The sequence below is a fragment of the Rickettsia typhi str. Wilmington genome, from assembly GCF_000008045.1.
In the GTDB taxonomy this organism is placed as follows: domain Bacteria; phylum Pseudomonadota; class Alphaproteobacteria; order Rickettsiales; family Rickettsiaceae; genus Rickettsia; species Rickettsia typhi.
In genome coordinates this window covers 980,415-1,038,085 of the sequence record NC_006142.1, presented here as the reverse complement: position 1 = coordinate 1,038,085, position 57,671 = coordinate 980,415, and the positions used below count along the sequence as shown (strand labels likewise).

Here is a 57,671-nt window from a genome sequence, read left to right as displayed (position 1 = left end):
GCATTTTTTATTCGTTTTTTTTAAAATATGTTAATTACTTTTATAGCAGTAATAATTATTTCTTTATTGACAAGACTATTGAGTCTTATAGATTTAGATACTAAATTTATCATTTAGATTAATATTGAAAGCAATGATACTATATTACATAAATAAAATCCTTTCAAACAATAAGGTGCAAGCTTTTATCTTATGGATAATCGGGCTTGCTATTGTGATTGTTCTTATATCATATAATATAGACGATCCGTCTTTTAATTCAGTTACAACAGAATATCCTAGTAATTTAATCGGAATCGCCGGTGCTTATTTATCAGATTTTTTATATCAATTTTTTGGATTGACTGCTTTTATTATACCTCTTGCTTGCTTTGTTTGGGGCAGAAATTGTTGGCATGAAAGATATCGTAGCGTATTTATACGTATATTTGTAGTGTTGCTTGCTCTTATTAGCAGTAGTACATTATTATCTAAGATTAAGCTAGAATTTATACCAGCGAGTGCAGGTGGGGCTGTCGGAATAATAGTTTCTAATTTTTGTGAGCGATTCATAAATCAATTATATTTATTATTCCAAACTTTTGTTATATTAGTGGTTTTACTTGAAATTAAATTGATTTCTATCAGTAATGTTTTGATCAAATTAAGTAAATTTTTAACAAATTTGATACTATCATTTTTTAATTATATATTTCCACGATTATCTTTAATCACTATTCAAAACAATGATAAGTTAAATATAACTTCTTTTTACCAAAAGCCTGCAAGTAAAAAAGTAACATTTACTGAAGAAGCAAGTCTAATACCTACAAATCCTATAAAATGCTTTATCAAGCCTGTCTGTACTAAGATATCTCAGAATAAAATAGCAGCATTGCCACCTATTTCATTATTATGTGATCCTAAAAATAATCATGTAAAAGGAGCTTCTTCCTCAGAGCTTAAGCAAAAAGCTGAAGAGTTATTAACTGTATTGAATGATTTTGGAGTTAAAGGGCATATCATTAATATCAATCAAGGACCAGTTGTTACTCAATATGAATTTGAGCCAGCAGCAGGAACTAAAACATCACGGGTAGTAGGATTATCTGACGATATAGCACGATCACTATCTGCTTTATCAACAAGGATAGCGGTAATACCAGGTAAAAACGTGCTTGGTATTGAGCTTCCTAATAAGCAGCGCGAATTTTTTTGTTTAAAAGAGCTTATAGAGACACCTGAATATCAGGATAAATCAATTTTATTGCCGTTAGTTTTGGGTAAAGATTTAGCTGGTAAGCCTCTAATTGCTGATCTTGCTAGAATGCCTCATTTATTAGTAGCAGGAACCACTGGTTCAGGTAAATCTGTTGGTATTAATGCGATGATTGTGTCGCTCTTATACCGTTATACTCCTGAAGAATGCCGTTTTATCATGATTGACCCAAAAATGCTTGAATTATCAGCTTATGACGGAATACCACATTTGCTGACTCCTGTGGTCACAGAACCTTCTAAGGCAGTAATTGCTCTTAAATGGGCAGTGAAGGAAATGGAAAATCGATATAGAATGATGAGCAATATAGGTGTTAAGAATATTGCAGGTTATAATGAAAAAATCTTAGAAGCGGTTAAAGAGAATAGAGTAATTGAGCGTCCGATTCAAACAGGTTTTGACCCTGAAACTGGGAAACCTATTTATGAAACCGTTACGATGAATATGGCAAAACTACCTTACATTGTGGTTATTGTTGATGAGATGGCGGATTTAATGCTAGTTTCTGGTAAAGATATTGAAATGTTGATTCAAAGGCTTGCTCAAATGGCAAGAGCAGCAGGTATTCATATTATCATGGCTACGCAAAGACCTTCTGTAGATGTTATTACCGGTGTCATTAAAGCAAATTTCCCAAGTCGGATTAGCTTTAAAGTTACCTCTAAAATTGATAGTCGAACAATTTTAGGTGAGCAAGGTTCAGAGCAGTTATTAGGTATGGGTGATATGTTATTTATGGGTAATACTTCTAAGATCAGTAGGGTACACGGACCATTTGTTAATGAAGCGGAAATTACGAAAATTACGGAGTATTTGAAAGAGACTAGTATGCCTGTATATATCTCTGAAGTTACAGAGCAACCTGAAGAAAACTATAGTAGCATTGATATCGTGGACGGCTCAATTGATGAGGTACTTTACAAAAAAGCAGTACAGATAGTACGTAATGAACGTAAAGCCTCAATTAGCTATATCCAAAGGTCACTTAGAATTGGCTATAACAAGGCTGCAAATTTAGTTGAAAAGATGGAAAAAGATGGGATAGTCTCGCCTCCTAACCATACAGGTAAACGAGAGATATTACTACCTGAGATGTAATTTGCTATTCCAGTATTCTTAATTTAATTAACTATATGCTAGTGTTTTTTAGTCGTACCTAATCTTGATTATTCATAATATTAGTCTTAATATAGTTAGATCATATTGCTATTATAGCAAAAATAAAGTTAGTAAAAGTTTTTTCTAATAAAAAAAATATTAATGCTACAGATCTACAGATGCAAAAGCGAGTTTGGTGAAAAATTTCTGATCTAGCTATTAATGGAGTATCTAGTAAATCATATGTTAATTTATAAAGATACGAATTAGTCAATACTTCGAAACTAGTAAGATAGTAAGAATTTTGATAAACGATTATGTGATACCTGGTTTGATATAAGGACCGTAGCTTTTGAAAAATGATAGTGATTTAAATTTTATATACTCAAGGTATTGATGTCTAGTATATTAGGATTTAGTGGTCTGTATCGTCCTATAAAAGAGAATTCCAACTCAGAATTAATAATACAATTTTTTAATTGAATATGCTATGAATATTAATTATTTGATTAATTCGATAGATCCTCTAAGTTAAGCAAAGAGCAATATATTTTTGCACTAGAAATTATTATGCGAAGCTTGTGCTTATGAAGATTATTAATAATATTATTAATGTTTGCAATAGAATATGGATATTTATTTACAAGTATATCCAAGCTTTTACTCATCATTACCTACTTCCTTTCATAACACTGTTTTTTATTTACTGGAGCTCGAAAATACTGAAGTGAACTACATTAAAGATGCCAGGATTTACGCCGTTGTTTTAAATAATCTTGAATAGGTTTTTCTTATTTATGCAGTAAAACTATAATTATGGTAGCAATCTACATGTGGATATCAGATTTAATAACCTAATTGACCAAAAGTTGAATTAATTTGTATAAGCTCTGTTATGAACTCCATCTATCATAGCGATAAGAGTACTTTGTGTTTCTCAGTGTATTACAGTATTAAGAGATATTGTGGTTGATGGTAATTTGTATCGTATAACGTATGTAGCAATCAATTAGTTGATTTGCTGTTAACGGTCCTCAAGATAATCAAGGTTTTTATAGGAGTAATGATACTATTGCTGTATATTTAGTATGTTGTACTATTTAGGCTATCAATGTTATTGATACTACTTATGTAAGTCTTTAGTTTCACTGAAAATATTTTAATGAGTTTAATATGAAATAATTTATTTTTGTTAATATTACCAACAGAAAAATTTAAATTTCACTAGTACTGATACTGATATAGTTGTTGCAAAGCATAATTTTTATTATACTACTGTTTATTATAAAGGTTTAGGTAATATAATACTGTAGCACAGGGAGTATTTTGAGTGTAATACTCCTGACCATCATAGAAAAAACTATAATAATGTTACACTTAATATTTGGTAGTTTAATTATTGAAAGAGTTACTATTAATATAAGACTCAATAAATGCTAAGAATAGAATAATGACACTTAATTATAAGTAGCTCTATGTAAAAAGTTTGTGCACATGCAGTAATATTACTAATCATTGTAAATAAAACTTGCATTTATGTTCTGAATCTGAGCTTTTGTAGTATGAATTGGATTAAATCATGTTTGGTCATCTAAAGGTATAATGCATTTTGGCATTAACAGTAATTCAATAAATAATGCTACATTTTGTAGCAATATAAGCTTTGCTTATATATGTATTATGTTATCTTATCTAAAGGTTTTATCTTATAACTTCGCTTAAAGTATAACGGTAATGAACTTTGATTATGACTGGCATTATATTTTAACTTTTAATAGTTATATTAGTATGTAGCGGGACTACATATTATTTTAATTACAAATTAAGTAACAATAGTATCATACAGTATTGTTATCAAAAAATACTCTTTTTGATGTGGTATCTAAGTTAGACTGTGAAATATATAAGCTATAAGCCTGAAATTTGTAGAAACAGCAGGTAGTTTAAAGCCTGCTTCCAGCCAAATAATGTTTAAAGTAATCGTTAATAATTACTAAAGATTTGTGATTTATTTTTGTACACGATATAATTTTAGAATTGATAAAGCAAGAGTTTACATAGTGTCACTCAAATATTGCTTAAAAGAATGGAAGTAGCATTGCATTGCACATATGAATGTTATATTTTCATAACGCTTGTTTTATGATAAATGTACAATGAGTAGTACAAATACACGTCATTTGATATATTGTAAAACATAGCAATACTATTGCTGCTCTATATGCTAGATGCTAGTGGGTTTAGAGTAAGTACAAGAAGCGAATAAAAGTTATATTTCTTCTAGTAATGACGACGATATGGATTCTAAGTTTGCTCGATGAATAAGGTGATTTGTTGGTGATAAAACTCATAAGATACTAAACTCCTTGCACTTATAGGTTTTTACGGTTGAGTTAATAATGATTTATTATCTTTATAGCATATATAAGCTGATACTGAAGCGCACTGCAAACGGCATGTGTTCTTGAGATTGGTTTATATAATATATCTTACGAGTGTCTCCTTCGTTGAAGTTATAGAAACTTACTCAGATTATAATATCAGAATCAAATCAAGATGTGTTATTATAACTGCATTATAAGACTTTTGGATATCAAAATGCTGAGTAGTTAGTATAAATCTAAAATTTATATAGGTCAGTTAATTGTTAATTACAATATATGATGCCTTAGAGTATTGCTATCAAAGATAAATGTTATCATAAGCCAAGTGATACTTACGACAAAACCTTATTGTTAAAGGCAAGCACTAAATTTCAATGGCTCTGTAGATTTTTCTAATTTCATTACGAGACTTGAACATGGTATCTAGTATACAATCTATGAGATCAAATGATTTGAATATGCTACAGGCTGATAAAGCATATTCTAGATTTGTGCTTTCGTAGCAATGATATCGTATATTTACAAAAAATAATAAAAGAGCCTATATAGTTTGACTATAGAGATTTTTTTGTTTTATAATGTACTAATTGTGTATATTAGTACTAATACCCGTGGCTTGACCACCGGTATCCAGTCTTTTTGTATGGACAACCTGATCAATCTACGTGGTGACACAAAATTATGTTAGATAATATTAGAAAAACTTCCGATAGTTTTATAATGCGAGTTTTATTCGCAATGATAGCTTTTGCTTTTGTCGGGTTTGGTATCAAGGATATCTTAAACGTAAGAAGAAACAACGATATTGTTATTTTTTCTCATGCGCGAAATATATCCCAAGAGGATTTTTTGCGAGCAAAATCTTTAGAGATTAATGCTATCAGTAAGCAAATTGGGAAAAGTCTAACAGATGAAGAAATCATACAGTTAAATATTGATAATCGAATCCTAAAAAGCCTTATTTATAATAATATACTAGATTATTTAGTTAGCTATTATGACTTAGATCTAGGCGATGATACAATCAAAATTTTAGTTAAAGAATCTCCAATTTTTAAAAATGCACAAGGTGTATTTGATATTAAAATTTTTAAGACTTATTTTAGAAATGCTTATATAGGTGAAGATAAATATTTATTAAATTTTAAAGAACAAGTTCTCAAAAATATTATTGTAAGTACTTTTGTAAAAAGTTTCTATGTTCCTAAATCTATGACTGACAATATAGTAGATTATATGGCTGAAAGAAGAGAAGTAGAATTACTACAACTAGATTTACAAAATAAACCAAAAGATTTACAAATACATACTCCTACTGATCAGCAATTAAAGGATTTTTACCAAGATAATAAAGCCGCATTTGAAGTGCCTGAGAAACGCAGTTTTTCTTATATTAAAGCTAATATTAAGGATTTAAAAATTTCAATTACTCAAGATGAGTTGTTGGCATTTTATAATGAAAATAAAGATGAGTTTGGTGATCAAAGTTTTGAAGCAGTACAAACACAATTACATGATTTATTCAGAGCTAAAAAATTTGATATATTAAATATGGAATTTGCTAACAAGCTCGAAGATGAGATTGCATCAGGGGCAAGTTTAGTCGAAATTTCTGAAAAGTATAAGTTACCAATACAGAATGTTAACTACCTCAGTTATGCAGAGTTGATTGAAGATAATATAATAGCTGACAATATTGCAGAAAATGCTGATAGTATTTTTGAGCTTGCAGAAGGAGAATTATCTTATCCTATAGAAGCAGGGGATAAAAGTTATCTTCTATTGGTAGAATTAAAATCTATTCAGCCTGCAAAAATACCTAAATTTGATGCTATTAAAGATCAGGTAAATGAAGTTTGGATCAAGAGAAATATTGAAGATGAAAACTTAAAAATGATCAAGGATTTAGCAAAAGAATATAATGCAGGTCAAAAAAAAGAGTTTAATGTTGCTGGAATAAAAATAAGCAGAAAAAGTTATATTAGAGCGGAAATGGAAAATGATCTAACATTGACCCCTGAAATATTATTATCAATTTTCAATACAAAAATAGGAAGCAATACACCTGTATTCCGAGTAGGGGATGTAGTATATTTTGCACATATTAAATCTAGCAGTATTGATGAATTAACAGCTCAAAATATTCACGTCAATTTGGAAAATAATATAATATATAATATTAAAAATTCTGTAATTGAGGAGCTAATTAACTATACAATTATGCAGAATGATATGAAGATAAAGTATAATTTTACTAAGTAAGGCAAGTGCTAATTACATCTTTTGTAATTGCATGGTTTGACTTTAATATCTTATATCCTAAGATACAGGTATTCAGTCTAGGTATGATATCAGATGAAAATTGGAATGAATAAATATGCGTTTTAAAGATTTACCAGAGTTTTTAAAAGTTTTAGAAGAAAACGGTCACTTAAAGCGTATTTCTACTACAGTTAAAACTGATCTAGAAATTACTGAGATTAGCAGAAGAGTTTTAGCACAAGGTGGGCCTGCGTTACTTTTTGAAAATGTTATAAAAGCTGATGGAAGTAAATCCACTATACCAGTAGTCACTAATCTTTATGCTAGTATCCAACGCATTTGTATAGGGCTTAATCTTAAGTCACAAACAGAATTAAGAGAACTTGGTGCTTTACTTGCATTTCTTAAGCAGCCACAAATTCCAGAATCTTTTAAGGAAACATTGTCCATTTTATCATTGGCTAAGCGTATTTTTTCTATGTCACCTAGAACAATATCAAAAGGCGTTTGTCATGAAGTAGTCATTGTTAAACCGAATATTAATATATTGCCAATTCAAAAATGTTGGCCTGAGGATATTTCACCTTTAATTACTTGGGGGATAGTAGTTACTAAAGGTCCAACAAAAGATAGTGTGGATCATTATAATCTTGGAATATATAGAATGCAGGTGCTGTCAGAAAACAAACTATTGATGCGTTGGTTGGAATTACGTGGTGGAGCCGAGCATCATAAACGTTGGAAGGCAAAAAAGAAAGAGCGATTCCCTGCTGCTGTAGTGATTGGAGCAAATCCTGTGATAACTTTAGCAGCTGTTACGCCTATACCTGAGAATATTTCAGAGTATAATTTTGCTGGTTTACTTGGTAATAAAAAAATAGAGCTTGTGCAATGCAAGACTATTGATTTAAAAGTACCTGCACATAGTGAAATAGTATTAGAAGGCTATGTAAGTTTAGAGGAATATTTACAAGAAGGCCCTTTTGGCGATCATACAGGATATTATAATGATGTTGAGGAATTCCCTATATTTACGGTGACTGCAATAACAATGAAGAAAAAACCTATATATCTAAGTACTTATACTGGAAAACCGCCTGATGAGCCTTCAATCTTAGGTGAAGCATTAAATGAAATTTTTATTCCTATATTGCAGCAACAGTTTCCAGAAATAGTTGATTTTTGGTGTCCACCTGAAGGTTGTTCATATAGAGTTGTAGTAGTGTCGATTACAAAATCTTATCCTGGTCATGCTAAAAGAATAATGCTCGGAATTTGGTCTTACTTACGGCAATTTATGTATAATAAGTTTATTATAGTTGTCGATGATGATATTGATGTTCGTAATTGGCAAGAAGTAATTTGGGCAATAGCGACAAGAAGTGATCCAAAACGTGATACAAGTTTTATAGATAATTCTCCTATAGATTATTTGGATTTTGCGGCGCCAATGTCAGGGCTTGGTAGTAAGATGGGAATAGATGCAACAGATAAAATATACCCTGAGACAAATAGAAAATGGGGTAAAAAAATAGAAATGTCTCAGGAAGTTATCGACAAGGTCGATAGTATGTGGGATGGTTTAAATATATAATGTATATTCATTGCATTTTTCATTTTTAGAAATATCTCGGAGCTAAACATGTATAACATCACGCATGAGACTATAATCAACAATTTCAAAGAAATAGCTAATAAATATCAAGAGCTTATTTTACATTTCATGCAAGGTAAAGGTAGTATGATACCTAAGAGTTTAATTGATAGTGATAAAAACATAATTATAGCCTATTTAATTATAGAACAGTTTTGTAAAAATCCTCAAAAATTTTGTCAGCTTAATATTGAATATATTGATAAATTAAGAGAACTTACAACGAATAGCTTTGCAAAATTTGTTGGTAGTACGTCAAAAGATATATTTTATACGGATAATCGAGATAAAAGATTTAAAGATTCTTTATGGGAGGATAATGTGTATTTTCACTTTGTAAAGCAATATTACCTTCTTTCTGCAGCGTGGATTAAAAAGAATATAGAACAGTATGAGCTATCGCATGATCTCAAACAACATTTAGAGTTTACAACTAAACATTTTATTGATGCTTTTTCACCTTCAAATTTTGCTTTTTGTAATCCAAAAGTTTTGCGTGAGACATTAGAAAGCGGTGGACACAACTTAGTACAAGGATTAGAAAATTTTTTAAGAGATATAAAGAGTTCAGGTGATATATTAAATATTAACACTACAGATAAATCTGCTTTTAAACTCGGTCAAAATATTGCAGCAACAAAAGGAAAAATCATATTTCAAAATGATTTAATGCAATTAATATGCTATGAACCAAAGAAAAAAGTTCATAAAATTCCGATATTTATTATTCCACCATGCATAAATAAATATTATATACTCGATTTATCTTCGCATAATTCTTTAGTATCTTTTTTGGTAGAAAATCATTTTCAAGTTTTTTTAATTTCATGGGTTAATCCTGATACTTCCCTATCGGAGAAAGGCTTTGAGGATTACTTAAAAGAAGGTATTTTAGCACCTTTTGAGTATGTAAAAAATCTTGGTTTTGCAAAAATTGATTTTGTGGGTTACTGCATGGGTGGTATGTTTCTTGCTATAATTATTGCTTACTTCAAAGTCAAAAGCATAGATTCTGTTCACAGTAGCACTTTTTTTACCACTTTACTTGATTATACTAATCCAGGTGAGCTTGGAATATTTTTGAATGAAAATACTATTAACTACATTAAGGAAGAGATAAAACTAAAAGGATATTTTGATGGGAAATATTTATCTAATAGTTTTAGTTTGCTAAGGGCAAATGATTTAATTTGGACGTTTTTTGTCAATAATTATTTACTCGGTAAAAAGCCCATGCCTTTTGATTTACTATATTGGAATGCGGATTCGACTAACTTGCCTGCAAAAATGTATGAGGAATATTTACACAATACATATTGCAATAATTTGTTAAAAGAAGCAAATGCTTTGGAAGTACTTGGTACCAAAATAGATCTTGGAAACATTGATTGTAACTCTTTTTTTTTAGCAGCGAAAGAAGACCATATAGCTCCATGGCGTTCAATATATGATGGAGTAAAATTATTAAACGGAGATAAGATTTTTTGTCTTACTGATTCAGGACATGTAGCAGGTGTAGTTAACCATCCTGCTAGTGCTAAATATAATTATCGTATTAATTATGACTTAAGTTTAAGTAGTAATGAGTGGTTTATGCAAGCGACGGAATATAAAGGTTCATGGTGGAATTATTGGATTGATTGGCTTATAAAAAATAATGATACTAAGATTTTAGTAGATTCTTTAGATTATCAGAATCTAGATGTTATTGAAATAGCTCCTGGTAGTTATGTAAGAAGATAGAAATCCGACTTTTTTGTCGTCCTGTGCGACTGAATCGATGGTTCTAGACTTCTTCTTTATTATTTATGGATATGGTCTCTGGATCAGAGGGTATTACAGAGTAGGTTGCAGGCAACACTAATAAATAAATTATGAAAAGCAAAAATAATAAATTTATAGCAATGTCTATTCCATTTATCTTGGGAACTGCTTTAGGTATTTATGTAGAGAGTACGTATTATTTTACTAGTATAATCAATCAAAAATCATTTGCTTTACCTGATACACAAATAAAGCATTATAGTATTCCGGAGCTTTCAAGAAGGAATGTGAGTACATGTTTTACTCCACCTGCAGGTTGTACTAAATTTATAGTGCAGCAGCTAGAGAAAGCTGAAGAATCTATTTATATGCAGGCATATGGTATGAGCGATTCATTAATTACTACTGCGCTTATTAATGCACAGATGCGAGGAGTAAAAGTGAAAATATTACTCGATCGTAGTAATTTAAAGCAGAAATTTTCTAAATTATATGAATTACAACAAGCAAAAATTGATGTCGGCATAGATACAGTACCTGGCATTGCCCATAATAAAGTTATAATTATTGATAAAAAGAAAGTAATAACTGGTTCGTTTAATTTCACTGTTGCTGCCGATAAACGTAATGCAGAAAATGTAATCCTTATAGAAGATCAGCAACTAGCAGAGTCTTATTTACAAAATTGGTTCAGTCGAAAAGCGAGTAATTCAGTGCATTTCTAGCATATTATACCACAACTCGATTGTGGTATAATATGTATTAGTGCCTTTTAAGCAGATTTGTTATTAAAGTTTTTTTGTACTTGTTCTGTAGTATTGCTATTATTAGAAGCATTATGAATATTATCTGTCATATGTTTATTTGCGGCTTCAAATATCTTGTTTGAGGTTTCATAAGCAATATTTGCTAATTCCTTAGCATTGTCCATAGATGTTTCATAAATAGATTTTACACATTTTTGATGACATTCAGTAGCTTGTTTAAAATCTTTAGAATTCGTTACTTCTTTAGTACTATTTAAAATAGTATTAATATTATTTTGTATAATCTCAGAATTTTTCTTAAGCAAAGATTGTAAGCTTTCTGTAGCAATTTTGTTAGTGGTAAAAAAAATATTCATGGCTTTTTGAACTGTATTGGTGATAGATGAAAGATCTAGATTAGTAGTGTTTTTCATAGAATTCATATAAAATTCTGGATTCATATAGGATTTCATCAAATTTAAAAATTGTGTATTATTTAACATTAATTAATTCTCCTAAATTAAATTTTACCTTAAAAAATTTTTTGTATTGTATTAGGTCGCATATAAAATATAAACTCTCAATTCATGCTAACATTTATCAAATTATGAGTCAATAATTGTTAGCATGAAGATTAATATTAAAAATAGTTAAGTTTTTATAAATGTTAGATATATCAATTCAAGAATTAATAAAACAGTGGCAAAAATATCTCATTTTGCAAAGAAATTACTCCAATAATACAGTAATTGCTTATAATAATGACCTTAAGCATTTCCTTGAGTTTATGAATTATTATAACTCAGAGCTTGTAACGATCAATCATATTAAAACTGTTGATATAAGACTCATCCGCAGTTGGCTTGCAAAACGTAAATATGAAAATTTTACTGCTTCTTCAATTGCACGTGGTTTATCTACAGTAAAAAATTTTTATAAGTTTTTAGAGAAAACAATATTATTAAATAGTCATATAATTTTTTCTATAAAATCTCCTAAAAAGGCTAAATTGTTACCAAAAGCTTTATCAGTAGATGATGTATTAATATCACTTGAACATATTGAAGGATACGGCAATGTTAAGTGGGTAGAACTTAGAAATAAAGCGCTACTTGTTCTTATATATGCTGCAGGTCTACGTATTTCAGAAGCATTATCAATTACAAAGCTTCATCTGCAAAATCTAGAATTTATAAAAATAATAGGTAAAGGTAGTAAAGAAAGAATAATTCCGTGGTTACCTTTTGCTAGGAATTTAATTACCAAATATTTAGGAATATTGCCGTATAAGTTAGATGAGAATGAACCGATCTTTAGAGGAAAACATGGTAAGAAATTACAGCCGTCAGTATTTAATCGTGAATTAATTAAGTTAAAGCGTGTTTATGGGTTACCTGAATATTTAACTGCTCATTCATTTAGACATAGTTTTGCTTCGCATTTGCTTGAGTATGGTGCAGATTTACGCTCTATTCAAGAGCTATTAGGTCATAAAAGTCTATCTACTACACAAAAATATACTCAAACAAGTATAAAACATTTAGAGGCTGTATATAATACAGCATATCCAATTAAAAAATAAAATTAATATTAATAATTCTTGCGTTAATTTTAAATTATATATTATTATTTTACAAACCTTATTAATCTATAAAAGATAATATGAGATATTAATATGCTAGAAACACCTAAATTACCTATTGGATATAAACCTTCTAAAGATGAAGAATATATGTGTCCTAATCATCTGGAATATTTTAGACAAAAACTTTTAAGATGGAAAGAGGATTTATTAAAAGAATCACAAGCGACTTTAAATCATTTAAAAGAAGAAAATTTAAAAGAATCAGATCTTAACGATTGTGCTACTCATGAAACAGAAAGAGCTTTTGAGTTACGTAGTAGAAATAGATATTGTAAATTAATGAGTAAAATAGAAGAAGCATTATCACGTATTAAAAATGGAGAATATGGTTATTGTGAAGAAACAGGTGCTCCAATAGGTATCAAAAGATTAGAAGCAAGGCCTATTGCTGCATTATGTATTGAAGCACAAGAACGTCATGAAAATTATGAGAGAAGTCATTTAGATGAACCTGGAAATTAATTAGTGTTATTTACATGTATCAGAAAGATTACCTTTTTTGCTATGATATACTTGGCTTACCAAAATGATTTTGTACCATAGATTTTGTACTTAGATCCTTACACACGTTTGCGGTATTGTCTGAATATCTAAAACCTAAAGAAGTTAGAGCGTTTACAGTTTCAAATAAAGGTAGTCCCATAATGTTTGAATATGAGCCAGAAATAAATGAGATGAATGCTTCTGCATAACCAGAAATTTTGCACCCGCCTGCTTTATCTATTCCTTCATCTAAAGAAGAATAAAAATTAATCTCTTCATCACTTAATTTTTTGAACTTAATAATAGTCTGAACTATTTTTTGTCTAAATGTAAGTTGGTTGTTCTCTTTTTTGATAATACATAAACCTGTATAGACACGATGACGGCGCCCAGATACCATCTTAATACAATGCTTGACCTCTTCATAAGTGGTAGCTTTTGGTAATATTCTTCTACCTACTGCAGCTACTGTATCAGCAGCTATAATTATAGATGATTTCTCTATTTGAGATGCAACTTTAATGGCTTTCCCGTAAGCAAGTCTTATTGCTAAGGGAGCAGGTAATTCGCGCAAATTAGGTGTTTCGTCTATATCTGCAGGAATAATTTGTGCAGGAATAATTTTTATTCTATCTAATAACTCAACTCTTGTAAGAGAGCTTGATGCTAATATGATTGGTAGGTTTTTTATATGTTGCTTCATACTTATAAAGACTAGTGACGATGAATCACGCGCCCTTTAGTTAAATCATAAGGTGTCATTTCTACTGTAACTTTATCTCCTAGTAATATTCTGATACGATTTTTACGCATCCTACCGGAAGTATGAGCAATAATTACATGATCATTCTCAAGCTTTACTCTGAAAGTAGCATTCGGTAAAAGTTCAAGTACTGTCCCTGTAAACTGAATTAGATCGTCTTTTGACATTATAGTTTTTGTTTGTATGGTCGGGGCGGAGAGATTCGAACTCCCGACCCTCTGGTCCCAAACCAGATGCGCTACCAGGCTGCGCTACGCCCCGATAATTAATTATGTCTATACTATATACTCTATTATTCGTAGCAAATCAATTTGTTTATCTAAAAATTTATAGATTTTTCACAATAATATATACGTGAGTAGGTATTGTTCACGTATATAATGCAGATCTTTATTGTAGGGTGCCATTGCAATCTAAATAAATTTTTATTTAGAGCATTTTTACTATATTAGTTCTGTCAAAACTTTAAGTTTCTACTGTAATGACGTTTTTGTCTTACTAATTAACTAAAGTTTTGTTATTTTTATAAGTAGCTAAATAGATCAGTTTTACTCTTGTATTATTTGATGTTATATAGGTTTTACTAATAATATAACCTAATAATTATAGGTTGTTATATTATATAATTTTAGCATTAATATTGTTACCTAAAATTAATATTTTATTTCTTCAAAAGAATCTAATAAGTATAACTATCTTGAAATAAAGTCCTTATTTATTATTAACTTTTTTAAAAGTGGCATGATAAGTTCTATAAAAAGATTGCATTTTGTTTCTGTTTTGCTGTATATTAATTCTTCCGAAATATGAATAACTATCCCGCCCATATTGATGTACAAAAGATTTTTAACAATTTTCCAAAGATACAAAAGTATTTGTATACGAATACTAGTCTCGATTTTCTAATTTAGAAAATTACCGCTTTAGACGACAAGTCAACGAAAAATACTCTAAAAAGTTTAATACAACAAATATAGTTGTATGCACTCCTGCAATTATGTTTGTGAGCGCTAGTTGCTTTTCTGAGATCTTAGAGTGCATAGAAATGTTATCGCAGATAGTTGAGTTTGATCTAGTGGTATTAATCTAGATAAAATGCATTGCAGAAAATGTGTTTTCAATGATGTTTCTGTGCTTATAGTATTGTGTATTACTGAGAATGTTCCTATAATTGATGTAAATTATATCACGCTTGATATATTGTAAATGTTAAATCAAATCTTTAACTAAAAGATATTAGTTTGCTTACATGGCTTCTAAAATAATGTTTTATATAATATTATAAATAATGATGTTGATTCAAACCCTATAGTGCATTTAGTATTTTTAGATCATACTTCTAGAGCTGACTTTAATAACAACAATTTAAATAGTGTCGTTTTTTTAAATCTTGACCAAAAATAAAGCAATAGACTTAAGAATTCAGTATTCTAACATCACATAGTAAGAATCCAAAATAATTTTGCTGATGCAATAAAAGCGTTTGTAGAGCTTGATTTCAATTCTATTGAAGTATATAAAGTAGGAATAAAACAGTTATATGTATTTAAAAGAGACAATTAAGGATATTGTTAAATTTTTATAAAAGCAAAATGAATCTAATACTACTTATGAAAGATTTAATATAATAGTATTATGCATTAAAAATATTAACATAAGGTTTTTTATATGAGTACAAACATAAACGAAGTAAGAAAAGTTAAAGAGTAAATCTAGATAAATTAATAATGGAATAAACATTTAAATTCACTAATGAAGTGTCACTCAAAATTCTCATAGACTTAGAACAAAATCAAAAGAATTTTATATGAGACACAAAATATAAAGACTAAAGAGTTGCTAGCTTTCAATATTTGTAACTATTTTTAGGAATGGCAATAGTTTTTATGCTGATTGAATGTAGTTTTTTATTTAATATTTCAGATATGGCATTTTTTACTAATTTATGTTGATTAATTAAAGAAAGTCCATTAAATTGATCATCTGATATTTCTAAAGCATAATGGTCTTGATCTCCTACTAAATCAGTAATTTTTATTACACTACTTGGAAAGGATTTTTTAAGTATTTTTTCTAACTCTTCTGCAGATATTGCCATTATTTTATCAAAATTAATTAAAGTTTGTCTGTTAAAGTAAAGTTGCTTATGAATTTTTATTGTAGAATTTTAAACATTCATTGATAAACTCTACTCTTATGAATATAATAAATTATATATATCATATTCATTATTATGAAAAAAGACACTGAAGAATTAAAATTATTTATTTTAGAATGTTTGATTGAGAAAAAAGCAGAAAATATTGAAGTAATTGATTTAAGAGATAAAAATAAATTAGCCGATTATATTATATTTGCTAGCGGTCGTTCTACTAAAAATGTTGGAGCAATTGCTGAATATGTAGCTTTAGCATTAAAAAATCATGCCTGTATAAATAGTAATATTGAGGGGCTTAGTAAATCAGAGTGGGTACTAATAGATGCAGGCGCTGTTTTAATTAATATTTTTTATCCTGAAGTACGGGAGCATTTTAAGCTAGAAGAAATTTGGAAAAGATGAACGATCATATTCTTATTAACGTTATAATTTTACTCGGTACTGCAGTTTTTATAGTAGCTATACTTAAGCGTTTTAGATTAAGTCCAGTACTTGGTTACTTAATTGCTGGAGCTGCAATAGGAGATCACGGTTTAAAAATTGTAACATATGACCAAACTAAGTTATTAGGTGAACTTGGTGTAGTATTTTTATTATTTGCAATAGGACTTGAGTTATCTTTTGAGCGATTAAAAGCTATGAGACGATATGTATTTGGTCTTGGTAGTTTGCAAGTTTTAACAACCGCTATAGTAATTGCTGGTGCAATGGTACTTATAGACGGTAATAGTAGTGCAGCTATTATTACCGGTGGTGGTCTTGCGCTTTCATCTACGGCACTTGTTATGCAGGTTATTGATGAAAATCGTAGCCAATCAACACAAATAGGTAGAGTTTCTTTAGCTATTTTATTATTGCAAGATTTAGCTGTAGTGCCATTGCTTGTTATAGTACCGTTACTTGCAAGTAACAATAAAGCCTCGCTTGCAGTTGCTCTTGGTATTGCATTCTTAAAAGCCGTGACTGCCTTACTTACAATATTTATTGTAGGTCGTGTTCTACTTCGTCCTGTATTTTCATTCATTTCATCAGAAAGTAATAATACAAGTGAGCTACCTATTTCTATGACTTTGTTAATAGTACTTTCTGCTGCTTGGGCTACTGAAACATTTGGTTTATCTTTAGCTCTAGGCGCATTTGTTGCTGGAGTATTAGTTGCAGAAACCGAATTTAGATTGCAAGCAGAAGAAAGTATTTATCCTTTCAAAAGTTTATTTTTAGGATTATTTTTCATGACAGTTGGTATGAATATTGATGCACTAGAAATGTATGAAAAAATATCTCATATTCTTACTTTATCTATTGCTTTAATATGTATAAAAACCTTAATCATAACAGCTTTTTGTGTTTTATTTGGTTTTAATAAAGGCGTTGCTTTTTATTCAGGATTATTATTATCGCAAGGAGGAGAGTTTGGTTTTATATTATTCAGTTTAGGAAAAGATAGTGGAGTATTGGAGGAAAGTACTGCTGATATATTATTACTTGTGGTTACTTTTACTATGGCACTTACTCCATTACTTGCAGCTTTAGGTAAAAAGATTGCTGAGAAAGTTGATAAAGGACTTGGTAAAACTCCGACTCAAATGATAGAGCTTGGAGCAAGAGATTTAACAAACCATATTATTATTGCGGGACTCGGTAATACCGGTAAAATGGTAGCAAGAGTTTTAGAAGCAGAAGGTATAAGTTATGTAATACTTGATTTAGATGATGATAGGGTCAAAGAAGAGTTATCAAACGGTTTGCCTGTTTTTAAGGGTGATGTATCGCAAGCTGATACTCTTAAGGCATTAGGTACTGAAAGAGCGTTTGCTATAATACTTACTATGAATAATCAAGTTACAATCAAAAAATCTCTTAAAACAATTAGTGGTAATTATCAGGATATACATGTAGTCGTTAAGTTAAAAAATTTAAAAAATGCTAGAGAATTTTATGATTTAGGTGCAACAACTATTATTCCCGAAAGTTATGAAACTGGATTACAAATAGGTGGCACAGTCCTAAAAAATATAGGTATTAGTGAGCAGGAAATTAATAGGATCAAAGTACAATTTAGGCTTGGTAATTATATAATAGCAAAAAAAGAGGATGCTTTATCTGAAGTTGAAGATAATGATTAAAATTTTGATTATTTTAATTATAATAATGTTATCAACAACAATTAATGCAAATAATAATAAAAAATTGCCTATTCCGCGATTTGTTTCAATAAAATCTAATGAAGTAAATGTAAGGCGCGGTCCAACTACTAAGTCTGCTGTAGAATGGGTTTTTATTAAAAAAGGTGAACCTGTAGAAATCACTGCAGAGTACGCACAATGGCGACAAATATGTGACATTAATGGTGAATGTGGTTGGATACATTCAAGTGTTTTATCATCTAAAAGATCAGTGATTATTGTCTCTGATAAAGAAATAGAGCTTACTAAATCAGCTGATCCTAAAAGCAGAGTGATAGCAAAATTAATGCCAAAGGTGCGCTGCAGTCTAAAAAAATGCAAAGAACAATTCTGCCAAATTACATGTAAAGATTATAAGGGATGGATCTCAAAGAACGCAATTTGGGGAGTATACAATCATAATGATAGATATTAATAAAATAGATTTCATTGCATCATTTTTTGCTATCATTTAATCTATTAACTTCGGATCCTCAAATTTTATATACGCTGTTTTTATGAGTTTGCTAGTGTTTTTAAAGTATTTCTTTTGATAAGATTAAATTATGCATCAGTCATAGATGTTAAATATTTTTGTTTGATAAAAGCATAGGTTTTTTATTATGAGACAATACTTATATACAAAGCAATCAAAATGATATAGATATTTTTTTGTAACACAAAGCTATAGCAGGTTTATGTAGTACTAGTTTTCTCAAATTGTAAATCTAAATGGAATCATGGGTAAATATGTTGTAGTATTACAGTGAAAAAACTCAAATTTATGAGAATAGAAAAATTAAAAGGTTATGTAAATCAGAATTAAATTATTGTAATTCATGTATGGATATCAAAATAGTCCTTGCGAGGAGCAGCATTATGCTAAAGTTTAGGAAAATTAGGAAAAAATCTGAAATAATAATTTTTACTAGATTGCTTATTCAACTACCTTGTATCATTCTTATAATGACGTTAATTTATTAACTAACCCGCCTTAAGTTACTTCACTTTTATTATATTTTAAATTTGATAAAATTATCTAAATATAGTATAGAACTTTTTATAATATACTTGATACACTATACAACACTGTGATGAGTATTGCTTTGAGAGCTTTTATATCTCTTTTTGTAATTGATTTTCGTATATTATTGAATTTTATATTATAGAACAAAAATTATGAGTAAAAAGCTTTATATTAAGACCTATGGATGTCAGATGAATGTTTATGATTCCGTTAAGATACAAGATTTGCTTTATCCCTTCGGTTATGAATCTACGGAAGATATTAAAGAAGCTGATATTATTATTCTAAATACATGTCATATCAGAGAGAAAGCAGCTGAGAAAACTTATTCTGAACTTGGTCGTATTAAAAAACTACAAAATACGAGGAAGCAAGAAGGTTTAAATCCTGCAATAATAGTTGTAGCAGGTTGTGTTGCTCAGGCAGAGGGGGAAGTAATTTTTACAAGAACTCCTTATGTTGATATTGTTGTTGGTCCACAATCTTATTATAATTTACCAGAATTAATCTCCAAAGTTGTTAGACATGAAAAACACTTAATTGATCTAGATTTTGTTGAAGAAGCAAAATTTGATAATTTACCTGAACAATTATATACGCAAGGAGCTAGTAGCTTTATATCTGTACAAGAGGGGTGTGATAAATTTTGTACTTTCTGTGTAGTACCTTATACAAGAGGTGCTGAATTTTCAAGAAGTGTAGAACAGGTTTACAGAGAATCATTAAAAGTAGTTAGCAACGATACTAAAGAAATTATACTACTTGGACAAAATGTTAATGCTTATCACGGTAAAGGTCCAAAAGATAAAATATTTACTCTTGCCGATTTACTAAAACATCTGGCACAAATTCCAAATTTAGAGAGATTGCGTTATATGACCTCGCACCCTATAGATATGACAGATGATCTAATAAAACTGCACGGTACTGAGCCTAAATTAATGCCGTTTTTACATCTACCTGTGCAATCAGGGTCAAATAAAATATTGAAAGCAATGAATCGAAAGCATGATCGAGATTATTATTTTAATATAATTAATCGCTTAAGAGAAGCAAGATCTGATATAGTTTTATCTTCTGATTTTATTGTTGGTTTTCCTGGTGAAACAGAGAAAGATTTTGAGGATACTTTAGATTTAGTTCAAAGAGTAAAATATGGTCAATGCTATTCATTTAAATATAGTCCGCGTCCAGGCACACCTGGTGCAATCAGAACTGACCAAATACCTGAACATATAAAATCCAAAAGATTAACTATATTGCAAAAAGAACTCGCAACTCAGCAACTAGCTTTTAATGAAAGTTGTGTTGGTAGTACTATGAAAGTGTTATTCGATCGTGATGGTAAATTTGAGGATCAAATAATAGGTAAAACGCCTTACATGCAGTCCGTATATATACACAATCCTAATAAATCTTTACTTGGTAAAATAGTTGATGTAATCATTACTAAGGCTGCGCTTAATAGTTTAACCGGCGAAATATTATAAGTCATGTACAAATCCTTATTTTTCTTTTTAAAGATTTTTGCAATTCTTATTTTACTAGGTTGTTCTGTTACTGCTTATATAATATATCACTATTCACATGATTTACCTGACTACTCGCAGCTTGTACGTTATTATCCTCCATCTGTAACTCGTATTTATTCTCGTGATGGTAAATTAATGGAGGAATATGCTTTTGAACGCCGAGTATTTGTACCGATTAATAATGTACCGAGTTCATTAATAGAAAGTTTTATCGCAGCTGAGGATAAGAATTTCTATAACCATCCAGGCATCGATTTGCTTGGCATAGTTAGAGCAGCATTTTTAAATATATCTAATTATTTACATAATAGGCGTATGGAAGGAGCATCGACTATTACTCAGCAAGTGGTTAAAAATTTTTTGCTAACTAATGAGGTTTCGCTTGAACGTAAGATTAAAGAAGTTATCATATCTTATATGATTTCACGAGTATTTACTAAGCATCAAATTTTAGAATTATATCTTAATCAAACATTCTTTGGTCGTGGTGCATACGGTGTTGCGGCAGCTGCACAAAATTATTTTAATAAATCTATAGAGGAACTTACTATTGCAGAATCAGCGTTTATTGCAGCACTGCCTAAAGCTCCTTCCGAACTTAATCCAGATAAAAACTACTCTCGAGTAAAAGCTCGTCGTGATTATGTAATAGAACGTATGTTTGAAGATGGTTATATCACAAGAGATACTATGAAAGAAGCTATAGGTAGCCCAATAGTTCTACGTAAACGAGCTAAAGAAGAAACTGTTACGGCAGATTATTATGCTGCACAGGTACGAGAAGAAGTGATTAAGATGTTAAATAGTAAGGAAGAATTTTATAGAGGAGGTCTCACTATTATTACTTCTTTAGATGCACAGATGCAGAAATTAGCTGAAAATGCTCTAAGAAAAGGCCTGAGAGAGTTTGATAGAAGACATGGTTTTAGAAAGCCTATAGCTAATATTCCTCTTGATCATTGGCAAGAGGCGCTAAAAAACATACCTACTCCTTCTTCACTTTTGGAATATAAATTAGCTGTAGTTCTAGATGTTTCAGATAATCATGCAAAGATTGGACTTATAGATGGTAGTAAAGCGAGGATACCTATTATTGAAATGCAATGGGCAAGAAGTAATCTTAAATCAGTTAAGACTTTGCTTAAAAAAGGTGATGTGATAGTGGTTGAGCCTATAAAAGATTGCTATGCTTTGCGACAGATTCCTGAGATCAACGGAGCTATTATGGTTATGAATCCGCATACCGGGCAGGTACTTGCAAGCGTTGGAGGTTATGATTTCTCTACAAGTAAATTTGATAGGGTAACTCAAGCACTTCGTCAACCAGGTTCTTTGACTAAAACCTTTGTATATCTCGCAGCTCTTGAAAATGGTGTTAAGCCTAATCAGATTTTTAACGATGGACCTATTGAGATTATGCAAGGTCCAGGGATGCCTAGTTGGCGTCCTAAAAATTATGAAGGTCAGTTTTTAGGTGAAATGACTATGCGTACTGGTTTTGAAAAATCCCGTAATCTTATAACTGTAAGAGTCGCAACTGCTGTAGGGCTTACAAAAATAGTTGATATAATTAAGCGATTTGGTATTAATAATGAACCAAAAAAAGTTTATTCTATGGTACTTGGTTCAATTGAAACCACACTTAGCAGAATAACTAATGCTTATGCAATTATTGCTAATGGTGGTAAAAAAGTTGAGCCTCATTTTATAGAATTAATTAAAGACCGTAATGGTAAAATTATTTATAGACGAGATAATAGAGAATGTTTTTCTTGTAATATTTTGGATAGTGATTTAGATACTGCAATATTAGAAATACCGAAAGAAGATATATATAGAGTTACCGATGAAGCTAGTGATTATCAAATTACTTCATTTTTAACAGGAGCAATAGATAGTGGTACTGGTTATGCTGCGAGGAAACTTGGAAAAATTATTGCTGGGAAAACTGGTACTAGTAACGATAGTAAAGATACATGGTTTATAGGCTTTACACCTAAGATAGTAGTAGGTAGTTATGTTGGGTATGATACACCGAAAGAACTTGGAAAAAAAGCAACAGGTTCAAACGTAGTATTGCCGATTTTTATTGATTTTATGAATCATGCTTATAAGGATGAACCGTCGCTACCTTTTAAAGTTCCAGACTCAATTAAGCTAATCGCTGTAGATAGAATAACCGGTAAAATGATACCAGACGGTACTGTTATAGAAGCATTTAAAGTAAATAATATCCAGATGCTTGAGAATGATTATATGATTGATAATCATGATATTTTTATACCTGGTATATCAGATCAATCGCAGGAAATTTACTAGCGAGGTATTATTGAAGTCAATAAATCTACTAGTATCTAGTATATAGTTATTTTATTCTGTGAATTAGTAGATGGTACTGCACATATTTTTGATCAACGCAACAAAGTTACTATACTTATTATCTTACTGTCCTAATATCACTTACGATACCTTTTATAGATAAAGATGTTATTTTTTAATTCAAGACAATAATAAATTCATTCAAAATGAAAATAACTATGAGATCCATTATAATCTATGATCAACATTTAACATTACTATCTATAATTTATAACTTTAATTGGTTTTTATATTGATTAAACTTATCCAAATCACTTTGTAGTAGATAGTAAGGCTTATATCCTAAGGTTTGGCAACAGTAGCATATCATTCGAAACTGAATCAAGCATAATTTGTTTCAGTATTCTTATGTTAATCAAAGCATTATATATTGCAAGCTTCCATGATTAATCATGTAATGAAATTTTATGATTGTAACCCTTATATTTCAGAATATAAACGATACAGGCAATCAACTTTTTTTTATAACAATATAAATTATTTCTAAGTCTTAAAGAAATGTTAAATATCTTAGATAGTGGAGCAGCTTTGCAGTAAAATAGTTAGTAGTAATAAGTTTAGCTAAGATAGAACTAAAATTGAATAGTTTATGATAGCACAGATCTATTAAAGATAATAAAACTTATGCTTCTTATAAAGTAATTGAAATACAAGCTAAAAAACTGAAATCAAAAATTGAAATAAATTTCATTTGTTATTTTTGAGAAACTACCAATAATGCAGGATATATTTTTGGAATTGAGGTTATCTATAGTAGGAGTACTTTTACTTTGTTCATATTTTAATATGATTATTATGTGTTGTTAAGTAGTAGTATGTTATACTCTTCAATAGTGTTATTTCAGATATAACTGAGTTTTTTTATATTTTTACTGATAATGCAATATAGAGTTACTCCTGAAACTAATCGCTATTGATGTTATATATGGCTTCGGCGTCACTAATAGTGCCTCGGTATCACTGATCATCAAACATATTGTCTTGAGTGTTATGAATTGCATTGAAAGCAGTATTAGTAAGGTTTACTATGCTAGTATCAAATTTATTTTCATTGCAACTCAATTTTCAGCGTTATAAGAGAAAAGATTGATAGAAATAGTTCTTGTGTTATTAACAATATTAACAGCTATTGCAGCTAAGTCTTTTATTCTTACTAAGTTTTCCTAGTATTTTTAATAGTACTCTCATATTAAGTCCTTTATTTCTTTAAAAATTTCATTAGTATAATTTTGTGGATATATAGTGTATTGCTTTCTTTACTTTTAAAACACACTATATATTATAACTATTTAATAATTCAATTCTTTTGCAACACTTAATTTCAGCTATATTATTTTATGTATGGTAATGCAAGCAAAAATGTTTTGTATTAGTACTAATTTTCTTAATATTGTCCTATTTGGAACATATTAATTTAACTGCAATTATTGTACTTTCAATAGAAATGTATATAATGTTTTGCTACTTCTTTGGATTTTAAATTATATAAATTTTAATATTGCTTGAAGTATCTCAAGAAATATTATAAACTCAAGAGGTTCATAAAAAATTTGAAGATATTATGCAATTAGTAAAAGCTTTAGAACGAATTTTAGCAGATAGTTATGTTTTATATTTCAAAACACAGAATTATCATTGGAATGTAGAAGGAGTAGAGTTTAGAAGTCTACATTTGCTATTTGAGGAGCAGTATAAAGATTTAGCTGAAAGCTTAGATGAAATTGCTGAAAGAATCAGAAGTTTAGGTACGAAAATTCCAGTATTCTCAAATTTAATAAAACTTGCATCTATAGATTGGACCAATCAAAATGAAACAGCAAATGAAATGTTAAAAAGTTTAACAAAAGATCAAGATATTATTAGAGAGACATTATATAATGGGCTCAAAGTAGCGCAAGCAGAGCGTGATGAGTGTACAGCTGATATGATTATTGGACGCATTAGAGTGCATGAAAAGAATAGATGGATGTTGAAGAGTAGCTTACTCATTATTTAATTTGAAAAATTTTCATCGTTGTTTTATATTTTTTGGTTCTTAAGTACTAGTATGTACGTTGTAAATGTAAAACATTTAGCTCTTTTTTAAATTAAATGTCATCTACTATATTCTATATGTTATTTCAGTAAATGTTAGAATCAAATTCCTATATAGTTCTTGAAATGCTGAGGTTAGCTCACTTTACCATGGATTCCACCTTTTCTGAAATAATTAGATCTTAAAATAGAACCAAGAAAATGAAAATAAAATGGAACAATACGATGTAGCCGTCATAGGCGGTGGTCCAGGTGGATATGTTGCAGCAATTAGAGCGGCACAATTAAAGAAAAAAGTTGTATTAATAGAAAAGTCACATTTAGGAGGAGTATGTCTTAATTGGGGGTGCATACCAACTAAATCTCTTCTTAAATCTGCTGAGGTTTTTGAATATATAAAACATGCTAAAGATTATGGGATTGATGTTGGTATTGCTGAAATCAATATTCAGAAAATAGTTGAGCGTTCAAGAGAGATTGCAAGCACACTCGCATGTGGTGTTCAATTATTATTGAAAAAAAACAAAGTTACAATAATAAATGGAGTAGCGAGTTTTGGAGAAAATAAGGTAATAAATGTAAATGATAAACCTACAGTAAAAGCCAATAATATTATTATAGCTACTGGAGCAAGACCTAAGATTTTACAAGGTTTTGAGCCTGATATCACACAAATATGGACGTCAAAAGAAGCTATGATACCACAATATGTCCCGAAATCTATGATTATTATAGGATCAGGTGCAATAGGTATAGAATTCGCATCATTTTATAATAGTATTGGTGTGGATGTTACAATAATTGAGGCATATAATAGAATATTACCTTCTGAAGATACAGAAATTGCTGGTATTGCTCATAAAATTTTTGAGCAAAAGGGAATAAAAATTCTTACAAATGCTAAGTTAATTAAACAAACAAAGTCACAAAATAAGATAGAAGTCGAGTTAGAGTTAGAAGGTAAAAAACAAAAATTACAAGCTACAATCTTATTAATGGCGGTAGGTATTACTGCAAATATAGAGAATTTAGGACTAGAAAAAACTAAAGTTCAAGTAGAAAACGGATATATAGTTACCAATGGGTTAATGCAAACTGCAGAATCAGGAATTTATGCTATAGGGGATGTATCAGGAGTACCTTGCTTAGCTCATAAAGCAAGTCATGAGGGTATTATTGCCGCGGAAAGCATAGCAGGCTTAAAGCCCAATAGTATTAATAAACATAATATTCCATACTGTATTTACTCTTCTCCACAAATAGCAAGTGTTGGTTTGACTGAAGAGGTCGCTAAGGACCTGGGTTATGAGATTAAAATCGGTAGGTTCCCTTTTAGGGCTAATGGTAAGGCTTTAGTAAGCGGCAATAGTTATGGCTTGATTAAAACTATATTTGATGTTAAAACCGGTGAATTATTAGGAGCGCATATGATAGGATTGGAAGTAACAGAATTAATACAAGGATATGTTGTGTCAAAAAATTTAGAAGGGACGGAGCTGGATTTAATTCACACTATCTTTCCGCATCCGACTTTATCTGAAATGATGCATGAATCAGTACTCGCTGCTTATGATATGGCTATACATATATAGTCAAAGTAAATGGAAAGTCACATTAGTAATAACAACAGCAATGAGATCAACATTTGCAATGGGTAATTATCCATCTCAAATGCTCAGATCTAAAACTACTTTTAAAATATAACAAGTGCATATATGAATAAAGATAATTTAATTCAAAATTATGCTGTAGCATTATTTAATAATGCCTTGCTTGATAATATTCAGGTTACGATCTTTGAAGAAATTACTTTACTAAATCGTATTATTGAGGATAGTTTTGATATTAAAGAATTCTTAATTTCACCTATAGTGAATAAGATTGATAAAATTAATGTTATTAATTCGTTAATAAAAAATACTAAGCTTAACAAGATAGTGAATAATTTTTTATTATTATTGATAAAAAATTCTCGTACACATATCTTATCAAATATAGTAGAAGCTTATAACAAGCTACTATATGAAAGTAGAAATATAAAAATAGTACAGGTTATTTCTTCAAATCAATTGCAACCTAGAGAACAAGAATGGATTCAGTATCGAATAGAAAAAGAATTACAGCAAAAAACGGCACTATTCTTTGATATAGATAACACTATTATCGGCGGTATTGTAATAAAATATGATAATGTATTGCGAGATTACTCAATAAAAGGGAGTTTAGAGAAAATAGCTAAGTGTTTGAAGAATGTTAAGGTTTGTTAATGCATTGAATAACTAAAGGCAAGAATTTCGATCTGCAAGCTTTTATTGCGTGTATTAAACCACAGGATCCAATGAAAACCACAATATTAGATCTTGTAGCTCATACACTGGATTATAACATGGAGACATAAATCAAATGAAACTGAAACCTATTGAAGTAGCGGAAATATTACAAAAGGAAATAGCTAATATTAATTGCTTAAGTGAGCTTGAGGAAGTCGGTCAGGTTATTTCTGTTGGTGATGGTATAGCAAAAATTTACGGTCTTGCTAATGTAAAATCCGGTGAGGTAGTAGAATTTAAATCAGGTGTTAAGGGGCTGATTTTAAATTTAGAGCATGATAGCGTTGGTGCTGTAATTATGGGAGATTATAGTAAAGTAAAGCAAGGCGATAATGTTAAAAGAACTAAAGACGTTTTGAAAGTACTTGTAGGAAAAGCGTTACTTGGTCGTACAGTTGATGCTTTAGGTAATCCTATCGATGGTAAAGGTGATATTGTAAGTAAAGAGTACAGACATATTGAGATGAAAGCTCCGGGTATAATAGAAAGAACAAGCGTGAGTGAACCTGTGCAAACCGGAATAAAGGCTATAGATTCGTTAATTCCAATAGGTCGAGGGCAAAGAGAGTTAATAATCGGTGATAGGCAAACAGGGAAAACTGCTATCGCCATTGATACTATTATTAATCAAAAACAAGCTCATTCGCTTACTAATGAAAGTGATAAAATTTATTGTATTTATGTCGCTATTGGACAGAAGAGATCAAGTGTTGCACAAATCGTGAAGAAATTAGAGGATGCTGGTGCAATGGATTATACAATTGTTGTTTTGGCTACTGCATCAGAAGCTGCATCTCTGCAATTCATCGCTCCTTATTCTGCATGTAGTATGGGTGAATATTTTCGTGATAATGGTATGCATGCACTGATCATTTATGATGATTTAAGTAAGCACGCTGTTGCATATAGACAAATCTCATTATTACTTAGAAGACCTCCAGGGCGCGAAGCATATCCTGGTGATGTATTTTATTTGCATTCAAGATTGCTTGAACGTGCTGCTAAAATGTCAGAAGAAAAAGGTGGTGGTTCACTTACTGCACTCCCTATAATTGAGACGCAGGCAGGTGATGTATCTGCATATATCCCAACAAATGTTATTTCAATTACTGACGGTCAAATCTTTTTAGAAAGTGACCTATTTTATAAAGGTATCAGACCTGCAGTTAATGTCGGTATTTCGGTAAGTCGTGTTGGTTCAGCAGCACAAATAAAGGCTATGAAACAGGTAGCAGCTTCGGTCAAGCTAGAACTTGCGCAATTTAGGGAGCGTGAATCTTTCTCGCAATTTGGATCAGATCTAGATTCTGCTACTAAAGCACAAATCGAGCATGGTAAAAGATTAGTTGAGATATTAAAACAAGAGCAATATCAGCCTTGTCCAGTAGAAGAACAAATAGTAAGTATTTATGTGGGAACTAAGAAATATTTAAATGATATACCTCTTCAAAAGGTAAAAGAATTTGAAAAAGCAATGCTTGCTGAAATAAGGTTAAATAGAAAAGATATCTTAGAATCAATAAAAACCGAGCAGTGTATAACTGAGGAAATTGAGCAGCAATTAAAAGCATTTTTAGAAAATTTTGTACAAGCCTACTGTGTAGTGCCATGATTTGATCATGGTATGTAGCAAAAATTGAGACTCATAGATATAAGCTACGAGTTAACAATAGAAAACTAACAAACTATATGTCAAATTTAAAGCAATTAAGAACTAGAATTAAAAGTGTTAAATCTACACAAAAGATTACCAAAGCAATGCAACTAGTATCTGCTTCTAAGATGACAAAAATAAAGACTCAAATAGCTAATTCAAATTTTTATATTGAGGCTATTAATAAAATGATGTCCAATATATTCTCGATGACGCTTTGTGAGTTATCTATTGAAGAGCAGAAATTTTTTAATACTATGCCAAGTAAGGCAAATTTATTGATAGTTATGACGTCTGAGCGTGGTTTATGCGGAATGTTTAATTACAGTATAATTAAGCAGGTTAAAAATGATATTAAAGAATTAGCAAATAAAGGCGAACAAATAAAACTTATAATTATTGGGAAAAAAGGTTATGAAGTGCTTAAAAGACAATATGCAAATTATATTGATAGTTATTTTGAGTTCCCAAAAAGTCATTATGCAAATCTGATTCTGCAATTAAAGGAAAAAATTATGTATGCAGTAGAAAATTTAGAAATTAGTAATTGCATTATATATTTTAATAAATTTAAAAATGCAATGACTCAAATTCTTACTAAACAAAAGATTTTACCGATAGAAAAACATCGAGATTATTCTGTAGTAGAAAATTATCATTTTGAGTATGAGGGTAAAAATCTAATTTCTAATCTAATTAATTTATATTTGTATGCCAAAATAAATTATGCTTTACTACAAAATATTGTTAGTGAGGAAGGAGCGAGAATGACAGCTATGGACAGTGCAACGAATAATGCTAATGATTTAATAAGTAAGTTAGTATTAAAGTTAAATAGATCAAGACAAACTATTATTACTACTGAGTTGATAGAGATTATAGCTGGTGCGGAAGCGGTTTAGATATAATGCTGTGTTACCGTGTATTGATCACGGTGGCCAGTCTTTTTTATTTTTGATTGATCACGCGGTTCACCAATGTTGATAAACCTTTACAGAAAAATCATGACACAAAATATTGGAAAAATTACTCAAGTTATTTCAGCAGTAGTGGATGTGAAATTTACGAATAACAGTAAGTTACCAGAAATTTTAAACGCACTTGAATGCTATAACGCGAAACAAAGGATAGTGTTAGAAGTAGCACAACATATAGGTGATGATACGGTGCGTTGTATTTCTATGGGTTCTACTGAAGGGCTTATAAGGGGCTTAGAAGTAATAGATACAGGTAACCCTATTCATATTCCTGTAGGTATTGCAACGCTCGGTCGTATTATGAATGTTGTAGGTGAACCGATTGATGGTAAAGGAGAGATTAAAAGCTCAACTATTTCTTCTATATATAAGCCTGCTCCTGATTTTATCAATCAATCAACTGAGCGTGATATATTAGTCACTGGTATTAAAGTTGTTGATTTACTCGCTCCTTATACTAAAGGTGGTAAAATAGGACTATTTGGTGGTGCTGGTGTTGGTAAAACCGTGTTAATTATGGAACTTATTAATAATGTAGCTAAAGCACATGGTGGTTATACCGTATTTGCAGGTGTTGGTGAGAGAACACGAGAAGGTAATGATCTTTACCATGAAATGATTGCCTCAGGTGTTATTAACCTTGAAGCGCCTGAAAAGTCAAAAGTAGCTTTAGTTTATGGACAAATGAATGAGCCTCCTGGTGCAAGAGCAAGGGTTGCATTAAGTGGTCTGACTATTGCAGAGAGTTTTAGAGATATGAATGCAGGACAAGATGTATTGTTTTTTGTAGATAATATTTTCCGTTTTACTCAAGCAGGTGCTGAAGTATCAGCATTACTTGGTAGGATCCCATCAGCAGTAGGATATCAACCTACCCTTGCAACTGATATGGGTGAACTACAAGAGCGTATCACTTCTACTAAACATGGATCAATAACTTCTGTGCAAGCTATATATGTACCGGCAGATGATTTAACTGATCCTGCTCCTTCTACTTCTTTTGCACATTTAGATGCTACAACAGTACTGAGTCGTCAGATAGCTGAGCTTGGGATTTATCCAGCAGTTGATCCGTTAGATAGTAATTCTCAGGTACTTGATCCGATGATTGTAGGTGAAGAACATTATAGTGTTGCAAGACAAGTGCAGCAGGTTTTACAAACTTATAAATCATTGCAGGATATAATTGCTATTTTAGGTATGGATGAGCTATCTGAAGAAGATAAATTAACAGTGTCGCGTGCTAGAAAAATACAGCGTTTTTTGTCACAGCCTTTCCATGTTGCTGAAGTATTTACTGGAGTTGAAGGCAAATTTGTGAATCTAGATGATACTATTGCAGGTTTTAAAGGACTTGTAGAGGGGAAATACGATGATTTACCTGAAGCAGCTTTTTATATGGTCGGTACTATAGACGAGGCTGTAGAGAAAGCAAAGATATTAAAAATATAGGTATTGTCATTCTGTGCTTAAATTATTTGAGTAGTTGAAACTAATAAATAGTAAGTTGTTTTTCTGGATTATGTGCTTAAATGTACTATGTAACATTAAGGATAAATCAAAATATGAATGAAACAATTCAAGTAAAAATAATTACACCTTCAAGTATTGCATTTGAAAAGCAATCTAAAATGGTAACAATGCCTGGTGAGGATGGTATGTTTGGAGTACTGCCAAATCACGTTCCAATGATTGTGAATTTAACAGCAGGTTTAGTGCAGGTTTATATAAATAATATGCATAACTCCGAAAATACTTATCTTATTTCTGGCGGTGTCACTGAGATAACATCAAATTATATTAATATAGTGACGGAAGCTGCTATTAATGTTACGAATTTAAGTGAATCTGAAATATCAACTCAGTGTTATGAACTTCAAAAACTTTCATCACATTAACGTTAATTTATTTGAAAAATCTACATTTTTGTGTAAAGTTAAGTATAAGTTTTAAGTTCTCATCAAGCGAGTTTGTAGTCACATCTAGTCTTTTTTGATTTTTTGTATTTCATGCTCAAGAAACTAAAAATAATTCCACTAAATCAAGTGAGAGATAAATGCCAACAGTGCATAATTCAGAATATATAAAAGAGTTATTAGTCGATAATACTTCATATAAAATTTACGATATAAATAAAGCAGCAAGTGATATCGGAATTTCATTAAATAAGCTCCCTTATAGTTTAAGAGTATTATTAGAAAACGTGCTACGTACCAGTGGGAATAAAGAAAACTTACTTGTATTTAAAGAATGGTTAAAAACTAAAAAATCTAATACAGAAATAGATTTTATGCCGGCAAGAGTTTTAATGCAGGATTTTACTGGTGTACCTGCTATTGTAGATTTAGCTGCTATGCGTGATGCTATGCAAAAAATAGGATGTAATCCGCTAAAAATTAATCCTCTTATTCCTGTTGATTTAGTAATAGATCATTCTGTAAGTGTTGATTCTTACGGACTTAAGGAGTCATTTGAGCAAAATGTTCAAATGGAAATGAAACGCAATATTGAGCGTTATCAATTTCTTAAGTGGGGACAGCAGGCATTTAATAATTTCAAAGTAGTACCACCTGGTACAGGTATTTGTCATCAGGTGAATTTAGAATATTTATCAAAAGTTGTGTGGTATAATGATGGGACTGCTTACCCTGATAGTTTAGTTGGTACAGATAGCCATACAACTATGGTAAACGGTTTATCCGTTCTTGGTTGGGGAGTTGGAGGCATAGAGGCGGAAGCTGCAATGCTTGGTCAACCTCTTACTATGATCATACCAGAGGTAATTGGAGTAAAATTAACAGGAAAGTTAGAAGGAATGGCTACAGCAACTGATCTAGTTCTAACAATTACTGAGATGTTGCGTAGAACAAAAGTAGTAGGTAAATTTGTTGAGTTTTTCGGTTATGGGCTTAGTAACCTAACGATTTCAGATCGTGCTACTATTTCTAACATGTCACCTGAATATGGCGCTACTTGCGGGTTTTTCCCGATTGATCAAGAAACTATAAAATATCTAGAGATAACAGGTAGAGAAACAAGGCAAATCAAATTAGTAGAGAAATATGCCACTGAGCAGAATCTTTGGTATAATTTTGAAGATACTCAAGAATATACTGAGGTTTTAGAGTTAGATTTATCTACGGTATATAGTTCACTTGCCGGTCCAAAACGTCCACAAGATAGAGTCAACTTAAGTTTTGTAGAAAGTAATTTTAAAAATGAATTACCATACTTCGCTTTAGAAAATCAAGACATTGATAAAAAATATGCTGTAGCAAATCAGAATTATGAAATTGGTAATGGTGATGTAGTAATTGCTGCAATTACTAGCTGTACTAATACTTCTAATCCTAGTGTTATGATAGGGGCAGCACTTCTTGCTAAAAAAGCACTAGAGCATGGATTAAATGTAAAGCCTTGGGTTAAAACTTCTCTTGCGCCTGGTTCAAAAGTCGTAACAGAATATTTGAAGATTAGTGGTCTTGATAAATATTTAGATGCACTCGGGTTTAATCTGGTAGGTTATGGTTGTACTACTTGCATCGGTAATTCTGGCTCTTTAAATCCTGAAATAGAGAACACTATTAATAAAAACAGACTAGTTGTTGCTTCTGTTTTATCAGGTAATAGGAATTTTGAAGGTCGAATTAATCCGCTTACTAAAGCAAGTTATCTCGCTTCACCTATTTTAGTTGTGGCATATGCACTTAGTGGAACTCTTAATATAGATCTAACAACTACTCCCATAGGCGCAAATATTTATTTAAAAGATATTTGGCCAAGCCAAAAAGAGATAGATGCAGTTATTGCAAATTCAATTAATCCATCTATGTTTATAGAAAAATATGCTGATGTATTTAATGGCACAAAAGAGTGGCATGATTTGCATATTACTACTGGCACTAATTATAATTGGGATAAGAATAGTACATATATTAATAATCCACCTTATTTTGATAATATATGCAGTGAGAATACTATAAAAGATATAAAATCTGCAAAAATTCTAGCAATTTTTGGTGATTCTATTACTACAGATCATATTTCGCCCGCAGGCAGCATTAGTAAAAATAGTCCTGCTGCTAAATATTTAATAGAACATAATATAGAGCCTTTAAATTTTAACTCTTATGGATCACGTAGAGGGAATCATGAAGTAATGATGCGTGGTACATTTGCTAATATTCGTATAAAAAATGAGATGTGTAATGGTGTAGAGGGCGGTTTTACTATAAATCAGTTGAGTGGTGTACAACAAACTATTTACGATGCAGCTATGGATTATCAAGCTCATGATATACCGCTAGTGGTTTTTGCAGGTAAAGAATATGGTAGTGGATCATCTAGAGACTGGGCAGCAAAAGGTCCTGGATTGCTTGGTATAAAGGCAATAATTGCCGAGAGCTTTGAACGAATACATCGCTCAAATTTAGTAGGAATGGGTATTTTACCGTTAACTTTTACCGGCAATAATACAAGGTTAAGTTTAAAGTTAGATGGTTCAGAAACTATTGATATTATAGGTTTAAGTAAAAATATCAGACCCTTTAATCTTGTTAAATGTGTGATAAAAAAACAAACTAATGAAATAAGTACAATCGATTTAATATTGCAAATATTTACGGAGAATGAGATAAATTATATAAAGCATGGTAGCATTATGCAGTTTGTTGTAGAGAGTTTGAAGGGATAGTGGTATCTGTGTGTCTATATCAACCTTATTGATTACATGGGCGTTGGAATTCAGACAAATAAAAAAATAACTTTAATATTGATATAGGAAGTAAATATTTATTTTACTAGATTTATCCTTTCGCAGGAGTGATATAAAATGCTGTATAAATAAAGAGGTAAGAGGAAAGAATATGGACAAGCATCTTAAAGAATATACAGAAAGCGGTAAGAAAAATTTAATTGTAGTATATATATTATATTTATGTGGGGTTGTAGCTCCAATATTGCCGTTAGTTGGTGTATTTTTTGCATATCTTAACAAAGATAAAGGTGACAGTTTTGCTGTTAGTCATTATGTATTTTTATTTCGTACTTTTTGCTTTGTGGTACTTGGATGGATTATATGTTCGATATTTACATTTATTATTATTGGAGTATTACTGTATTTTGCACTTGCTGTTTGGTATATACTTCGTGTCGCTATTGGTTTTAAGTACATGATTGAGGATCAGGCATACCCAAACCCTATTACTTATTGGATAAAATAAGCATGATAAAACTTATTATAGACGGTTCTGAAATAGAAATATCAGAAGGTAGTACCGTTTATCAGGCCTGTATACAAGCAGGCAAACAAATCCCTCATTTTTGTTATCATGCACGTCTAAAAATTGCCGGTAATTGCCGTATGTGTTTAGTTGAAATCGAAAAGTCACAAAAGCCTGTAGCTTCGTGTGCTATGCCTGTAAGTAACGGTATGGTTATTCACACCGATACGTCTATGGTAAAAAAAGCACGTGAAGGGGTTATGGAGTTTTTACTTATTAACCATCCTTTAGATTGTCCTATTTGTGATCAAGGTGGTGAGTGTGATTTGCAGGATCAGGCTTTTAGATATGGCAAAGGCACTAATAGATTTCATGAAAATAAGAGATCTATCAAAGATAAATATATGGGACCCCTGATTAAAACAGCGATGACAAGATGCATACAGTGCACAAGATGTATTAGATTCGCAAATGATATAGCGGGAATAGAAGAAATAGGAGCTATAAATCGTGGGGAGCATATGGAGGTAACTTCATATTTAGAACAAACTTTAGACTCGGAAATATCTGGGAATATGATCGATATTTGTCCTGTTGGGGCTTTAAACTCTAAGCCGTATGCTTTTAAAGCACGTAAATGGGAACTAAAACATACTGCTAGTATCGGTGTGCATGATGCTGAAGGTTCTAATATTCGTATTGATAGTAGAGCTGATGAGATAATGAGAATATTACCTAGTGTTAATGAAGCAATAAATGAAGCATGGATTTCTGATAAAAATCGCTTTTGTTATGACGGTTTGAAATATCAGCGTTTAGATCATCCTTATATCAGAAAAAACGGTAAGTTAGTAGAAGTTAGCTGGAGTGAAGCTTTAAAGACGATAATGGATAAAATCAAATCCGTAAAACCAGAGAAAATTGCTGCTATCGCTGGCTCTATTGTTTCTGTTGAAGCTATGTTTATGCTAAAAATTTTATTGCAAAAACTCGGCTCTAATAATTACACTGTTAATCAGTTTAACTATAAAATAGATACAAGTGAGCGCGGTAATTACTTATTTAATACAACTATTGTCGGTGTAGAAAAGGCTGATTTATGTTTGTTAATCGGTGCAAATATAAGACAAATAGCACCTATATTAAATAGCAGAATAGGGCGAAGGGTGCGTATTGGTGCATTAAAAGTAGTAAGAATAGGTATAGGGCATAACCAAACTTATAAAATTCATGATTTAGGGAATGATATTAAGATTATTGAGGATTTAGCTGTTGGTACTCATGAATATACAAAAGCATTTAAAGAAGCTAAATACCCAATGATTATAGTAGGTGATGGTGTATATGGACGAGATGATGGATATGCTCTATTGTCCCTGATTCATAAGGTAGTAGATAAATATAATATGATGCGTGATGATTGGCAAGGCTTTAATATATTGCATAATCATGCTTCTATAGTTGGAGGTCTTGATATAGGCTTTAATACTGCTATTAAGTTTGAAGGGGTAAAACTTGCTTATCTACTTGGAGCAGATGCTATACCGTTTGACAAGCTCAAATCAGCTTTTATAATATATCAAGGACATCACGGTGATGTAGGTGCTATGAGTGCTGACGTAATTTTACCTTCGGCTGCTTATACTGAGCAGAGTGGGATTTACGTAAATTTAGAAGGTAGACCGCAAATAGCGCAAAAAGCAGTATCACCTGTAGGTAGAGCTAAAGAAGATATAGAAATTATTAAAGAGATTGCTGGTTATCTAAAAATCGATATAGGGATGGATAATTTGCAAGAAGTAAGAATAAGACTAGCTAAAGAATATAATATATTTGCTAATATTGACAAAATTACAGCAAATAGATTTACTCAATTTATCTCTATAGATAAGTTATCGCAAGAGCCTATAGCGGCAAGACCTATTAATTATTACATGACTGATGTAATTAGCAAAAACTCAGTTACTATGGCTAAGTGCGTTGAAGCTAAGGAAGAAAGAAAACGTGATGTAGCAAAGGTCTTTTATTAAGCAAGAACATTATATAAGTCATTGTCTAAGCAATACAGTTAAAGATTTTATAAGTTAGAATTTTGTTTATTTTTTTAGATTGCAATGTTCCTTTTTGCAATGAAGACTTTATATCTACTTATGGAATGTTTAATTGCAATGATGATTAATTGAAAATCAAATAATATTATGATAGAACTCTTTTATGAATATATGTTCCCATTAACTGTTATCGCCCTAAAGGTAGTTGCAATCACTATTCCTTTAATTTTATGCGTTGCATATTTAACATATGCAGAGCGTCGTGTTATTGGATTAATGCAGCTAAGACGAGGCCCTAACGTTGTTGGACCATTTGGGCTTTTACAACCTATCGCAGATGCAGTGAAGCTCTTATTCAAAGAGCCTATTATTCCAACCAATGCAGATAAAATATTATTTATTTTAGCACCGATTATAACTTTTGTATTAAGTTTAATCGGTTGGGCCGTCATACCATTTGCCAAAGGTGTAGTCCTTGCAGATATTAATGTCGGTGTTTTGTATATTCTTGCGATATCGTCTTTAAGTGTGTACGGTATTATTATTGCTGGCTGGGCTAGTAATTCAAAATATGCTTTTTTAGGAGCAATACGCTCATCCGCACAAATGATTTCTTATGAAGTATCAATTGGTCTTGTTATTGTTACCGTTTTACTTACAACTGGTACACTTAATTTAAGTAGAATTATTGAAGCACAAAAAACTCTGCCATGGTGGATTGATTTAATGCTACTACCTATGAGTATCGTGTTTTTTATCTCTGTGCTTGCTGAAACAAATAGATTACCTTTTGATTTACCTGAAGCGGAATCAGAGCTGGTTGCTGGTTATAATGTTGAATATTCCTCTATGGGTTTTGCATTATTTTTTCTAGGTGAATATGCTAATATGATATTAGTTAGTGCAATGACTACTACTTTCTTTTTAGGAGGTTACCTACCACCGTTTAATCTACCTTTCTTAGATTGTATTCCCGGATTCTTTTGGTTTGTATTGAAGGTTATGTTATTATTGTTCTGTTTTTTATGGATTAGAGCAACACTGCCAAGATATCGTTATGATCAGTTAATGCGTTTAGGGTGGAAAGTATTCTTGCCGCTTACATTATTTGGTGTTGTATTAGTATCGAGTGTTCTTTTTTACACTGATAATTTACCAAGTGTTTAAAATTTTATGATAAACTATTTAAAATCATTTTTTCTATATGAAATAGTACGAGGGCTGACTTTGACTTTAAAGTATTTCTTTAAGCCAAAAGTTACTATAAATTATCCTTATGAAAAAAGTCCTGTTAGCCCTAGATTTAAGGGAGAACATGCGCTTAGACGCTATGAGAACGGTGAAGAACGTTGTATTGCTTGTAAGCTCTGTGAAGCCGTTTGCCCTGCACAAGCTATAGTAATTGAATCAGATGAGCGTGATGATGGTAGTAGGCGTACAACACGCTATGATATAGACATGACAAAATGTATTTATTGTGGGTTGTGTCAAGAAGCTTGCCCTGTAGATGCAATAGTTGAGGGACCTAATTTTGAGTTTGCAAGCTTAACACATACTGCACTTATTTATGATAAAGAAAGATTACTGTATAACGGTGATAAATGGGAGCAGGAACTCACTAATAAACTTCATAAGGATTATCAATATAGGTAAAATTATCATGATAAAAGATACAGATATAAAAAAGTTAAAGAAAGTGTTTTAAGAGTAAGGATTTATTACACCTGTGTAAGCGATTAGCATTATTATAGATATTCTTCAATCACTTAAACTTCTGAGCATTATTATTGATCTATGTTTTGCATTGAAATATGTCTCACTATAAACGTTTTATTCTAATACTCTTAATTATTGCTCAACAAATCCAATAACTAGTGGTAATAGTCCTTTAAGTTTGTTTTTAGATTTTATTGAATATTGGAGGATATAAAGCAATCTAAGTATATAGAAACTTTGTAAATTTTTATCATGTACATGTACAAAAATTCAAATTTAATCTCCAATTTTTCTTATTTTGCTAGATAATTGATCCGATAAATAACTTCATACAAAAAGCTATAACACTTTTAGTAGTTCTTAATCCTACGGCTAATATGAATTATTACCTGATGTTTAATCTATAACAGTGTAACAAAATATTGTTTTCTAATTAATATTTTTTTACCTAGATAAAAAAATACATCCAATTTTTAATAGTATATGGCTTTATGTATAGAGGTTATGTATGTCTTATAAATAAATTAAGTATTCCTCTTAATTTTGATTTATCACACAGTAATAAGCATCACTGTCACAATATCTTATTATTTGCTCTAGCGCAAACCTTTCAAAATTTACTCCTTAGTTTCAGATGTCTTAAATAATTGCTTATGTTAATAATTAAGAACATTTTTTTAAAAACCAATGATATAATTGGCGTACCATAACAGTGTATGATGAAATATCTAGATAAATTTTATGTACTAACTTATTTTGCTTCTAAAGACTTGTACATTGCATAAAGATTAGAACATTTAGAATATCTAGTGCTAGATTCTAATATATTGTTCTAATAAGTAAAAATCTGTTTTAGGCAAAGTTTTAAGCAGTTTTTCAAATTAACTGAATATATTATACTTTTAACAAAAGGAGAAATGATGTATCTTGTCATTATTAGATGCAAGTGTTTTTGATAATTTTTACATTCAATTTCTTTAGGTATTACTCATGTTAAAAAACTCTATGTTGTGTATTTATTGTTTAGCATTAAAGTCTGAAACAATCTTGTCATCTTTCCTCAATAGTGATTATCTTCAAGTACTATAATATAATGTATTTTCTAAGAGAAGCTAAATCCTTTATTGTTAAAGCAAATAAGTACTTCTTTTTGTTCTTTAGTAAATTGACACGTTACAGTAATTTCCAATGTTATCTTTGTAGTACAAAACTACAATTTTACTTACAAATTGTGTTGTAAAAATTATAATTTTTCTCTTTGAGAAGATTATATGTGTGATTTTGCATTTGTATAAGAAATTTTATAAATTATCTCTAAAGTTAATTTTCTCTGAGAGTAAGTATTAACTTGTTTATTTTTATTCTATTCACTATGCTAGATATGATTTATCTGACTAATAAGAAGATAGTACAATACTAATGAGAACTATGAAAAGTTACAATTATATGATAAGGGTTTATAATGAGGAGTTAAAAGTTTTGAATCTAAAAGTACTAAAATTAGTGATAATATTATAGAAGTTACAATAATCAATTGTTCGATTTGGCTTGAAGTAAATCTTATATTTTTTTATATTAGAAAAATAATAGTAATTACTTAAGCTGTAATATCTGTGCAGATTTTATAACACTTTCTTGATGTGATGATAGAAGAATAATACCACCGCTATTTGCTTTCATGATAATTAAATTATTTAGTAAATCTCTATTTTCTTTGCTTAAGTTAGTTTCAACTTCATCAAGTAACCATAAATCTGATTTGCAAACAATCAGCCTGGCTATAGCTACAACTTTCTGTATCCCGCTAGATAAGTTATAGCATTTTTTATCTAGTAAATAGTCTAGTTTGAAGTAATGAATGGCAGCTTGTACGGTTTCAGTAGAATTATAAATTTCTGACCAAAATTTAAGATTTTCAAAAACAGTCATTTCGAGTTTTATACCTAAATTATGACCTATATACGTGCAGTAAGGTTTTTGGCAATTGTTGATATGACTATTTTTATAGTAGATATTACCGCTACTTGGTTGCATAATCCCGGCTATCATACGCAATAGCGAACTTTTTCCAGAACCATTAGCGCCTTTTATATAAGTGATAGCAGAAGGAAGAAATGTGATACATAGATCAAATAAATTTCTTTTTTCTATGTTTAATTGTAATTGATGAAGTGATAACATACTCATGTCATACTGTGTACACTCCAAGATATCTCATAAAATTATTAGAAATGACTTTTATGGATATGTTGTGTGATCTATTGCTTTTCATTGAGTTTAATTTTCATGATGTTCATCTAGTGTAATACTAGTTAATTTTTTTATTATCTCTCTATTAATATCAAATCCAAAATTTCTCATGAGTATCTATTAAAGTTTGATTATGTAGGACTTACAAAATGTTTTTTCTCTTATTAGCTGCTTGACTTAACTTTTAGGCAATTTCTAATACGTATTAATACTTTGCTAGCATTTTTTTATTCTTTTTGCCATTATATCTCTAACTTTTATATTCAATGATAGTATCTGTGATATTTTGTCAGTAGTTAAAATTTTATCAGTAAATTTTCTACTGATAAATGAAATACATTTAAAATCGAATTTGGCATTAGACCGAAATAAATAATAATTAGTATTAATGGCGCTATAGAGAGTATTTCATATCTATATAAATCTTTGAAATGCTTAATTTCTGTATTGGTAATTTCACCAAGCATGACTTCTTTATATAATTTTAGCATGTAAACTGCTCCAAGTATTATACCAAGTGCTGCTATACAGGCCGCGACTACATTTACCTTATAAATCCCAAGTAAGCTTAAAAATTCTCCAATAAATCCGCTGGTACTAGGTAATCCGATAGAGCTTAGCATTGTAATCATAAAAAATGTAGCAAGTACAGGCATTTTACTTGCGACACCACCATATTTAGCTATTTCTTTTGTATGTAATCTTTCATATAAGGTGCCAACTATTAAGAATAAGGATGAAGAAACTACACCATGACTAAGCATCTGAAATATTGCTCCGCTAATTCCAGTTTCGGTAAAGCTAAAAATGCCAATTGTAACATATCCCATATGTGCAATAGATGAATAAGCTATCATTTGCTTAATATCTTTTTGAGCAAGTGCAACGAGGGATGAATATATTATTGCAATAACGCTAAGGTAAATTACGTAAATTGCGAATTCTTGTGAAACATTAGGCAAAAGCGGTAGTAATACTCTTAAAAACCCGTAACTGCCGAGTTTTAGTAAAATACCAGCAAGAATAACTGAACCACTAGTCGGAGCTTGCACGTGTGCATCAGGTAGCCAAGTATGGAATGGAATCATCGGGATTTTAACAGCAAAAGCAATAAAAATAGTCCACCATAAAATTTTCTGAGCAAATAATGGAATATTCTCTGTCAGTGCAAGAATATATGTTAAATCAAAGCTATGAATTTTGCTATAAATATAAATTAATGCAAGTAGGAAAAATACTGAGCCGAAGAAAGTATATAAGAAGAATTTTAGAGCCGCATATATTCTATTATCACCTCCCCATACGCCGATAATAATATACATTGGCACTAATATTGCTTCAAAAAAGAGATAAAACAATAGTAAATTTACTGCAGTAAATGCCCCTATACAGAAAGATTCCATTAATAAAAAGCATACTAAATATTCTTTAATATATTTTTTAATAGTAAATATGCTTCCTATTATACAAATAAGAGTAAGAAAAGAAGTTAGAACTACAAAAAATATTGCAATACCGTCAATACCAACATGAAATTCAAGTCCGATCTTATCAAGCCAAGTGTAGCGTTCAACAAATTGATAAGTATGGTTTGAGGCGTCAAACTCTATTAAAATATAGATAGTTAAGATGAATGTTAGAACCGAGCTAAGCATCGCCACCATCGCCACATATATATTTAGTTTATTAGCTTTTTTACTTTGATTAATAAACAGCAAAATATATAGCACACTTATTAGCGGCAAAAAAATAGTGATAGATATAATAGGTAATTCTAACATTTTATTAAAAATTTTGTAAATTGCTTTCCTCATTGCATTATGTTTTGCAAGAGTGTAGTAATAATAAAAAACGCTATAAATGCGCATTTTTATGTGCTTGTTTAATTACATTACTATGTAGTGATCTCACACTGAGAGTTTTAGTTTTAAATCAGTAAATACTTTTCCATACAAAATAACTAATTGTTATAACAATAAATGATACTATATATAAAGCATAATTAAAAATATATCCTGTTTGTATTTTGCAGGTAAGAGCACAAAAGTAATTAATAACTCGTGCAAAACCATTAGGTCCAAAACGATCAATTATTTTTTGGTCACCAAGATAAAATAAATAGGCTAGGCAGTGAATAGGTTTAATAATTAAGTAATTATATATTTCATCAAAGTAATATTTATTACGCAATATATTGGGAATGAATAATATCATTTTATAGTTTGACTGTGGAATCCAGTCTTTTTTACTTTTATTAGATTTATTGGTTAATGCATCATGATATGGCAGAGAGTCCTTATATAAACAAATACCAATAACAATTCCAACAATGCCTACTGCCATAGGAAGTAATTTTATATATAAAGGAGTATGGTTAATGAGTAGCTTATAAATATGTAAATTAAATAAGCTTTCATGGAAATAGCCATTTGGTTTATTCATAGAGAGCAAATAATAACCTAGCATACCACTAAAAAAGCTGCCTGCAACGAGTAATATAAGTGGATTATTCATTGTTTTAGTAGGTTCATGAGCATGCTCAAAAACATCTTTTTCTAGTTTAGTTTTGCCATGGAATACCAATATAATAATCTTCATTGAATAAATAGCGGTAAGCATTGCTGCAGTTATCCCAAAAATAAACATAAACGACCCGCTACTATACGCTGCTTCTAAAATTAAATCTTTAGAATAAAATCCTGATAAAGGATAAATTCCTATTAATGCAAGTGAACCAATTAAAAAATTTCCATAAGTAATAGGCATTTTATTTATTAAATTACCCATTTTAAAAATGTTATGTTCATTAACTGAGTGTATTACGCTACCGGCTGATAAAAATAATAATGCTTTGAAAAAAGCATGAGTGACTAAGTGAAATATTGCGCTATTATATGAAGATACTCCGCACGCCATAAACATATAACCAAGTTGGCTACATGTAGAGTAAGCAATAATCTTCTTGATATCACTTTGCATAATTGCAATGCTTGCTGCAAAAAGACACGTAATACCGCCTATTATTGTAATAAACTGTAGTACTATAGGGCTATATTCAAATAAATACGAGCACCGCGCTACTAAGAATATACCTGCTGTTACCATAGTTGCTGCGTGAATCAGTGCTGATACCGGAGTTGGTCCTTCCATCGCATCAGGAAGCCACACATGTAAACCAATTTGTGCAGATTTACCAATGCAACCTATGGATAATAATAAACAAATAATGTCTAGAATGGAAAAATGTACTAATATTTTTGTATTAGATAATAATTTTGCAGATAAAAATACATCTTTGTAATTTGCTGAACCATTATAAATAATAATCGTGATTATACCTAAGATAAAGGCAAAATCGCTTACTCTGTTTGTTATAAAAGCTTTCATTGCTGCTTTATTGGCTGATTCTTTTGAATACCAAAATCCAATTAGTAAATATGAGCAAACGCCGACGCCTTCCCAGCCGCAAAATAATTGTAAGAAATTATCAGCTGATACGAGCATTAACATAAAGAACGTAAATAAAGAAAGAAAAGACAAGAAACGTATAATTCCCTTATCGTTCGCCATATACCCTAGTGAATAGATATGCACAACGCTTGACACAAATGTTACAACTATAAACATTATACTAGTTAGTTGATCAATATAAATCGACCAATTTACTTTAAAGTTTCTAAACTCAATCCATGGTAATAATTTAATATGAATTATCTTCCCGACTAAAGTCGCATCACAAAATATTATTAAAGAGAATAATGCAGATAACAATAAAAAACTAATTGCAATTATTTTGGCTAATTTTTTATCTATTCTGTTTAAGAATAGTCCGTTTATTACACTAGATACAAGAGGTAATATAATGATCATTATAGCAAGATTTTGATGAATCATTATCCCCTCATCTTATTAATGTCGGTAATTTTAATTGAGCCTTTATTGCGAAAATATATTAGTAATATTGCAAGTCCTATTGCGGTTTCTGCAGCTGCGACGGTTAAGATTATAATACTAAAAATTTGTCCCGATAATTCTTGCATATATACAGAAAACGCAACAAAATTTATGTTAACAGCAAGTAACATTAACTCAATAGACATTAGTATATTGATAATATTTTTGCGATGCATAAATAATCCAAACATCCCAATAGTAAAAACTAAGCTGCTTAAAATTAAATAATGATTAAGCGAAATATATTCATTCATATTTAATATTTTCAACACCTTTATTTAAAATAGGTTTTGTCATTAATATAACATTACCTTTATTATGAGATAGTTGCTTTCTAATATCTTGATATTTTACTCTCTCACGTTTTTTTAATGTTAACGTAATGCATGAAATCATAGCAACAAATAATATAAGTCCTGCCATTTGAAATGGTAGCATAAAATCTGTATAAAGTACACTTCCTATTGCTTTAGTATTTGATATATTATTTGCTATAGCAAATGATATATTGGAACTGTGATTAATGTTTTTAGTACTAAGTATAACAGTTATTACTAAATCTACAAACATAATTAAAGTTATAAAAATACTTAAAGATAGATTTTCTCTTAACTTTGTTATCGCCTGATTAAAATTTATATCCAACATCATTATAACAAACAGAAATAATACAGCTACAGCTCCAACATAAATTACTATAAGTAGCATAGCTAAAAATTCTGCTCCAAGCAAAATCATCAGACCTGCAGCATTGATAAATGTAAAAATTAACCATAATACTGAATATACGGAATTTTTGCTTAAAACAACGCATAAACTGCTAATAATTATTAATGTTGTAAATAAATAAAAAAATATTGGCATGGTATACTCGTGAAATTTAAAAAATTTGCTACGTCATCTTTTTGTAAGTAGAAAGTTCAAATTTGCTATACTAATAACGCATTAGAAGCAAATTTCTCGATCATTGGCGTAAATAAGCTTTCTAGTTCTTTGCGTATTTCTTCTTTATTTTCTATTTTTTGCCCTTCTTTACTTAAAGTTAATTCACCTTTTTCTACATGACCAAGTATAGCTTCAATTATTGCTTTTTTATCATTTTTACCATCCATATATCTAAGTGCAAACTTCTCAAAGAAATTAACGCCTATTGGTTCATGTTTTAAATTTGTAACCCACATAGAAGGTGTATGTTTTGCTTGATATAGCACCATTTGTGTTGTTTTAGGCTTATCAAGCACTGGTTTATTCCTATGCTTCTGATTTGTAATACTAATATAACCTTGGAGTACTAGCTTCATTGCGTTATTTAAAAGCTCATTTTTGATTTCGTTTAATTTATTATTATTTAGTTTTTTATTAGCTTCAGACGTTACTTGCTTAAAACTTAATGGATTATTTAGATTCTCACTAAAAGTGTATAAAATAGCCTTCATATAAGGTGAAGTTGTTGATAAATTACACTCTTTATTACCGTTTAAGAAGAATTGTAAATTTTCGGCAGCATTATCAAGATCTACTTCTTGAAGTGGTTTTTCAGGAACTACATTAAAGATTATATTAAATTTTTTTATATCCTCATTATTAATATTTCTATTAATTTTTAGATCATTATGACATAGTAAAGTTGTTCTAAAACGACGATTCGTAATAAAATCCATATATTGTTCAGTTCTAACTATATCATTTACTGCTTTTAACTGCTCTACTACTTTTGGCGGCATATTACCAAGATACATAGTTGATATATTACAATCAGCTAAATATTGTAAATTATACTTTCTTGCCTCATTCATAAATTCATGAAAATAGAACTGAGCATTTTCTTCTTCTAGATGATCATGACGTAAATAATGATCAGTTTGTTTAGCAAGTAGACCTGCCTCAGTTTTTAATACTTCTGCATAAGGTGTTTTAGAGTTCTCTAAGCTATCCTTAACAAATTCTAACAACAATCTAGATTGAGCAATCCTATCACGCACATTTGTAAATGAACTAGAATGATAAAGCATCATATCTCGGATAGTGCGCACCATATTCCAACCAGGTAGCGTATTATAGCTAATATATGCTATTCCATTCGTGCTAAGATTACTATTACACACTTTAAAAATTTTATCTCTAACGATTTTTGGCACCCAAGAAATTACACCATGGCAAATTATATAATCAAATTTACCGAAAGAATCGTTAATATCTGTTATCGAACAGTGATGAAATTCTATATTTTTGAGTCCTAACGCTCTAACATTTTTATTTGCTTCATCAATTTGTACCTTAGATAAATCGACTCCAACAAAATGAGCTTTTGGATAAAGAACTGCATGTGGTATTAAATTACCTCCTGCCGCACAACCAAGCTCTAATATTTTTGAATTTTCAACTTCAGGAGCATTGATACCGAAAAGAGTTGCAAGTGTACTTAAGTGATAAGGATTGGTAATAGCATATGGGTAGCTTTCATATGGTATTTCATCATAAGTGTTATGATCTGCAACCGTATCAGTACAGTTCACCAAGGATTGTATAGAATTTATTTTTGTTGTTTTATCATGATCGTTAGTAGTACTAGATTTTAGTGACATATTTTTTCCTTATATTCCTTATAATCATTGTATTATTTTTATCATCATATTAATCATTAGGATGATACCTGAGATTTCATAATATTTCACAGAATTGTTAGAATGGCAATCTATAAGTAAATCCTATACCAAATTCTCCAACCGCTATAGTTTTTTTGATAGAATTTGCATTCATTAATTGAACTGTTTTTATATCAAGTGTATCATAATTAATTCTTACTCTATATGCAGTTTGTAATTTTGCAGTTGCATCTATACTTAAATCTGAAGTAATATCTTGTGTAACTCCAAGACCTGCTTGCCAAGCAAGACAATTTTTACGCGTTCTACGTACTTTAAAATAATCGTTATTTATAACACTCCACCTAGAAGAAGTAGACTTAACTTTTATTTGTGCTATCCCTCCTCCGAGTATTATAAAAGGGATGAAAGTTTTTATTTTTTTCAAATCATAAATAAGATTTAGCATATATATATTTGATACTATGGTAGTAGTACCTATGGCTTTAGGTATAGTAATACTATTGATTAAATTTTTATGTGGCAATAAGTAATGCAGACGATATTTAGGTTGATAAGTTGCTGAAAATTCCATAGATATCTGTGGATATATTATATAGCCTATTTTCCCGCTATACATATTTGATTGTTTTAAAATTATTTCGGTATTTGAGTGTTTATGTCGAAATTTACGAACTACCGGTTCAACTATTCCTATTGCTGCTCCTATATAGGAACCTATTTCTTTTGCAAAAGTAATGTTATTATAAATGATTATAGTAATAAAAAATAACTTTAATAGTTTATTCATTATTGTTGTTTATAAAATAAAAAAACATTATATATCCCCTTTATTTATGGTCAATCATATTTTTCCTCATTATGGAAGCAATTATGCCCAATAGTAATGAAGTAATAGTTACAGTGAGTGATATATATGCCGGAATCGCTATATAATGATGCATAAATATTTTAAAACCGATAAATATTAAAATTAAAGCCAAAGAATATTTTATATAGCTGAAACGTTCTACAATTTCTGATAAACAAAAGAATAATGATCTTAGTCCTAGAATAGCAAAAATATTTGAAGTATAAATTATATAAACATCATTAGTAATTGCGAATATTGCGGCTATGCTATCTATAGCAAAAACTACATCTATTGTTTCTATCAGTATTAATGATACAAAAAGGGGGCTAAAATATAATTTGTTATTACGTTTAATAACAAATTTATGCCCTTCCAGATTATGGGTAATATTTAGATTTTTTATTATTGATTTATAAATATAAGAATTTTGTATATCATAAGTTTTATGTGATACATTAAAAGTCTTTATACCTGTAGCAATAAGTATTACAGCAAAAATATATAATAACCAAGAAAATTTGTGTATAAGCATAATACCACCGTAGATTATGATCGCTTTAAAGATTATTACTCCTATTATACCGAAAAATAAAACACGATGTTGATATGTAGTAGGAATTTTAAAAAATTGAAAAATAATAGAGATAATAAAAATATTATCAAGGGCCATAGCTTTCTCAATGAGAAAACAAGTATAATATTCACGAGCATGATCTAAGCCCATATTATGGTAAATATAGATCCCAAATAAGCAAGATATTATAAAATAAAAAAGGCTCAAAAATACACTGCTTTTAAAGGCTATTACTGTATTCTTCTTATGTACTATTCCTAAATCAAGAATTAGTAAAGCAGCGATTATCGTATAAAAAATAATCCAACTCATTTATTTATCTTTTCATTTTATATTGCATGTGGAAATATAGTCCTCCACCAAACATAACTCTTAGCTGGAATTTAATAAAATTTTCCCCTTGTTTTAAATAAGGTTTAATATCAATAGGATTTTTTGCACTAATAAGTTTATTATTAACTTTAGCTTGTAATGCTTTACCTTGATCTTTTCCATTGTTGCAATACCTCTTCTCATCTAGAGAATCAACGTCAGTAGGTAAGCTAAGTAGCTTTGTGCCATTAACGTATATTAATGTGCAATCATCGTACCATAAATCTTCTACTATAAAATACTCAATATCATCCATTATTGCATCTAAAGTTACTTTGAATATTACAGTATGTAATATTGTATTGTCCGGTTCATGTCCAGCACTTATAAATGCTCCATCCTTTGGAAATGCCATAATGCTCCCATATCGTACTGGTTTTTTATTTAAGAAATAGTCACCTATTTTAGTAACAGGATTATAAGGTGTATCAGGTAATTGATTTGATGGAAAATCGTTATACACAACTTGTATAGGTAACCCTGTAGATTTTCTACAGCCAACATTGTGACCTAAAGGTTCAAACTCTACAACTTTTCTATCAAAATATGATAAGCAATGACGTTCTAAAGGTTTATTAGGATCAATCAGTATCCAATTCGTTGGACATTTTCCTTTGACAAGTTCACCTATATCGCTTTTAGGCCATTCTGCATTACCGTGACTTTTACCTGACGGAGCTTCAGCTGTGCTAGGAATTTTAGTACAAGTAGGTACTAATATAGGGGCGCAAAGATTTAATTCTTGCCAAGTTTTATCTCTTACATCCTCAGTCTCAGCATTATATGTCGGCTCAGGCGGAGTATTTTCATTTCCTTTTGTATATGTTACTGTATAATATTTTGAAGGATCTACAGGTACTAGTATTGGTCCTATGCTAGGTTCTGGCTTGATTCTATCTGTATAATCCCTACTTAAAACACATATTGGAGTATTAGCATTATCGTTATTGGTATAGCATTTACTCGGAATCTTGTTTATATTGCAAGTATAAATTGTAATACCTTTTTTTGGACCTGATACTGTTTCTTCTATAGAGCAGCGAGTTAGATCTATATCTTTTTTACATAAGCCAAGATTTGGATATTTAGCGTTATATTTATTTTTAAAATCTTTACAATTGATAGTATCATTGTTGTTTACTTTAGCAAGTACACAATTTTCAGATTCATTATTGTAACCTGGGATAGGAGCTCCATCGGATAAAGTAGGATGTGGCATAGGATTACAATGTTGAAAATTTTTTGGCATTAAGCATGCATGTGTTCCACCTTGTATATACTTACCGTTTATATACTCTAAATATTTTAAATATACAGCACTTAAGTCAGGATTGCCATTACTATCATAAGGTTCTTTATCGTCTTTATATTTACCGTGAATAGTCAATTGATTTAGAGCATTAGCTCCTGAAAATGGCATAGCAATATATTTATCTTCTGTAGGATTTTTAGGTATAAATGCAACAGAAGAGCTATACTGATAACCTGCAAGCATTACTATACTTTCTGTATCAGTTGGGTTTGGAGGTGGAGGGCCGGCGTATGATAACGGTGTTACAAGAGTGCTTGTCTCATCTATTATATTGCTACCTTCTCTTACTTGTAATGAAGCAATGAATTGTGGCTTATAATAAGCATCGTTAGGATTACTATTATTAGTACAAGTAATTCCTGCATATTGTTTCGCACATTCATATGCAGCTAAACTGTAAGAATGATTAACCCTCGGTACACAATCTATTAAATTACCAGACTCAAATAAGCAAATATTATTAGGATTTTGCTTATCGTCTTCTGTATTACTAATAGATACATAAAGTTTTCTATCCTTACCGTTATTGTCTTTTAATGTGATATCTGTCTTTATCGGGATTAAGCTATTTGTATCTTGTTTTTGTACCTTAGGAAATTTTATGCTTACATCCTGAAATTCGCCTATATTAACTCCCCATACTTTTTGACATGTAGTGGCATTAGCACTTGGACAGTCTGGTATATCGTCTCTGTAATAATCGTGCGGTGTTTCTATATTTCCAATTTTCTGTGAATATACTATTCTAAAACCCTCATTACAACCGTTAGCCGTAACGCTACATGGTGTAGGAATTTCTGTATTAATACATGCAGCGTTACCTGAAGTGTTCTTACACGATTTAATTAAATCTTTAAAAGCCGTATTAGTATGAGTAATTTTTGCTGAAGAAAAATCTATATTACGTAGCTCTATACATGTTTTTAGATCAGGATTTACTCCTGTACAAAGCGGTACAAGATTGCTGAAACTAACACGTATTGTATTATTCACTATATTATTTCTGACATTAATATTCGAAGGTACTACACAAGAAGGACTAGTAGAAGATTGGTCAAATGTGCCACTAGCATTTTTTTTGCTACATACATTATTCACATTAGGATTAATGCTAATAGCATTTAAATTTTGGCAATATGGCGGTGGAAATGGTCCTAAAGGTAATTGAACGCAACCAAAAGAATAGCTATCTACAGCACTGTTTAAGGCTCCAAGTTTTTCAATCACTTTTATTATTAAATCAGGAAAAAAATTAAAAACCTCTCCTATGGCATTAAGTATAGATTGTAGTACTTTTATAAATTCTGAATTTGGATCGATCATGCCAAGAAGCTGTCCTAATAAACTTGGTAAACTAAATCCTTTTACAGTTTCAACTAAAAATTTTAATACTTTTGCAATAGGGCTAAGTTCATTAGTTTGATGAAGAGGTTGACGATTAGGATTCCAGTCCATTGGATCGAGATGTATACCGGAATCTGAGATAAGGTTCACAAGACCAGGATCGCTATAAGCACAAAGTTTAGGAGATTTTAAAGTAATTATTTGCCCATCTACACCGATTATCTTATTATCACTTTCCGTATAACCGACTTTATTAAGATGTACTCCTTCAGTATAACCTGGATCTGCATAGGAATGTGATGCATTTATTACGGAAGGTGAATCCATATCAGGTATGGCAACTCTAGCACATACTCTAGTGAGAGGTAAACCGTAACCTGTAGGCCATAATACACATTCCCCATCCCAATTTAAAGTAGAGTTTTGGTGCCAACAAGCTATTGCGTTGCAGCTTTGTACTCTAATACGAATTTTTGGAGTAAAGTAGCTACTATCAGGTGCTTCTTCTGCACATCTATTTAGTAAGAAACCGATAAATGTACCTGGATAATCAAACTGTAATAAACAAGTATCATTATTGCGACCATCGCTTTTATTCCAAGGAGGACATAATGTGCCTGGTTTAAAAGGTCCTCTTTTTACTTCATGTTTGCTGCCTTTATTCCAAATTTCTGTTCTATCGCTTTGTCCGCAGTTACATGGATCGCTAAGGCACGTGACTATATCATCCCAAATAGATGCATATACATTAAATGAGAAAGGTACAAATAAACAAAATAGTAAATATTTTTTTAACACTTTGAGTATTCTTGATGCTCGTTGTTTTTATAATTTATAATAAACTACAATCATCTCGTAAATTTATAGCAGTGAAAATTTTTTACATGATAAGTTATGAGACGAAAGAGTTTAGTATATATTTAACGCATTATATAGATAATTAATCCAATTATCTGGAGGACCGTTATGTTCTTGAAGTATTTTTTTATAAATATCCATTTCCTCTTGTCTGCTTGATAAAATACGTACAATACCTATTAAAGCTGCAATACTTAATTCAGAAGCAATTGATTCATTATCTTTATTAATTAAGAACATTCTTGCAGAAAGTATTAGCTGTGATAATTTTCGTATTTCCAATTCACTTAAACCTAAAATTTTATCTAAATCTTCTATTTTAACGTCAGAGGGCAGTATAATTTTAGTATTAATTAAATCAAGCCAAGGTTTTATAGTATATTTTGGATATGATTTAAGATAAATAAAATTGAAATTACTGACAAAAATACCATTATTTTCTGATAAATTATTATAGATTAAATTTATATTATCATAATAAGATTCAGGTCTGTAAAGTTGATCAAAATTATCAGCAGCAAATATTTTAGGTTTTGTGCCAAGTATGCTTAAATTATAACTCAAAGCATAAATTACTGCTGCACTAATACTTTGGTGTTTTTTTAAATTATGATTAAATTGTTCTAAAAATTTTCTCTCCATTGGATAGAATTGTTTAGAAAACGGCTCATCAGAAAGTGTATATAAGTTAAACCCTATCACTTCGCCTTCTTTAATGTTAAGAGATGGCCCATCAAATAATCCGTAATATAATTGTCCTTCAGTAAAAACTTTAAGTTTATCAAATATTTGTATTCCTCCTTCCTCTTTAAAATTTGCTAATTTTAAAATGTTAGAAAAAATACGTTTTTCTTTTTCAATTGATAAAATTTTATTTTTCAATTTTTCTAGAAAAGATATCTCGATTTCACTAAGTGGTGAAATATAATGACCACTGATTAATTTTAAAAATTCTAAAATGAAAGCTTGTGATTGTTCTGTATCATCTACTAAAAATGGATTGATAATTTGTTTGTCCGGTTCTAACCATTTGCCTTCTATTGCCTCAATAAAAATTTTAGAATCATTATTATTAGAAATATAAATTATTGTTGGTTCATATTTGGTTGATTCTGATATTAAAAAGTTCAATAATACGGTTTTGCCAGTTTTTTCTGTACCAAAGATGCAAGTATTACCTTTATTTGTTTTATCATGAAAATTCATGAAATATGGTGTACCTTTTTCAGTTCGCAGTAAAGTTATAGCCCTGCCCCAGGGATTATATTGATTACCGAGTGTAGTATTATGTAGAGCAGTAAAAGACGCAATATGTTCAACAGATAGTGGTGATATTCTGCGTATAAAAGCAAAGTTAGCAGGTAATTGTGACCAAAATATTTGCTCGATATTAATATCTTCTTTTACATGAATAATACCAAGCTTAAAGAGTTCTGTTGATGCTTTTGCTACAGCTTTGGCTAGTTTATTTTCATCTTCTTCTATAACTGCAATCGAAATTTGCTGGTTACAAAATTGAAAATCTACGTTAGCTTCATCAAATTTATTAATTCCTTTGTGATTAAGTAAAATTGAGTCGTTAGTAATTTTAAGAATATGATCTTGACCATGCAATTTGGATATTATTTGTTTTTTGCTAACAAAGTAAAATATTTCAGTTATTATTAATTCAATCGGTAATTGCAAAAATTTATCCAGTGTATTAGAAGGAGTTTCTTGATATTCTTTGATAGATAATAAAGAAACAAATTTGTTATTTTTTGCATGATCTGTAACTACTATTTTATCGCCGCTAATTGTATAAATGCTTCTACCTAATGCATTGGATAAATCTATTATAGGCACCAAACAATCATTATCGTTAAGATTAGCTATGCGATTATATAGAAATAAAGTATTAGAAAAAACATTATCATTTTCAAATATTATCCCAAGTTTTTCAGCCCCAAATTCATTTAAATCGTCCAAAATATTATTGGTGATATTTTCTAGTTTTTTAAAAGCTGAATCTAAGTATGTATTTTCAAAATTAGTAATTAATTTATAAGATAATGAATTTATTAAAGAACTAAAATTTTTGATCTGAATTTTAGCAGAATCATGTATTATAGATATATATAAAGTATTAACGAATTTATCATTCCAATGGTTTTTTCTTTGCCATAGTGTATGTATATTGGCTGGTAATAATTTTTTATAAGGCGTGGTATCGTCTAAGTTTTGTTTTTCTCGTATTGTGTGTAGCCAAAAAGCAAAATCATAATCGGTTATATGCTTTTTTATAGCAAGTCTAACCATTTCACGTAAATTTTGTATATTGTCGCTTATTTTCTCTGAGTTAATACCGTGTATTTTTACAATTTGTAGTAATTTACCGTCTTTGGTAAGTAAAGTATTTTCATTATAATGACATGCTATAGGTATAAAATTAGGCGCATTATAATTATATATATCTTTGTCAAATTTCCGTAAATCACTAAACACAAATAACCTGATTTAAATTATAGATTTTTTACTAATGAATATTGGCACATCGATACCTTGTAATTAAAAATTATCAGTTTTGATGCAGTAATCCAGTAAAAAATTCTAATTTACAGCATTTTTATTATTTTTCTGGATTACAAAACGTAGTATACGATTGTGTGCAATGATGATTTAGATCGCTGATTGCTACTACATCGCTAATGTTACATTAAACTATTATATAAAACTTTACCTTATTATTTTTATTTAATAAACAATTATTCACTATATGTAGTGATTTTTTTTAATCCTCCCATGTAATTTATTAAGACATCAGGTATAGTTATTGATCCATCGTTATTCTGATAATTCTCAAGTATTGCAACTATAGTTCTACCAATAGGTAATCCTGAAGCATTTAAAGTATGTACTAATGTAGTTTCATTACTACCGAATTCCTTATATCTTGCTTTCATTCTACGTGCTTGAAAATCACCACAATTAGAACAGCTTGCAATTTCACGATATTGATTTTGTCCAGGAAGCCATACTTCTATATCATAAGTTTTTTTCGCTGCAAATCCCATATCGCCAGTACAAAGTAGCATAACACGATACGGGAGATCGAGTTTTTTTAAAATCGTCTCTGATGCATTAGTGATATATTCATGCTCATTTTTTGATTCTTCAGGGGTAGTAATAGATACGAGTTCAACTTTACCAAACTGATGTAATCTAATCATGCCTCTTGTATCTCTACCACTACTACCTGCTTCTGATCTAAAACACGTGGTGTAAGCAACGTAACGCATAGGTAATTTTTCTCTTTGTATAATAGTATCGGCTACTATATTTACTAAAGATACTTCTGCGGTTGGAATTAGTCTATAACCATTTGTTGTTATAAAAGATTCTTCAGAAAACTTAGGTAGTTGTCCTGCATTATACATAGCACTATCTCGAACTAATAATGGAGGTGATATCTCAAAGAAGTCAAACTCTTTAGTATGAATGTCAACCATAAAATTAATTAAAGCACGTTCTAACTTTGCTAAATCACCTTTTAACGTTACAAATCTAGATCCAGAAATTTTAGCTGTTTGTTCAAAATCCATTAAATTTAATTTTGTACCTAATTCAAAATGCTGTTTATTCAAAGCATTTTTATTTGTGTTGCCGTAAGAACGCACTAATTTATTCATACTTTCATCGATCCCGTAAGGTACTTCCTCGTCCGGAATATTAGGAAGCATATTTAATAGTTCATTTAATTCGTTATTATTATCTAGAGTTTGTTCAAGTTCTTCTAACTTCTCATTTATATGGTTAACATCTCTTTGTAATTCTTCAAACTCTTCGCCACTTTTAGAGACCATATTACCTAAAATCTTTGATTTTACCTTACGTGCATGCTGAAATTCCTGAATTAAACTCGTAATTTTTCTTTTTTCTCGGTCTAGCATAGCAATTTTACTAGACATAGGTTCAATAAATCTTTGGCTCAATTTTTCATCGAATAATTCTTGATTTTCTCTAATCCATTTGATATTTAACATTTAAAGTCCTCGGTGTTTCTATAAAATTACACATAATTATTGAAATTTCATATAATAAAAGTAGTGGTATTGCAAGAGCAAACTGGCTTAAAATGTCAGGAGGTGTTAATATTCCTGCAATAATAAAGTTAATTACTATAGCAATGCGTCTTTTTTGTTTAAGTGTTTGTGTCTTAACTATTTTTAGTATATTTAATATTATGATCACAATTGGTAGTTGAAAA

At 30.3% G+C, this 57,671-nt stretch carries 40 protein-coding genes and 1 tRNA gene (1 of these 41 only partly in view); 24 read left to right on the top strand and 17 right to left on the bottom strand.

What is annotated here, in order from left to right:
• Window positions 1-136: 136 nt before the first annotated feature.
• From RT_RS03990 to pld, 5 genes are all read left to right on the top strand, one after another.
• Complete coding sequence (locus tag RT_RS03990; protein WP_044286911.1) at window positions 137-2,356, top strand: DNA translocase FtsK; 2,220 nt, start codon at window positions 137-139, stop codon at window positions 2,354-2,356.
• Between the two features lie 3,065 nt (window positions 2,357-5,421).
• Window positions 5,422-7,002 carry a SurA N-terminal domain-containing protein gene (locus tag RT_RS03985; RefSeq protein WP_011191239.1) on the top strand — a complete coding sequence of 527 codons (1,581 nt, stop codon included), beginning with the start codon at window positions 5,422-5,424 and terminating at the stop codon, window positions 7,000-7,002.
• A gap of 115 nt (window positions 7,003-7,117) precedes the next feature.
• Window positions 7,118-8,596: a UbiD family decarboxylase gene (locus tag RT_RS03980; RefSeq protein WP_011191238.1), complete on the top strand. Its 1,479-nt coding sequence runs from the start codon at window positions 7,118-7,120 to the stop codon at window positions 8,594-8,596.
• 48 nt (window positions 8,597-8,644) lie between these two features.
• A complete protein-coding gene (locus RT_RS03975; protein WP_011191237.1) occupies window positions 8,645-10,399 on the top strand; it encodes a PHA/PHB synthase family protein in 1,755 nt (584 codons plus the stop codon).
• Window positions 10,400-10,530: 131 nt separating this feature from the next.
• Window positions 10,531-11,145 (top strand): phospholipase D, encoded by a 615-nt coding sequence (gene pld, locus RT_RS03970; protein ID WP_011191236.1) that lies wholly within the window; start codon window positions 10,531-10,533, stop codon window positions 11,143-11,145.
• Between the two features lie 47 nt (window positions 11,146-11,192).
• Here pld and RT_RS03965 read toward each other — a convergent pair whose 3' ends face one another.
• Window positions 11,193-11,669, bottom strand: a complete 477-nt coding sequence (locus tag RT_RS03965) for a phasin family protein (RefSeq protein WP_011191235.1) — start codon at window positions 11,667-11,669, stop codon at window positions 11,193-11,195.
• A 161-nt stretch (window positions 11,670-11,830) separates the two neighbouring features.
• Here RT_RS03965 and RT_RS03960 point away from each other — a divergent pair, with 161 nt between their 5' ends.
• Together RT_RS03960 and dksA are read left to right on the top strand one after the other, a co-directional pair.
• Window positions 11,831-12,748, top strand: coding sequence for a tyrosine recombinase XerC (locus tag RT_RS03960; protein ID WP_011191234.1), 918 nt, complete (start codon window positions 11,831-11,833; stop codon window positions 12,746-12,748).
• 93 nt (window positions 12,749-12,841) lie between these two features.
• Window positions 12,842-13,273 (top strand): RNA polymerase-binding protein DksA, encoded by a 432-nt coding sequence (gene dksA, locus RT_RS03955; protein WP_011191233.1) that lies wholly within the window; start codon window positions 12,842-12,844, stop codon window positions 13,271-13,273.
• Window positions 13,274-13,313: 40 nt separating this feature from the next.
• On the opposite strand, the gene RT_RS03950 is transcribed toward dksA, so the two are convergent.
• From RT_RS03950 to RT_RS03935, 4 genes are all read right to left on the bottom strand, one after another.
• Complete coding sequence (locus tag RT_RS03950; RefSeq protein WP_011191232.1) at window positions 13,314-13,997, bottom strand: nucleoside triphosphate pyrophosphatase; 684 nt, start codon at window positions 13,995-13,997, stop codon at window positions 13,314-13,316.
• Between the two features lie 11 nt (window positions 13,998-14,008).
• Window positions 14,009-14,224 (bottom strand): translation initiation factor IF-1, encoded by a 216-nt coding sequence (infA, locus tag RT_RS03945; protein ID WP_008579354.1) that lies wholly within the window; start codon window positions 14,222-14,224, stop codon window positions 14,009-14,011.
• 17 nt (window positions 14,225-14,241) lie between these two features.
• Window positions 14,242-14,318 (bottom strand) — tRNA-Pro (locus RT_RS03940).
• A 1,585-nt stretch (window positions 14,319-15,903) separates the two neighbouring features.
• Complete coding sequence (locus RT_RS03935; RefSeq protein ID WP_011191231.1) at window positions 15,904-16,155, bottom strand: BolA/IbaG family iron-sulfur metabolism protein; 252 nt, start codon at window positions 16,153-16,155, stop codon at window positions 15,904-15,906.
• 135 nt (window positions 16,156-16,290) lie between these two features.
• Here RT_RS03935 and rsfS point away from each other — a divergent pair, with 135 nt between their 5' ends.
• From rsfS to nuoI, 17 genes are all read left to right on the top strand, one after another.
• On the top strand, window positions 16,291-16,617 hold the full coding sequence (gene rsfS, locus RT_RS03930) for a ribosome silencing factor (RefSeq protein ID WP_011191230.1): 327 nt from the start codon (window positions 16,291-16,293) through the stop codon (window positions 16,615-16,617).
• Window positions 16,614-18,341, top strand: coding sequence for a monovalent cation:proton antiporter-2 (CPA2) family protein (locus tag RT_RS03925; protein ID WP_011191229.1), 1,728 nt, complete (start codon window positions 16,614-16,616; stop codon window positions 18,339-18,341). The genes rsfS and RT_RS03925 overlap by 4 nt, the downstream gene beginning before the upstream one ends.
• The gene (locus RT_RS03920; protein WP_014419470.1) at window positions 18,334-18,816 is read left to right on the top strand and encodes an SH3 domain-containing protein; all 483 of its coding nucleotides are present in this window, start codon (window positions 18,334-18,336) and stop codon (window positions 18,814-18,816) included. The genes RT_RS03925 and RT_RS03920 overlap by 8 nt, the downstream gene beginning before the upstream one ends.
• Before the next feature lie 743 nt (window positions 18,817-19,559).
• Window positions 19,560-20,897 (top strand): tRNA (N6-isopentenyl adenosine(37)-C2)-methylthiotransferase MiaB, encoded by a 1,338-nt coding sequence (miaB, locus tag RT_RS03915; protein ID WP_011191226.1) that lies wholly within the window; start codon window positions 19,560-19,562, stop codon window positions 20,895-20,897.
• A gap of 3 nt (window positions 20,898-20,900) precedes the next feature.
• On the top strand, window positions 20,901-23,258 hold the full coding sequence (locus RT_RS03910) for a penicillin-binding protein 1A (protein WP_011191225.1): 2,358 nt from the start codon (window positions 20,901-20,903) through the stop codon (window positions 23,256-23,258).
• 1,621 nt (window positions 23,259-24,879) lie between these two features.
• Window positions 24,880-25,314, top strand: a complete 435-nt coding sequence (locus tag RT_RS03905; RefSeq protein WP_011191224.1) for a Dps family protein — start codon at window positions 24,880-24,882, stop codon at window positions 25,312-25,314.
• Window positions 25,315-25,564: 250 nt separating this feature from the next.
• A complete protein-coding gene (gene lpdA / locus RT_RS03900) occupies window positions 25,565-26,944 on the top strand; it encodes a dihydrolipoyl dehydrogenase (RefSeq protein WP_011191223.1) in 1,380 nt (459 codons plus the stop codon).
• 123 nt (window positions 26,945-27,067) lie between these two features.
• Entirely contained in the window at window positions 27,068-27,619 is a 552-nt protein-coding gene (atpH, locus tag RT_RS03895; RefSeq protein WP_011191222.1) for an ATP synthase F1 subunit delta, read from the top strand.
• 136 nt (window positions 27,620-27,755) lie between these two features.
• Window positions 27,756-29,294, top strand: a complete 1,539-nt coding sequence (gene atpA / locus RT_RS03890; RefSeq protein WP_011191221.1) for a F0F1 ATP synthase subunit alpha — start codon at window positions 27,756-27,758, stop codon at window positions 29,292-29,294.
• Between the two features lie 77 nt (window positions 29,295-29,371).
• Window positions 29,372-30,238: an ATP synthase F1 subunit gamma gene (gene atpG, locus RT_RS03885; protein WP_011191220.1), complete on the top strand. Its 867-nt coding sequence runs from the start codon at window positions 29,372-29,374 to the stop codon at window positions 30,236-30,238.
• A 102-nt stretch (window positions 30,239-30,340) separates the two neighbouring features.
• Window positions 30,341-31,765, top strand: a complete 1,425-nt coding sequence (gene atpD / locus RT_RS03880) for a F0F1 ATP synthase subunit beta (protein WP_011191219.1) — start codon at window positions 30,341-30,343, stop codon at window positions 31,763-31,765.
• A gap of 113 nt (window positions 31,766-31,878) precedes the next feature.
• Entirely contained in the window at window positions 31,879-32,211 is a 333-nt protein-coding gene (locus tag RT_RS03875; RefSeq protein ID WP_011191218.1) for a F0F1 ATP synthase subunit epsilon, read from the top strand.
• A 158-nt stretch (window positions 32,212-32,369) separates the two neighbouring features.
• Window positions 32,370-35,006, top strand: a complete 2,637-nt coding sequence (gene acnA / locus RT_RS03870; RefSeq protein ID WP_011191217.1) for an aconitate hydratase AcnA — start codon at window positions 32,370-32,372, stop codon at window positions 35,004-35,006.
• 172 nt (window positions 35,007-35,178) lie between these two features.
• Window positions 35,179-35,535 (top strand): DUF4870 family protein, encoded by a 357-nt coding sequence (locus RT_RS03865; protein ID WP_011191216.1) that lies wholly within the window; start codon window positions 35,179-35,181, stop codon window positions 35,533-35,535.
• 2 nt (window positions 35,536-35,537) lie between these two features.
• The gene (gene nuoG / locus RT_RS03860) at window positions 35,538-37,565 is read left to right on the top strand and encodes an NADH-quinone oxidoreductase subunit NuoG (protein ID WP_011191215.1); all 2,028 of its coding nucleotides are present in this window, start codon (window positions 35,538-35,540) and stop codon (window positions 37,563-37,565) included.
• Between the two features lie 168 nt (window positions 37,566-37,733).
• Window positions 37,734-38,753: an NADH-quinone oxidoreductase subunit NuoH gene (gene nuoH, locus RT_RS03855; protein WP_011191214.1), complete on the top strand. Its 1,020-nt coding sequence runs from the start codon at window positions 37,734-37,736 to the stop codon at window positions 38,751-38,753.
• 6 nt (window positions 38,754-38,759) lie between these two features.
• On the top strand, window positions 38,760-39,239 hold the full coding sequence (gene nuoI / locus RT_RS03850) for an NADH-quinone oxidoreductase subunit NuoI (RefSeq protein ID WP_011191213.1): 480 nt from the start codon (window positions 38,760-38,762) through the stop codon (window positions 39,237-39,239).
• A 1,656-nt stretch (window positions 39,240-40,895) separates the two neighbouring features.
• On the opposite strand, the gene ccmA is transcribed toward nuoI, so the two are convergent.
• The 12 genes from ccmA to tatC all read right to left on the bottom strand — a co-directional run.
• Window positions 40,896-41,489: a heme ABC exporter ATP-binding protein CcmA gene (gene ccmA, locus RT_RS03845; RefSeq protein ID WP_011191212.1), complete on the bottom strand. Its 594-nt coding sequence runs from the start codon at window positions 41,487-41,489 to the stop codon at window positions 40,896-40,898.
• Between the two features lie 359 nt (window positions 41,490-41,848).
• Window positions 41,849-43,333 carry an NADH-quinone oxidoreductase subunit M gene (locus tag RT_RS03840; RefSeq protein ID WP_011191211.1) on the bottom strand — a complete coding sequence of 495 codons (1,485 nt, stop codon included), beginning with the start codon at window positions 43,331-43,333 and terminating at the stop codon, window positions 41,849-41,851.
• 151 nt (window positions 43,334-43,484) lie between these two features.
• Entirely contained in the window at window positions 43,485-45,446 is a 1,962-nt protein-coding gene (gene nuoL / locus RT_RS03835) for an NADH-quinone oxidoreductase subunit L (RefSeq protein ID WP_011191210.1), read from the bottom strand.
• Window positions 45,446-45,760 (bottom strand): NADH-quinone oxidoreductase subunit NuoK, encoded by a 315-nt coding sequence (nuoK, locus tag RT_RS03830; protein ID WP_011191209.1) that lies wholly within the window; start codon window positions 45,758-45,760, stop codon window positions 45,446-45,448. The genes nuoL and nuoK overlap by 1 nt, the downstream gene beginning before the upstream one ends.
• The gene (locus tag RT_RS03825) at window positions 45,753-46,370 is read right to left on the bottom strand and encodes an NADH-quinone oxidoreductase subunit J (RefSeq protein ID WP_011191208.1); all 618 of its coding nucleotides are present in this window, start codon (window positions 46,368-46,370) and stop codon (window positions 45,753-45,755) included. Before RT_RS03825 ends, nuoK begins: the two co-directional genes overlap by 8 nt.
• A gap of 65 nt (window positions 46,371-46,435) precedes the next feature.
• Window positions 46,436-48,091: a lysine methyltransferase gene (locus RT_RS03820; RefSeq protein WP_011191207.1), complete on the bottom strand. Its 1,656-nt coding sequence runs from the start codon at window positions 48,089-48,091 to the stop codon at window positions 46,436-46,438.
• A 97-nt stretch (window positions 48,092-48,188) separates the two neighbouring features.
• A complete protein-coding gene (locus RT_RS03815) occupies window positions 48,189-48,902 on the bottom strand; it encodes an outer membrane protein (protein ID WP_011191206.1) in 714 nt (237 codons plus the stop codon).
• Between the two features lie 40 nt (window positions 48,903-48,942).
• Window positions 48,943-49,851, bottom strand: a complete 909-nt coding sequence (locus RT_RS03810; protein ID WP_011191205.1) for a TerC/Alx family metal homeostasis membrane protein — start codon at window positions 49,849-49,851, stop codon at window positions 48,943-48,945.
• 4 nt (window positions 49,852-49,855) lie between these two features.
• Window positions 49,856-53,365, bottom strand: a complete 3,510-nt coding sequence (locus RT_RS03805; RefSeq protein WP_011191204.1) for a hypothetical protein — start codon at window positions 53,363-53,365, stop codon at window positions 49,856-49,858.
• A 111-nt stretch (window positions 53,366-53,476) separates the two neighbouring features.
• Window positions 53,477-55,909 (bottom strand): VirB4 family type IV secretion/conjugal transfer ATPase, encoded by a 2,433-nt coding sequence (locus RT_RS03800; protein WP_011191202.1) that lies wholly within the window; start codon window positions 55,907-55,909, stop codon window positions 53,477-53,479.
• A 260-nt stretch (window positions 55,910-56,169) separates the two neighbouring features.
• Window positions 56,170-57,447 (bottom strand): serine--tRNA ligase, encoded by a 1,278-nt coding sequence (gene serS / locus RT_RS03795; protein ID WP_011191201.1) that lies wholly within the window; start codon window positions 57,445-57,447, stop codon window positions 56,170-56,172.
• Window positions 57,425-57,671 carry the end of a twin-arginine translocase subunit TatC gene (gene tatC, locus RT_RS03790; RefSeq protein WP_011191200.1) on the bottom strand. It continues 509 nt past the right edge of the window, so 247 of the gene's 756 nt are visible here — the last part of the coding sequence; its start codon lies off the right edge, out of view; it ends in the stop codon at window positions 57,425-57,427. Before tatC ends, serS begins: the two co-directional genes overlap by 23 nt.

Coding starts and splice junctions, on each gene's coding strand:
- RT_RS03985 (WP_011191239.1), top strand. CDS start 5,422: ATGTTAGATAATATTAGAAAAACTTCCGATAGTTTTATAATGCGAGTT.
- RT_RS03980 (WP_011191238.1), top strand. CDS start 7,118: ATGCGTTTTAAAGATTTACCAGAGTTTTTAAAAGTTTTAGAAGAAAAC.
- RT_RS03975 (WP_011191237.1), top strand. CDS start 8,645: ATGTATAACATCACGCATGAGACTATAATCAACAATTTCAAAGAAATA.
- pld (WP_011191236.1), top strand. CDS start 10,531: ATGAAAAGCAAAAATAATAAATTTATAGCAATGTCTATTCCATTTATC.
- RT_RS03965 (WP_011191235.1), bottom strand. CDS start 11,669: ATGTTAAATAATACACAATTTTTAAATTTGATGAAATCCTATATGAAT.
- RT_RS03960 (WP_011191234.1), top strand. CDS start 11,831: ATGTTAGATATATCAATTCAAGAATTAATAAAACAGTGGCAAAAATAT.
- dksA (WP_011191233.1), top strand. CDS start 12,842: ATGCTAGAAACACCTAAATTACCTATTGGATATAAACCTTCTAAAGAT.
- RT_RS03950 (WP_011191232.1), bottom strand. CDS start 13,997: ATGAAGCAACATATAAAAAACCTACCAATCATATTAGCATCAAGCTCT.
- infA (WP_008579354.1), bottom strand. CDS start 14,224: ATGTCAAAAGACGATCTAATTCAGTTTACAGGGACAGTACTTGAACTT.
- RT_RS03935 (WP_011191231.1), bottom strand. CDS start 16,155: ATGGCAATATCTGCAGAAGAGTTAGAAAAAATACTTAAAAAATCCTTT.
- rsfS (WP_011191230.1), top strand. CDS start 16,291: ATGAAAAAAGACACTGAAGAATTAAAATTATTTATTTTAGAATGTTTG.
- RT_RS03925 (WP_011191229.1), top strand. CDS start 16,614: ATGAACGATCATATTCTTATTAACGTTATAATTTTACTCGGTACTGCA.
- RT_RS03920 (WP_014419470.1), top strand. CDS start 18,334: ATGATTAAAATTTTGATTATTTTAATTATAATAATGTTATCAACAACA.
- miaB (WP_011191226.1), top strand. CDS start 19,560: ATGAGTAAAAAGCTTTATATTAAGACCTATGGATGTCAGATGAATGTT.
- RT_RS03910 (WP_011191225.1), top strand. CDS start 20,901: ATGTACAAATCCTTATTTTTCTTTTTAAAGATTTTTGCAATTCTTATT.
- RT_RS03905 (WP_011191224.1), top strand. CDS start 24,880: ATGCAATTAGTAAAAGCTTTAGAACGAATTTTAGCAGATAGTTATGTT.
- lpdA (WP_011191223.1), top strand. CDS start 25,565: ATGGAACAATACGATGTAGCCGTCATAGGCGGTGGTCCAGGTGGATAT.
- atpH (WP_011191222.1), top strand. CDS start 27,068: ATGAATAAAGATAATTTAATTCAAAATTATGCTGTAGCATTATTTAAT.
- atpA (WP_011191221.1), top strand. CDS start 27,756: ATGAAACTGAAACCTATTGAAGTAGCGGAAATATTACAAAAGGAAATA.
- atpG (WP_011191220.1), top strand. CDS start 29,372: ATGTCAAATTTAAAGCAATTAAGAACTAGAATTAAAAGTGTTAAATCT.
- atpD (WP_011191219.1), top strand. CDS start 30,341: ATGACACAAAATATTGGAAAAATTACTCAAGTTATTTCAGCAGTAGTG.
- RT_RS03875 (WP_011191218.1), top strand. CDS start 31,879: ATGAATGAAACAATTCAAGTAAAAATAATTACACCTTCAAGTATTGCA.
- acnA (WP_011191217.1), top strand. CDS start 32,370: ATGCCAACAGTGCATAATTCAGAATATATAAAAGAGTTATTAGTCGAT.
- RT_RS03865 (WP_011191216.1), top strand. CDS start 35,179: ATGGACAAGCATCTTAAAGAATATACAGAAAGCGGTAAGAAAAATTTA.
- nuoG (WP_011191215.1), top strand. CDS start 35,538: ATGATAAAACTTATTATAGACGGTTCTGAAATAGAAATATCAGAAGGT.
- nuoH (WP_011191214.1), top strand. CDS start 37,734: ATGATAGAACTCTTTTATGAATATATGTTCCCATTAACTGTTATCGCC.
- nuoI (WP_011191213.1), top strand. CDS start 38,760: ATGATAAACTATTTAAAATCATTTTTTCTATATGAAATAGTACGAGGG.
- ccmA (WP_011191212.1), bottom strand. CDS start 41,489: ATGAGTATGTTATCACTTCATCAATTACAATTAAACATAGAAAAAAGA.
- RT_RS03840 (WP_011191211.1), bottom strand. CDS start 43,333: ATGTTAGAATTACCTATTATATCTATCACTATTTTTTTGCCGCTAATA.
- nuoL (WP_011191210.1), bottom strand. CDS start 45,446: ATGATTCATCAAAATCTTGCTATAATGATCATTATATTACCTCTTGTA.
- nuoK (WP_011191209.1), bottom strand. CDS start 45,760: ATGAATGAATATATTTCGCTTAATCATTATTTAATTTTAAGCAGCTTA.
- RT_RS03825 (WP_011191208.1), bottom strand. CDS start 46,370: ATGCCAATATTTTTTTATTTATTTACAACATTAATAATTATTAGCAGT.
- RT_RS03820 (WP_011191207.1), bottom strand. CDS start 48,091: ATGTCACTAAAATCTAGTACTACTAACGATCATGATAAAACAACAAAA.
- RT_RS03815 (WP_011191206.1), bottom strand. CDS start 48,902: ATGAATAAACTATTAAAGTTATTTTTTATTACTATAATCATTTATAAT.
- RT_RS03810 (WP_011191205.1), bottom strand. CDS start 49,851: ATGAGTTGGATTATTTTTTATACGATAATCGCTGCTTTACTAATTCTT.
- serS (WP_011191201.1), bottom strand. CDS start 57,447: ATGTTAAATATCAAATGGATTAGAGAAAATCAAGAATTATTCGATGAA.